The sequence below is a fragment of the Faecalibacterium sp. Marseille-P9312 genome (assembly GCF_902497445.1).
GTDB lineage: Bacteria > Bacillota > Clostridia > Oscillospirales > Ruminococcaceae > Faecalibacterium > Faecalibacterium longum.
The window spans coordinates 1-57254 of the sequence record NZ_CABVEW010000017.1; the positions used below are offsets into that span (position 1 = coordinate 1).

Consider the following 57254-nt stretch of genomic DNA (forward strand, 5'->3'; position numbering starts at 1 on the left):
CGCTCAGCACGCAATCGCTTGCGTCCTGTGTGAATTACTTTGTTTGGAATTGTTTAACGTGTTTTTCCAACACGAAAATAGGTTCCGTTACAAGTTTTTCGATATTGTTCAATTTTCAAGGTCCTGTTTGCGCCTCAGCCTTGCGGCTGACGACTTGATTATTTTATCACGGAAGTGATTTTTTGTCAAGCTCTTTTTTCGAAGTTTTTCGTGATTCAGATCTCTCCGGCGAACTTGGAGCATTCTCAGTTTCTCGGCGCTGGCCGGAACTTTCGGACGTCTATTGGTTCTTTTCGCTTTACTTCCAGCTGAGACTCAGAAGTCATTCTTTTGTCTCAGCGCTTGGCGCTCAAGTATAATACCATACGCCGGGCCGCTTTGCAAGCCTTTTTTACAAGTTTTTTGCTCTTTTTTTGCTTTTGTATACATCCGCCAGTTTTTCACTTGAAATCAGTCCCTGCTTTGACACCCGTTCAGCACGCCTGCGATGTGCTGTCCCTCCCAGTGGGAGGGGGCGTTGCACTATATATAATAAGAAGAGCATCTGCTGCCTTCACCGGGCAAACGGATGCTCTCTTATATATGATAGTTACTTCTGGGCATACACCTGCTTGAGGTGTTCCGTGAGCTTCATATTCTCACTATAGTCCACCGGTACCACGATGACGCTGGGGACATCCTGTTTGAAAGCCTCTTCCAGCGTGGGGATAAGCTCCTCTGCCTTCTCAACACGATAGCCCTTGCAGTGCATAGCCTCTGCCAGCAGCTTGAAATCGGGATTCGAAAAGTCCACATAGCAGTGCTCGCCGCCGAACTGCTCCTGCTCTTTCCACTTGATGAGGCCGTAGCTGGAATCCTCCCAGATGAGGGTCACAAAAGGCACATGCTCCCGCACCGCTGTTTCCAGCTCCTGACTGTTCATCATGAAGCCTCCGTCGCCGCAGACCGCCAGCACCTTTTTCTCCGGATAGAGAAGCTTTGCCGCGAACGCGCCCGGGATGGAGAAGCCCATGCTGGCGAAGCCGTTGGAGATGAGGCAGGTGTTGGGCTCATAACAGTCGTAGTGGCGGGCGATCCACATCTTATGGGCGCCCACATCGCTGACCACGATGTCGTCGCGGCCCATGACCTTCCGCACATCGGCGAGGATGCGCGCCGGCTTCATGGGGCAGCTGTCGTCCGCCGCCATTGCCTCATGCTCTGCCACCATTGTCTGGCGGAGAGCCAGTGCAAATTCCGGCTCACCGGTGCGGTGGGCGCAGCGCAGGATCTCATACAGGCTTTCTGAAATGTCGCCCACCACTTCCACAGCGGGCTGATACCGTTTGTTGACATCGGCGGGAGCGCTGTCGATGTGGACGATGGTCATATTCTCTCGTGCGCCCCACTTGGCCGGTGCGCACTCCACGATGTCGTAACCGATCGCGATGACCACATCCGCCCGGTCGAAGAGCTGGTTGACATAGTCTTTCTGCGGAATGCCGATGGTCCAGAGGCTGTATTTGTCATCCATCGGGATGATGCCCTTGGCCATCATCGTGTTGACCACCGGGATGTGCAGGCGGTCAGCCAGCTCGGTGACAGCAGCGGCGGCATGGCCGCGCACCGCACCCGCGCCTGCAAGGATGACCGGATTTTTCGCCTCGCTGATGATTTTTCCTGCCGCTGCAATGTGGGCCGGGTCGGCATAGACCTCATGCATCTGCTGGCGCTTGAGCGGCACGGCGTCGGCGGGCATTTTTGCAATATTCTGGGGCAGGTCGATATGGGTCGCGCCCGGCTTGCCCTTTTCGGCGTGCTTGAAGGCCAGCCGCACGATCTCGCCCACCGTGTCGGGGCGGATGATCTGCTTCGAGCGCTTGGTGATAGGCTCAAACATCGCGGTCAGGTCAAGGTACTGGTGGCTGGTGAGCTGCATCCGGTCGGTGCCGACCTGGCCCGTAATGGCCACCAGCGGCGCACCGTCCAGATAAGCATCCGCCACACCGGTGACAAGGTTGGTGGCACCGGGGCCAAGGGTGGACAGGCAGACGCCGGCCCGGCCGGTCAGACGGCCATAGACATCCGCCATAAAGGCCGCACCCTGCTCGTGGCGCACCGGGATGAAGCGTATCTTGCTGTCCCGAATCGCAAACATCAGATCCAGCGTCTCTTCGCCCGGAATGCCAAACATCACATCAACGCCCTCAGCCTCCAGACAGTCCACCAGCACCTGCGCAGTCGTTTTCATTTCCTTCATTTTCTTTCCCTCCCAAAACGAAAAAGGCAGCGCAGCCCCATGCGGGCCACGCTGCCTTTGCTGCGCTTATTGTAAACGATTTTCGGTCATCCCGCAAGTGCAAATTTCCACAAAAAGCGGCTTGCTTTCGGTTTTTGCTCCGGCAGGCTTGACAAGCAGCGGGGCAGGCCGTATGATGAAAGTATCTTTTTGCAGTGAGGTAGTTATCATGTCCAGCATCACCATCCGCGGCTGCTGCATCGGCGCAGGCCGTCCGAAAGTCATCCTGCCCATCGTCGCCCGCACAGAGGACGATATTCTCCGTGAGGCCAGGCGGCTGTCCGCGCTGAAGGCCGACTGCATCGAGTGGCGGGCCGACTGGTTTTCCGATGTTCTGGATGCTGCCGCACGGAAGCGGGTGCTGTCCGGTCTGCGAGCAGCGCTGGGCGAAAAACTCCTGCTCGTGACCTTTCGCACCAAAGCAGAGGGCGGAGAGGTCTCCCTGACGCGGCAGCAATACGCTGATTTCTGCGGCACGGTCTGTGTCAGCGGCTGTGCCGATCTGCTTGACATCGAGTTCTTCCCGAATCGAGAAGGACTTCCGGCCCTCATCGGGCAGGCGCACAAGGCCGGTGTCACAGTGGTTTGTTCCAGCCATGATTTCCACAAAACGCCGTCCCGGACGGAGATGGTCACGCGCCTGACCGCCATGCAGCAGGCCGGAGCTGACCTGCCCAAACTGGCTGTGATGCCGAACTCGCCGTCTGACGTCCTCGAATTGCTGGCCGCCACAGCAGAGATGGCAGAGCAGCATCCCGAAACGCCCGTCATCACCATGAGCATGGGTGCGCTGGGCGCAGTGAGCCGCCTGTGCGGTGAGACGTTCGGCTCTGCCATGACCTTCGCCAACCCCGGGCAGGCCAGCGCGCCCGGACAGGTGGCGCTGGATGTAGTGAATGAAGTGCTGGACAGCCTGAGACTCGAGTAAAAAGCTCAATATCCCCCAGTAATTGCAGCAGCCCCGCTTTTCAGGCGGGGCTGCTGTTCATTTTCTCGAAAATTGTCTGATACGTCAAATTTCAACGGTTTTCATTGGCTATCTTTCCAGATTTTTGCGAGTTTTCTCAAAAACATTGACATTCTGTCGTCGAAATCATATCATTGTGTCATAAGAGATGAAAAGTGCTGCTGCGAGTTGGATTCCATCGTTTCTACTCCATTTCAGTGAAATCGTGCCATACCGACAGGAGGTCCCACCATGATGCAGTGTGTCAGACGATGCAGTTTTATTTGTGGAGCTGTTCTCAGCATCCTGCTCCTGCTCTGCAGCTGTCAGGCTGGGGCCGGGCCGCTCATCCTGCCGGACAATGTTCCCTCAAAAAACACCTCCCAGGGAAAGGAGAAACTGCTCGCCGCCCTGAACACCGTAGACATCCGTCGCCCCGAGACTACCCAGGACTCCTATATCCAAGGTGCCGACTCTGTCGCCGAGACGATCTTCCTGTGCATCCAGAAGGAATCTGGCAACAATGCAGCCGCTGCCATCGAGCTACTGTCTGAGAGCAGGGATACCGGGCTTTCAAATTGTGCCGATGTAGTCTTGAACAGGCTTTCGCCTTCTCCCGATGAGACATATTTGGTGAGCTATGCGCTTCTCAGCGCCGATGTTCTGGAAGATGGTGCTTTGCGGGGAGATGCCGACCTCAGTGGTGTCGCCCTCACCCTCCTCACCAATCGGACTCTTCTTGTTTACTCTGACAGTTCTCAGCGCACTGCCAGCCAGAAGACCGGCTTTGCCGTCGGCGTCATCGGCGGTCAGGAGCTCGTCGTGGCTGTATTCGTTTCCTGATAGCATTTTTCAAGACAAGCAAAAAATGACCGCTGCGGTCTCCTGCTCCGCAGCGGTCATTTTCTCTGTCCATCCTATTGGGCAAACCATTTTATACTCTTATAATAAAGGATCCTGTCAACGCCTGTCAACCGAAAAAAGATTGCTTTTTGTCGATTTACGCGGTTTCACATTGTAAACTGCACTGCGCAGAATGCGGCATAGATGCAGAGCAGCGCCACACCCTGCACACGGGAGAGCTTTCCACGCACCAGCGCCGGGATGGTCAGCAGCGCCATCACCAGCAGCATCACGGGCAGCTCGAGCACCAGACTCGAGTTGATACCGAACAGGGTCGCACTCTGCGGGATCTCAAACGGTGCCAGTGTCACCGACATGCCGCTGACCAGCACGAGGTTGAAGACATTCGCACCCACGACATTGCCCAGCGAGAGGTCGCTGTGGCCCTTCATCAGCGAAGTAATGGCCGTGACCAGCTCAGGCAGCGAGGTACCCAGCGCCACGAAGGTCAGCGCGATGACCGATTCCGGCACGCCCATCGCCTGCGCGATGATGGTGCCGTTGTCCACCAGCAGGTTCGCGCCCAGCGCGATGAGGGCTGCGCCCACCACCAGCAGCAGGACGATTTTTCCGATGCCCATCGGCTCTTCCTCATGCTCCGGCTCTGCCGGGGCATTTTTCATCTGCCAGACATTCGCCGCCAGATAGGCCACGAACATCCCCAGCATCAGCAGGCCCATCGGACGGGTAAAGCGGCCCATGCCGTAAGCTGCCACGCAGTAGATGGCCGCAGCTGCAAAGAAGAAAGCCACCGGCACACGCAGGGGCTTCGGGTCCACCTTGCCGGGCCGCACGGCCACCGTAATGGCCGCGATGAGGGCCGTGTTGCAGATGACAGAACCGATGGCGTTGCCGTAGGCGATCTCGCCGTGGCCGGACACTGCCGAGATGGTGGACACCATCACCTCGGGCAGGGTAGTGCCGACGGACACCACCGTTGCGCCGATGAGCAGCTCCGGCAGATGGAACCGGCGGGCCAGCGCCGATGCGCCGTCCACAAACCAGTCACCGCCCTTGATGAGGCAGAGCAATCCAAAAAGAAACAGGATGCCGGGGATTATCATATCGTTCCTCCCAATATCTCTCCGGGCGCAAATCGCGCCGCGTCGCATAACAAAAGCCGTATTGTATATGATACCAAATTTCCGTGTGGAATACAACGCCCTGCCCGAAGACATTTTGCGCCCCACTATATAAGGTAGGCCGTGCCATTGAAATCCATTGCTATTTGTGTTATTCTGTGATTAGAAAGGCGCTGTCCTGCAAGTGCAGCGGTCATGCTCCCTCCTCGGCATCACATTCCGTGTGCCGTCCGGAGGAAGTCCAATTTTTGTCATCCTCCGGATGGTCTTGATCATTTATACATGAAAGACTTGAAGGAGGAAATCCATCATGGATATTTTGAATACTGTTATTGCTCTGCTCGGCCTTCTGGCCACCGTTATCATTGGCACTGCCAAAATCACTTGGACGATTGCCCAAGTATTTTTTCGGAATACGCACCACGCAAAACACTATTCGAGAAAATAAACTGACAAGAAAAATGACCGCCCCATGTCTACCAAACTCGAGCGGTCAATTTTCTTAAATTGTCATGTTAGAGGAGGGAGCTGACCACTGTGCGGGCAGCGCCTTTCTTTGTCTTCATTATAGACGTTAGAACGCAAGTTGTCAAGAGACTTGCGTTTTCATTTTATTTACACCACTTTGCAAACTCTTCATCGGTACACTTGACGTAGTGGCTGCCGCTGACGAGGTGGCTGGTGCCTTTGCTGTAGTCGATGCCGGAAGTGGCATAGTCGTAAGTCTCGGCCACGCGGCGTTTTTCCACCACCGGGTTCGGCAGCGGGATAGCCGACAGCAGGCTCCGGGTGTAGGGATGAATGGGATCTGCAAAAATTTCTTCCGTGGTACCCGTTTCCAGCAGGTGGCCCAGATGGAGCACACCGATACGGTCGGAGATGTACTTGACCATGGACAGGTCGTGTGCGATGAACAGGTAGGCCGTGCCGGTCTCCTGCTGGATGTCCTTCATCAGGTTGACGACCTGTGCCTGGATCGACACGTCCAGTGCCGAGATGCACTCGTCGGCGATGATGAGCTTCGGGTTCATGATGAGGGCGCGGGCGATGCCGACGCGCTGGCGCTGACCGCCGGAGAACTGGTGGGGGTAGCGCTCAGCGTGCTCGGGCGCAAGGCCGACCTTCTCCAGAATTTTCTCCACCTTTTCGCGGCGCTCGTCCTGGGTCTTGTACATATGGTGGATGTCCAGGCCCTCGCCGATGATGTCCTCCACCTTCTTGCGGGGGTTCAGGGACGCCATCGGGTCCTGGAATATCATCTGCATCTGGGTGCGCAGGGTGTTGTTCTGGGCGTGAGTCAGACGTCCGCTGATGTCCTGCCCGTCGAAGGTGATCTTGCCTGCGGTGGGGTCATACAGCCGGATGATGCTGCGGCCGATGGTGGATTTGCCCGAGCCGGACTCACCCACCAGACCGTACGTCTCGCCGGGATAGATTTCAAAGCTGACATCGTCCACAGCCTTGACGGTGAAGTTCTTGTTCACCTTGAAATACTGCTTCAGTCCCTCGACCTTCAGAAGAGGGGTAGCGCTCTGTGCTGCCATTTACTCCGCCTCCTCGATCTTTTTTGCTTCTGCGCTCATACGGGCCACACGGTCTTTCAGCTCCGGCGGCATCTCCACCTTGGGAGCGCGGGGGTCCAGCAGCCAGGTGGCTGCGAAGTGGGTGTCGCTGATCTTGAACATGGGCGGGTCGATCTCGTCGTCGATCTCCAGCGCGTACTTGTTGCGGGGCGCAAAGGCGTCGCCGGCCTTCTCATGCAGCAGGTTCGGCGGCGAACCGGGGATGGTGTACAAACGCTCGTCGGCGGTATCGAGGTCGGGCATGGCCGACAGCAGACCCCAGGTGTAGGGGTGGCGCGGGTCGTAGAAGATCTCGTCGATGGTGCCGGTCTCCACGATCTTGCCCGCGTACATGACATCGACATAGTCCGCCACCTTTGCCACGACGCCGAGGTCATGGGTGATGTAGATGACCGAAATGCCGCGCTCCTTCTGGATGCTGCGGATGAGCTCGAGGATCTTCGCCTGAATGGTCACATCCAGTGCGGTGGTGGGCTCATCGCAGATGAGCAGGTCCGGGTCGCAGGACAGTGCGATGGCGATGACCACGCGCTGACGCATACCGCCGGACAGCTGGTGCGGGTAGCTCTTCATCCGCTTTTCGGCGTCCGTGATACCGACTTCTTCCAGCAGCTTGAGGGCCTTCTGATATGCCTCAGCCTTGGGCATCTTGAAGTGCCAGAGCATCCCTTCCATAATCTGCTTGCCGATGGTCATGGTGGGGTCAAGGCTGGTCATGGGGTCCTGAAAGACCATGGCGATACGCTTGCCGTTGATGTGGCGGCGGATCCACTTTTTATCTTTTTGCAGCAGATCGACGGTTTCAGGGCTACCGTCGGCGTGATGGTAGCTGAACCGGATGCTTCCGCTGTTCACCTTGGCGTTCTGGGCCAGAATGCCCATGGCCGCCTTCATAGTGACAGACTTACCGGAACCAGACTCACCCACCAGCGCCACCGTCTCGCCCTTGTACAGGTCGATGTTCACGCCGCGGATGGCGTGGACGGGGCCAGCCGTCGTCTTAAAGGTAATATCAAGGTCTCGCACCGACAAGACCTGTTCTCTTTTCGTATCAGGCATGTTGTGCGCCTCCTTACATACTCTTCATCTTGGGGTCAAGTGCCTCGCGCAGGCCGTCGGCCAGCAGGTTGAAGCTGAGCATCAGCAGGCTCATGACCACGATGGGCGGGATGATCTGATAGGGATGGGTGGTGAAGCTGTTGTACAGCTCACTGATCAGGGAGCCCAGTGAGCACTGCGGCACCGGGATGCCCAGACCCACGAAGGAAAGGAATGCCTCGGTAAAGATCGCGGTGGGGATGCTGAACATGACCTGAGTGATGATGGGTCCGATGATGTTGGGCAGCACTTCCTTAAAGATGATAAAGAAGCTGCCGGCACCCAGAGTGCGGGAAGCCAGAACGAATTCCTGGTCCTTCAGCTTGAGCATCTCAGCGCGGGCGATGCGGCTCATGCCCACCCACTCGGTCAGCATCAGGGCGAAGATGATGGTGATCATGCCGGGCTGCAGCACCAGAAGCAGCAGCGTAACGATGACCAGACGGGGGATGCCGTTGGCAACTTCAAGAAAGCGCTGCATCAGCATATCCACCTTGCCGCCGAAGTAGCCCGAGATGAGGCCGTAGCTCATGCCGATGACCATATCGATGACGGCAGCCGCCACGGCGATGATAAGGGAGACGCGGGCACCTTCCCAGGTACGGGTCCAGATGTCGCGGCCATAGAGGTCGCTGCCGAACCAGTAGTAGACGTCATCCTTGCCTTTTTCGACATAGTTGTTGACGATCTTCGTACCGGTGGTCGTGCTCATCTTCTCGCTGCCGTCCAGAATGCCGAACTGCTCGATGCCGGGGACGCGAGGCGCAAAATTCTTCTGGCTCAGATCCTGGCCGGAATAAGTATAAGCATTCATTCCCGGGCCAAAGATGGCCAGCAGCAGGATGATCATGATCATCACGAGGCCCAGCACGGCGCTCTTCTTGCGGAAAAAGCGGATGCGGACGTCCTTCCAGAAGCTCTGGGCCGCGAAGTTGGTATCCACCGCGATTTCAGCCGCGTTGTCCTTCCGGGCAAACTCTGCCTCGGTGAACTTGTGCTCAGGGTACAGTTCCTGCACGGCCTGCGTGATGGCTGCGGCGGTGCTTTCGCCGCCCAGTCGAATCGCTTTTTCTGCCATATCAGTCGTCCCCCTTTGCCAGACGGATGCGCGGGTCGATGATGCCGTACAGCAGGTCAACGACCAGCATGATGCCAATGTACATGGCGCTGTAGATGAAGCTCAGGCCGATGACCACGTTGTAGTCGTTGGACTGGATGGCCGTCACCAGAAGGCTGCCCACGCCGGGGATGGCGAAAATTTTCTCGACCACCAGCGAGCCGGTCATCAAATCAACGATGAGGGGGGCCAAAACCGTAATAATCGGAATGAGCGCATTGCGCAGGGCGTGGCGGAAGATCAGCGCCGGGCCGGAGATGCCCTTGCTCTCGGCCAGCAGCATATAGTCGGAGTCGAGGACTTCTATCATCTCGCTTCGGGTGAAGCGGGCGATGGATGCCATGGTGAACATGGACAGCGACACGCTGGGCAGGACACTCGAACCAAAGACATCCTTGGCGGAGAACAGCATCGGGAACCAGCGGAGCTTGAAGCCGAAGGTGTAGCTCAGGGCCAGTGCGAAAACGTAGGACGGCACCGACACGCCGATGACCGAGATGATGGTAGCGATGGTGTCGAAGATGGTATCCCGCTTGAGGGCAGCGATGATGCCCAGCACAAGGCCCACCAGAGCGCCCAGCGTGACGGCCATGCCGCCGATCTGGATGGAGATGGGCAGGCGGGACTGGATGAGCTGGGAGATGGGCGTATTTTTGGAGATGTTGTAGCTCACACCCAGATCGCCCCGGAGCATATTACCCACGTAGCGGAAGAACTGGATGTAGATCGGCTGGTCAAGGCCGTATTTTGCATAGAGCGCGGCTCTCATATCGGCTGTCAGCTTTTCGTCGTTGAAGGGCGAGCCGGGCATCAGCTGCATCAGGATGAACAGCACCAGCAGGATGGCCAGCAGCGTAAACAGCGAGGTGAGGATACGCTTGAGCGTATATTTTTTCACGTCAGGTGAACCCCCTTTGGTTTTCCTATCCGCAGTCAGTCGTGCGCGGGCCGCGGACAGATACAATGCCAAAAAGGCGCACAGTGGCTTTTGCGGGCCACTGTGCGGCCTTTGTTCAGCGTTTTTTCTTTAAGCGTTCTTTGCGGCCCGCTTGTACACACGGTTCAAAGCCACCGGGTGGAAATCCACGCCGGTAACGGCGCTGGAGATCATCTCGGCATTGCACTGGCCGTACAGCGGGAAGATGACTGCCTGCTCCAGAACGATGGCTTCTGCATCGTACAGAGCTGCCCAGCGGCCCTCGGGGTCGGTGCAGAGGTCGCCGGTGGTGCATTCCTCGATGATGGAGTCATACTCGGCGTCGCTCCACAGACCGTAGTTGTTGGAGTTGCCGGTGACCCACATGCCCAGATAGGTCATGGGGTCGGCGTAGTCGGGACCCCAGCGGGTCAGGCCCAGCTGGAAGTTGCCGTCCTGCATATCCTGCACGCGCTGCTTCTTGGGCTCGACGGTCAGGTTCACGGTCAGGCCGGGAAGAGTGGTCTCGAGCTGCTCCTTGACGACCTGTGCCACCTTCTGAGGTGCATCGTCGGCATCAACGATCATGTCGAAGGAGAAGCTGTCCTTGCCCAGCTCGCTCTTGGCGGTCTCGTAATACTCGGCTGCCTTGGCTGCATCGAATGCGCAGGAATCAGCAAACTTGGTCTGGTCGGCGCTGAAATCGCTGCCGTCCGGGCCGGTGGCGAACTGCGGAGGAACGGCGGTGTAGCAGGGGGCAGAGCCATCCTTCAGGACATCGCCGGTGATGGCGTCGCGGTCGAGGGCGAAGGTCATAGCCTTGCGCAGGTTCTCGTTTGCCAGTTCAGGCACCGCATCGATGTTGGGGCTGATGTACCACAGGTAGCCGGCGCCCACGCTGGTAAACTGGGGGTCGTCCTTTACCTGGTCCACCTGCTCGCCGTTCAGCAGGGTCAGATCCAGTGCGCCGGTCTGGAAGCTCATCAGAGCCTGCTGGCTGTCCTTGATGACCTGATAGGCCAGACCATCCAGAGCGATGTTTGCAGCGTCGTAGTAGTCGGGGTTCTTGGTCAGCTCGAATGCGGTAGCAGCGGGCTGGTAGTCGGTCATGATGAATGCACCGTTGGACAGGACGGTGTCGGGGCTGGTGCCGAAGGTATCCTTGCAGGTGTTGAAGAATGCCTCGTTGACAGGGTAGAAGGTGGGGAAGTACATCAGGCTCAGGAAGTAGCTGACAGGGACGTTCAGCTGAACTTCGAGGGTCTTGTCATCCACTGCGGTCACGCCCAGATCCGTGACGGGCTTCTCACCGGCAATGATCTCTGCGGCGTTGACCACCTGGCCGATGTCAGACAGCATGTAGGAATACTCGGAAGCATTGGCGGGGTCAACAGCACGCTGCCAGCCGAACACGAAGTCGGCTGCGGTGACGGCGTCACCGTTGGACCACTTTGCATCGCGCAGGTGGAAGGTATAAGTCTTGCCGTCCTCGCTGATGTCGTAGGTCTCAGCGAGGGCCGGGACAGCTGCGCCGTCGGCATCCATCTGCATCAGACCGTCGGTGTAGTCGGCGATGACCTCAAAGGAGGTGCCGTCGGTGGCGATCTGCGGGTCCAGAGACTGGACCTCAGTCTCCAGCATGATGTTCAGGGTGCCGCCTGCGGCAGTGCCAGCTGCGCTGGAAGCACCGGTGGAGGCAGCGGTAGAAGCTGCCGTGGAGCTGGAGCCGCCGCAGGCCGTCAGGGCCAGAGCTGCTGCGGATACGCCTGCTGCTGCCAGAAAGCTGCGGCGCGAAATACGACGATCGAATCTCATAATATCTTTTCCCCTCTCTAACACTGCTTTAACGTATTAAAGCGACTGTTTCTGAAAAATGCACAAGGTGTTCTGCTCCCCCTCTGGAGCTTTCTGCACACCCTTGTGCCTTGGCGGCATTATACATCGTCCACCGCCGAAAGAAAAGACTTTTTGCCAAATTTATCCCCTCGACCCAACGATTTCTGTAGTTTGCCCAACTGCACACCAAAATTTTGATTTGAATTTTGTATAGTTTTGCCCTTGATGTGTATTCATGCGAAGTACAATTCATGTGAAATAAGTATTACTTGTGCTTTTTCCACGTACAGTTTCGCGTCGCATCTTTCTTTTATAAAGGAAACAGCCCATTATGCTTTTTCTGCATAGCGGGCTGTCCGGACTTTATTTTACTTCATGTGCCTGAGGTTTTGTCTCAAAAGCACTTTGAAAAGTGCTCAGACTGCCTCGGCAGCAGGTGCTTCGACCTCGCCATTGTACACAGCCTTGTCCAGCTGGCCTTCGGTGGCAGCCACAAGGGTGGTAGCGGCGGCAGCGCCGACGACGTTGGTGGCAGTACGAGCCATATCAGCAATGCTGGAAATGATGCTGAAGATCAGCAGCGGGATGACCACAGCCGAAACGACGTGGGCGTAGATGGTACCCACAGCGGCGACATAGGTGTGGTGGCCCTTGAACACGAGGCCCACGATGAGGCCGAGGCCCACAGCCAGAATGGTGCGCACGCCGAAGTCAACGTGCTTTTTCTTGTGCAGGTAGTACAGCAGGGCAAAAAATACGGCAGTCAGGGCCAGTGCGGCCAGATCCAGAATTTCTACAGACATAAAACGGATCCTCCTTTATTTTTGAGTGTGATGTCGTTTTTGTCTGTCAACACATTCGCTCTCTCATGATGTTCCTCCCATTTAGCACAAACCTACTTTGTATGTATGTTTGTTCGGTTGCCGTGGAGTATACTACATACAAACCCTGTTGTCAAGTAAATTATGAAAAAATTTTGAACCTCCGCCCCTCCCGGCGCAAAAAAGCCCCCGGCACCATGCGGAAGTGCCGGGGGGCTTTTCGTACAAAGCGGGGAGATGCGGAAGCTCTCCGCCTTGGGAGGTTGGTTATTTAGTGGAGCAGCTCGTTGTGTGCAACGCCGCCCACCGTCAGCTCTGCGCTCTCACCGGAGTGGGTGAGGGTAAAGAGGGTGCCGTCCACGCCCAGAGACAGCATGCTGTCGATGTTCAGGACGGTCTCACGGAGCTGGGTGCGGAACACGATGGTGTTCACGCCCTGAGCCTTCAGCTCCTTCAGGTTGCTCAGGCAGCCGGAAAGGACGGCAGTCTCAGCAGGCACTGCAACGGTGTACCGGCCATCGGCAATGGAGGTCTCGTAGGCCCCTGCGCCGGTAACGGTCAGGGTGACAGCGGAGGAGCCGCCGCTGCTCTCGGGTGCGCCGCAGCGAGTGCAGACGCCATTCACAAACTCGTGGCCCAGTGCGTCGATGGTCTCCTCGTAGGTCTTGCCCTTATGGCCCTCAGTGGTGCAGGTGTAGACCCGCTTGCCCGGGGTGGTGCAGGTGGGCTGTACCGTAGCCGTCAGCTCATACTTGAGGTTGCCGGTCACCACGCCAACCAGATCGCCGACCACCTCAACCGTGCCGTCGTCTTTCTTGACCACCTTGGCATTCTCGACCTCTTCGATCTTGCCGCCAGCGGTGTTGATCTTGATCTTGCCGGTGATGCCGTTTCCATTCTCATCCGACCCATCCGGCTTGGCGGTGATAAAGGTGCCGCCCTTCTCAACCTTCAACTCGGTCCGTTCTTCATTCCCGTACGGGCTGATATAGATGCTGTTGCCATTGGTTGCTGTGTTGCTGGCGTTCTCTGCCTTGCCGCCCAATGCAGTGAAGGTGCCATCCTTCACGGTGACCTCCGGAAAGTAATAGCTGTCTCCATTGATGCCATCGCCGGCAACAGCCTCGCCCGAGCCCGACTTGGCATTGCCGCCGATGAGCGTCGTCTCGCCGGCGGACACGATGCCGCTATACGATCCAACGAGGGCAGTGCCGCCGGTGGCCTTGCCCTTCTCCGACTCTGCCTTGCCGCCCATGGCCGTCAGCTTGCCGCCCTTCTGGACTTCATAGCCGCCCTGATAGAAGTCAAGAGCTGTACCACCCCTGGCATCTCTGTTCTCAGTCTTGTCACTGCCGCCAGTGGCGATGACCTCGCTGCCTTCTCCAACAATGACCTTTGCATACTCGGTGTGAATGCCGTAGCCGCCACCGGTACTTTCATCATTTCCTACGACCTGCTGGCTGCCACTTGCGCCGCCACTTGCAATGAGCTTCGAATTTTTGATGTTAAGCTCGTCGGAGTTGGTGGTATACACGCCACTTCCGCCCCTTATGCCACCGGCACCGCCGGTAGCAGTAACCGTTGCGTCCACCAGCTCCAGCTCGTAAGCCCGGATGCCGCTACCGCCATACCTCTCGCCCGAGCCGCCGGTGGCAGACAGAGAGGAGCCCTCCTTGCCCTGGATCGTCAGCTTGCCTCCCGGAACACTCGCGTGGCCATTCCAAACTCCACTCACACTGATTCCACTATTTCCCGAGCTTCCGCCGGTCAGTTCATTTTTGCCCTCCAGCTCCAGCTTTACACCGGCGCTACTGCTAATCGTCACAGCGTTCTTGTTTGTATCCCCTGCATCCACTTTCAGGTCACGGAGGATGACCTTCAGAGGAGTAGTAAAATTATTGATGATCGATACCACATTGCGGGCGGCGTCCTGCGCCTTTTCGGTAAAGGAGATGGGGGCGTTGGTGTCCCCGTAGGTCTTCTCCTCAGCGGCCTTTTTCTCCCCAGTCTCCTGCTTGACAACAGGCTTGGCTTCGAGCTTGGCGGCCTCCTTCTGGGCTTCGGGGTCATACTGGCCGTACTCGATCACCTGATCGGAGGTCTTTTCGGTCTTTTTGTCCTGCTCCGTCTCCTGCGTTTCGGCGGGCTTCTGCTCGTCCTTCTTCTCCTCGTCCTTCTTCTGCTCGTCCTCCGGGGCCAGCAGCTCCAGAGAGCCGGGCTCTTCGGTCTGCTCCTTGTTCTCAGCGGCGGAGTTCTGGGTCTTCCCCTCGCCCTCGGTCTTGGTCTCGCCGGACTTTTCAACCTCGGAGGTGTTCTCCTCCGCTGCGTTCAGGCTTTCGGTGGGCGCGGGCTTGGTGTTGTCGCCAGTGATGACGATGTCTTCCGTACCGTCGCCATCCTCCTTGATGCCGTTTCCGGTCGTTTCCTTGGTGCCGTCCGTCTTGATGGTGACACTGTCGTCGCCGACCTTGATGGTCTTATTGCCCTCAGAATCCACCGAAACTTCCACACTGCCCTGACTCACATTACAGATGTAAGCAGCCGAGGCCGGGGCAGCAACTGCCGACACCGCCATGCTCAGGGCCAGAACGGCCGCTGCCGTCCGCTTCATATTTTTCCGTAACCGCATAATTTTTTACCTCCTGTTCGTGGTTTTTGCTTCTTTTATTTTACCCCCCCCCCCCCTATCAGTTTGACAAGAGTTTTTGTCAACAATCTTTTCGGTGATTTTTTGGCACATCCTACAAATAAAGCCGCCGTTCCACACGTTTCGTGCAGTACGGCGGTCGATTCGTCTCTATTGCAGTCCCTCTGGACGCAAAAAGAGCCGCCGTGCATACGCACAGCGGCTCTTGCTATCTTTCGATATTTTATTTTGCGTACTCGACGGCACGGCTCTCGCGGATGACGTTGACCTTGATCTGGCCGGGGTAATCCAGCGTGTCCTCGATCTTCTTTGCGATGGAGCGGGCCAGCAGGATGACCTGATCGTCGCTGATGACGTCGGGCTTGACCATGATGCGCACTTCGCGGCCAGCCTGCACGGCAAATGCCTGCTCGACGCCCTCGAAGCTGGAAGAGATCTCCTCCAGATTCTCCAGACGCTTCACATAGCTCTCGACATTCTCGCGGCGGGCGCCCGGACGGGCAGCGCTGATGGCGTCGCAGGCCTGAATGATGAAGGCCAGCGGAGTCTTGGGCTCCACATCGCCGTGATGGGCCTCGATAGCGTGGATGACCTGGGTATTTTCCTTGTACTTGCGGCAGATGTCCACACCGATCTGGACATGGCTGCCCTCGATCTCATGGTCAAGAGCCTTGCCGATGTCATGCAGCAGACCGGCACGGCGTGCCAGCGTGACGTTCACGCCCATCTCGCCTGCCAGCAGGCCGGCCAGCCAGGCCACTTCCATGCTGTGGGTCAGAGCGTTCTGGCCAAAGCTGGTGCGGTACTTCAGGCGGCCGATGAGCTTGATGAGGTCGGGGTGCAGGCCGTGGATGCCCAGCTCCATGACAGCGCGCTCGCCCTCCCGCTTCATCTGCAGTTCGAGGTCGTGGCGGCACTTTTCCACCGTCTCCTCGATGCGGGCGGGGTGGATGCGGCCATCGCCGATGAGGCGCTCCAGCGTCATGCGGGCCACCTCGCGGCGGGTCTGGTCGAAGGAGGACAGGGTAATGGCCTCCGGGGTATCATCAATGATGAGGTCAACGCCGGTGGCCGTCTCAAGGGCGCGGATATTGCGGCCCTCACGGCCGATGATGCGGCCTTTCATCTCGTCGCTGGGCAGCGGGACGACGCTGACGGTGGTCTCGCTGCAGTGGTCAGCAGCACAGCGGCTGATGGCCTGGCCGATGAGGTTGCGGGCGATGCCGTCGCAGTTCTCCTTCAGATCGGTCTCGTAGGCGGCCACGCGGATGGCCTTTTCGTGGGTCAGCTCCTCGTCCATCTTGTGCAGCAGCACTTCGCGGGCGTCCTCCTGGCTCAGGCCGGCCAGCGTTTCCAGACGCTCCATCTCCTTGGCGCGCAGGGCATCGACCTCGGCCAGATGGGCCTCGGCCTCCTCGTGCTTCTTTTTCAGCTCTTCCTCGCGCTTTTCCAGAGCCTCGGTCTTGCGGTCGAGGGCAGTTTCCTTCTGGTCGATGCGGTTCTCCTGGCGGCTGATCTCCGCACGGCGCTGCTTGATCTCTTTATCGGCCTCGGCCTTCTGGGCATCGACCTCGGCTTTCAGGCGGAAAGCCTCATCCTTTGCTTCCAGAATGGCTTCCTTGCGCTTCTGGTCGGCGGTCTTGATCGCTTCGTTCACCAGCCGGGTCGCCTCGGCCTCGGCGCTGCCGATCTGGGCCTCTGCGGTCTTTTTACGGTTGTTGTAACCAATAAAATAGCCCGCAGCTGCGGCAGCGACAGCAACGATCAATGCCACGATCACTCCGATCACGGTCATTGTTCTTCACTCTCCTTAACAGTCAAACTTTGCTTTAACAGGCAGGAGACGCTGTGCGGCCGAACGCGGGCCAGACATCAATCAAATTTTCAACGCAAAAGAAGCCAACAAGAACAGACGCAGAGAAAAATCTTCCTGTGCGGTAGGTCTGGTGCAGCTTTTCGATTTACAAGATGTGCTTATAAAAACGGGCAGATGAAGCCCCATTGAAATATCTGGTCGCGGAATGTTCCGCCTGCAGCGTCTTAGATTCCATACTACTTCTTATATTACGAAACATTTTGCACAATGTCAAGGAGAAGTAAGGCCGAAAGCGGAAATTATTTTTTTATTTATTCGAGATACATCCGGCGCAGGCGCATCAGGCGGGCCGGAGTGAGGCCGTATTCGGCTTCCAGATAGGCGTCGGCACTGCCATAGCGCTCCCGGATGATGCTCAGCACGAAGGGAACAGACTCCGGGTGGACGCCGAACACGCCGAGGTAGAAGTCCTTCCGGGCAGGGTCAGCGGCGATCTCCTCAGCGTGCTCGGCCCAGACGGCTTCCAGCTCCGGCCTGCGCCAGATGTTCGTCTTCTTAAAATCTTCGGCGATGGTCTTGTCCGACGCGCCCAGCGCCAGCAGGATGAGGATGGCGGCCACGCCGGTGCGGTCCTTGCCCGCCGAGCAGTGGAAGAGCACCGGCGTCTCACCGGCTTCCAGCGCACGGAACAGCTCCTTGTACGCCTTGTTGCCGAAGAGCATCCGCTCGTACATGGCGTCCGCCATCCGACGGCCCTCGTCGGGCATTCCCTTCAGCAGGTTCTCCCGGTCTTCGGGCGAAAAGTCCACCTCTTTGCCGTTCTCGAGGCAGAGGCCGCAGATGCGCACCAGCCGCGCGCCGTCCGGCACGTAGTCGGGTGTCTCGGCAGCTTCGGCCTCGCTGCGCAGATCGAGGATGAGGCGCAGGCCCAGAGAATCCAGCAGCTTCCGGTCTGCCTCGCTGGTGAGCTTCCACGTCGGGATGCCCCGGTAGATCTGGCCCCACTTGATGTGCTTGCCCTCATCGGCCTCGTAGCCGCCCAGCTCGCGGAAGTTGTGTCCGCCCTCAAAGGGCAGCTGAGTGCCGGGGGCAGGATGTACCACGGCGGGCTTTGCCGCCGCGCTGGACAGGACGGGCAGGTTATAGAAGGGCTTCGCCGACCGTCCGCGCCGGGGCGGCAGGCTAGCCGCACCGCCCAGCACCTCCATCAGGTAGCTGCGCAGCAGGTCGATATAAGCCGACGTATGGTCGCGCCGCTGCAAAAGCGAGACGCAGAGGGGCGGCAGGTCTTCCAGCAGGACATCCCGCACCCGGTCCAGCTCCCGCCGCGCGCCCGGCTCGTACCGGGTCAGGCAGGTGCAGAGCTGCTCCTGCACGAGGTAGTACGCCTGATAAAAGCTGGGGCCTATCTCAGCGTTGGGCACAAAGCCCGCCCGGGCGCAGGCCTCCCACAGCGGGGCGAACAGGTCCTGCCGCAGGCTGGGCAGAAGGACCCGCTGGTTCCGCAGCTCGGCCAGCGGCACGCTCTCCTTTTCCCAGAAGGGGTGGCCCCGCGGCACCAGCAGGCAGGCCGGGTCGGCCCGCAGGGTGGTGCGGGCCAGCACCGGTGCGGCACAGCCCAGGTCCATCACAAGGCCCGCATCCAGCTCGCCCTGCTCCACGCCCTCGGCCACGGCGTCGTTGTCCAGCAGGCGGAAGCGCATCTCGATGTGGGGGTACTGCTGGCGGAACTTGTCCAGCTGGGTCTCGAGGCCGGGCAGATAGTCCGGCACCAGCGAGACGCTGATGCCGATGCGCACCGGCTGGGCCGACTGTATCTCGGCGTGGAGCGCCGCCTGCATCTGCTGGAACTGCTCCACCACCGGCGCGGCATGGCGCTGCAGGCTCACGCCCCGGTCGGTGAGGCTGAGCCTGTGGTGGGCGCTGAGGAAGAGCGGCCCGCACAATTCGGCCTCGAGGGCCGAGATGCTCTGACGCAGGGCCTGTCGGGATAAAAACAGGCGCTGGGCCGCGCGGGTGTAATTCATCTCCTCGCAGAGGACCAGAAAATAATGCAGCTGGCGGATGTCCATCGTTTCCTCCTGAATCTTAGAGTGGTATGGGTAAAGAATACCGCCTTTTGGCCGGATTGTAAAGCCGCTGGAAACAAAATCCCGCTTTTTCTCCGCTATTGACGCCGGGCTTTCCCGCGTGTAAGATAAAGGAAAGGAGGCTCTCCCCATGAAACATAACACTCCGGCGCAGGAGGTCAAAAGCCTCGGGACGCTGTTTTTCACCTTTTTCAAAATCGGTCTGTTCACCTTCGGCGGCGGCTACGCCATGATCGCCCTGCTGGAAGAAGAGTTCATCCAGCGCCGCAAATGGCTGGACAAAGACGAATTCCTCGACATGACCGCCATCGCGGAATCCACCCCCGGGCCGGTGGCCATCAACAGCGCCACCTACCTCGGCTACAAGCTGGCCAAAGTTCCCGGCGCGGCCACGGCCACCGTGGCCGTCTGCCTGCCGTCCTTCCTCATCATCTACGCCATCTCGCTGTTTTTCGAGCAGTTCACCCAGCTCACTGTCATCGCCAACGCCTTCAAGGGCATTCAGGTCTGCGTCATCTACCTCATCTTCTCGGCAGGTGTGCGGATGCTCAAAGCGCTGGACAAATCGCCCTTTGCCACCGGCGTTCTCGCCGCCGTCATGCTGGTGATGGTGGGTCTCTCACTGGCCGGTGTCAGCGTCTCGTCCATCCTGCTCATCCTTCTCAGCGGTGCGGCAGGCGTGGCTGCATGGCTCATCGGCCGCAGAAAGGAAGGGAAGTAAGATGTTTCTGAAATTATTCCTCACTTTTCTGGAGATCGGTGCCGTCTCCTTCGGCGGCGGCTACGGCATGATCTCCCTCATCCGGGAGAAAGTCCTGCTCAACGGCTGGCTCTCCGAGGCCGAGTTCCTGAGCTTCATCGCGGTGTCGGAGTCCACACCCGGCCCGCTGGCCGTCAACATGGCCACCTTCATCGGCGCGTCGCAGGGCGGGGTGCCGGGGGCGCTCTGCGCCACGCTGGGCGTCGTTCTGCCGTCTTTTTTCATCATCCTGCTCATCGCGGCCCTCATCCACGACCTGCTCAAGTACGCCGGGGTCGAAGCTTTTCTCTCCGGCGTCCGGCCCTGCGTCGTGGCCCTCATCCTCTCCACAGCCTTCACCATGGGGCTGAGCACTCTGCTGGGCATCTCCACCGCCGCTGAAACGCCCTCGCCCGCATGGCGGGGCATTGGCATCCTTGCAATTCTGGCCGGGGTGCGGCTCATCTGGCAGAAAGCCAGAGGCAAAGCCCCTTCGCCCATCGGGATGATCCTGTTCTCGGCGGTGCTGGGCGCAGTTTTATACCAATAAAAAAGAACGGCATCTGAGCTTTTCTCCGATGCCGTTCTCTATTTTGCTCTTCTGAAATCCGATTCACAGACCCGGCCATTCCGGGCCAGAACGCGGCGCAGGACCTGCATCACGCCGGAGCTGGTGTTGGGCGGCGCAAGGAAGGGCACCTCCTCCCGGAGGGCGGGCGAGCCGTTCTCCACGAGAAAACCGTACTTTGCCGCCTTCAGCATCTCCGCGTCGTTAAAGGTGTCGCCGAACGCCATCATGCCCTCGGGCGGGACGCCCAGACGCTCCCCCAGAAGAAGCAGGGCCGCGCCCTTGTGGACGCCGGGGTTCATGATGTCCACCCAGTCTGCACCGGCCACCGCCACCGAGAAGCGCCCGCCCCAGACCGGGCCATAAAGCGCGTCGTAGCCCTTCTGGGCATCTCCCTCGGGGAAGTAGATGGTGAATTTATCCACCCGGGCGGTCACGTCCTCCAGATGGGGGACATATTCCACCTTGGTGTAGAATCTCTTGAAGACCCTGTCGTATGGCCGGAACCGCTCCTCCACATAGGCCGTTTCCAGCCCGCAGAGGACGGCGGCGTGGCCCGCGCTCCGGGCCTGCCCCGCCAGCGTGTGCCAGTCGGCAGCGTCCATCTCGGAGAGATACAGGCTCTCGCCCTTCCAGCAGATGGCACCGCCGTTGTCACCCACAAGGATGATGTCGTCCTGCAGGGGCGCGAACATCTTCTCTAAGGTATAGATGGGCCGTCCGCTGGCGGCAGCGAACCGGATGCCCCGCTCTGCCAGAGCGCGGACAGTCTCCGCAAAGTCCGGCGGGAGCTGGCTCTGGCCGTCCAGCAGGGTGGCGTCAAGGTCGGAGGCAATGAGGCGGATGGTATCCATGCGCGCCTCCTCAGCCCACATAGCTGATGTTCACGTCGATCTGTCCGCCGTAGCCGGGGATGCGGGCGGTGCAGGTGCCCTGCCACATATCGCAGGCGATGGGGCTGCCGGCCACATTATAATGGGCGTTCCAGATGCTGTAGCTCTTCAGCCGGTTCAGGTCGATGCGCTTGCGGAACCACAGGGTGGAGGCGTAGACGCCCGGCTGATAGCCCTGGGCCTTGACTTCCTCGCAGAAGGCGATGGCACACTTGGTGCGGTCCTCGACGCCCAGACCATCGGCACGGCCATTGCTGCCGCCGGAGGCCTCGGTGTCAAAGTAGATGGGGTAGTCGAGCTTGCGGCCGTTCAGGACATAGGCGCAGCCCTGCGCTTCTTCCCGGGCCTCGTTCTCGTTGACTGCCTGACTGAAGAAGTAGACGCCCACCTTGAGGCCCGCGTTCCGGGCGTTGGTGAAGTGCTGCTCGAACATGGGGTCCAGCACCAGTGCGCCGCTGCCGTAGCCGCGGTAGCCGATGCGGATGATGACGAACTTGACGCCCGCCGTCTTGACCTGCTCCCAGTCGATGTTCGACTGATATTTGGAGACGTCGATGCCGAAGGTGGCGTCCTGCTGGACACCGTTGGCGTCGAAGTAATAGAGCTTGTTGTCGATGGACTGGATGCCCGTGACCGGCTGGTTGGTGTACTGGTCATAATAGTAGGTCTTGCCGTCCACGGTGCGCCAGCCGGAATAGACCGGACCCGGAGCCGGGGTGCTGCTGTCATCGTCTCTTTTCCCGAACAGGAGGTTCCACAGCCAGCTCAGCAGGCCGTTCTCGTCGGTAAGACAGGCAGTATCAATGTTGCTCGCATCCAGCGTACCCGCATCCAGCGCCGCGCGGATCTCTTCCGGCGTCAGCAGGATGGTGCCTTCCTCGGTCTTCACCGGCAGGGTGCTCTGCTCTTCGGAGTTCGTCTCCGGCTCAGCGGGCTGAGACACTGCATCCTGCTCCACCGGAGCGCTCAGGGGGTCTTCGGCGGCCAGTGCCTCGGTCTCCTGCTGTAAGCGGGGGAAGCCGTTCTCCTGTTCCAGCTCGTCGATGCCGCCCATCATGGGGGCAGAAGGAGCTGTTTCCGGGGCTGCAGGCTCTGCGGCAGTCTCCTCTGCGGGTGCAGCCGGAGCCGCCGATGCAGCGGGCTCTTCTTTCACGCTCTGGCTGGGAGCAGACGGCTGCGCGGCAGACGCAGCGGCGCTCTCCGCCTCAGAGGATGCAGAGTCGTTTTTCGGAGTTTCCGTATTATTTTTCTTCGTTTCCTTTTTGGTGCTGTGGGCCGCATCGGTCTCACCCTCCCACAGCAGAGCCGACGGCTCCACCGTCAGGCCCGCAGGCTGGGACGCCAGCAGGGCTGTGGTGCCAAAACCACCCACCGCGATGGCAAGCGCCATCACCGCCGAGGCCACCATCTGGCCCGCCGCACGGCGCGTCTTCTTTTTTGGTGTTCCTGTATCTTTCTGTCTCATTCCGCTTGCGCTGCCTCCAAGCTGTATTCTAACGCGGCCTCTCGCCGCCAGAAGTGCTTCAAATGCCATTTATACGTCTATAGTATACACCCAACCCCAAGCTCCCGTCAATGTCCTTCGGTGTCTCGTGAGGGGCGTTTCGTGGAAGTTTTCCACCACGGCCGACGTTCCATGTGGAAAACGGACCAGGCCGCCGTATTATTGCACCCAAAAGAAAAAAAGATGCGTTCCGAACGGGATTTTTGCGTTTTCCTCTTGCTGTCTTGACACGTGTATGGTATCATGATGGTCATGCAGCTTTTGCTGCACTCTGAACGTGTTAAGACGGAAAGGCAGATTCTTTATGTCAAATGTAAAAGATTTCTTAAAACGCAAGGACATCGTCATCACCCCCCAGCGCTACCTCATCGAGGCGCTGGGCGCGATGGCACAGGGCCTGTTCGCCAGCCTGCTCATCGGCACCATCATCAAGACGCTGGGCCAGCAGACCGGGCTTGAGACGCTGGTGGACCTGGGCGGCTACGCCTCGGCCATGAGCGGCCCGGCCATGGCCGTGGCCATCGGCTGGGCGCTCCACTGCCCGCCGCTGGTACTGTTCAGCCTCGTGACGGTGGGCTACTCTTCCAACGCCCTCGGCGGCGCAGGCGGCCCTCTGGCCGTCCTCATCATCGCCATTGTGGCCGCTGAGCTGGGCAAGGCCGTCAGCAAGGAGACCCGCGTTGACATCCTTGTCACCCCGCTGGTGACCATCTTTGCCGGCGTCGGCCTCTCGATGCTCATCGCCGCCCCCATCGGCGCAGCCGCAAGTCAGGTGGGCACCCTCATCATGTGGGCCACCGAACAGGCACCCTTCCTCATGGGCATCCTCGTCTCGGTCATCGTGGGCGTCGCCCTGACCCTGCCCATTTCCTCTGCCGCCATCTGCGCGGCCCTCGGCCTGACGGGCCTCGCCGGCGGCGCTGCCGTGGCAGGCTGCTGCGCCCAGATGATCGGCTTTGCCATCATGAGCTATAAAGAAAACGGCGTCGGCGGCCTCATCAGTCAGGGCCTCGGCACCAGTATGCTCCAGATGGGCAACATCGTAAAGAATCCCCGCATCTGGATCGCCCCCACGCTGGCCAGCGCCATCACCGGCCCTCTGGCCACCTGCGTCTTCCACATGGAGATGAACGGTGCCGCCGTCTCTTCCGGCATGGGTACCTGCGGCCTCGTGGGCCAGATCGGCGTCTACACCGGCTGGGTCAGCGACATTGCCGCCGGCACCAAGGCCGCTATCACTCCGATGGACTGGGCTGCCCTCGTCCTCATCTGCTTCGTCCTGCCCGCCGTGCTCAGCGTTCTCTTCTGCGAGATCGAGCGCAAGCTTGGCTGGATCAAGGAGGGCGACCTGAAACTGAACTGATCGTATAGAAAAAGCCTGCCGACAGCAGGCTTTTTCTGTTTATACCACTCTTTTTCCATCCAGCACCGCCTGCCGGAGGGCATCCCCCTCATACACCAGCTTGAGGGAGAACCACGGATGTTCCTCGTTGAGCAGCTTGAAGAAAATTTTATCGCCCTCCCAGATGGGCAGCTGCTCCACTTTCTCCTTCTGCACCCATTCCAGCACGCCTTCCCGGCAGGCATCGCCCTGTATCATCTCGCCCGTCCACCCGTCGGCGGTGTAGAGGTGGATGAACTCGGTCATATTGCCCCAGATGAAGGTCAGAAGTCCCCGGCTGCGCCAGTGGGTCAGCGTCAGGCCCGTCTCTTCCTTCACTTCACGGAGAAGGCAGTCCTCCGGGCTCTCGAACCGCTCGAATTTTCCGCCGACGCCCACCCATTTGTCGTGGTTGTAGTCGTCCTCCTTCTTCACGCGGTGGAGCATCAGGTAGGCGTCGTCCCGCTCCAGATAGCACAGCGTCGTGCTGAAGATCGGATATTCCGGATTCATAAAGGCACCAAGATTCATCTTATGTTTCCTTTCTTTTGACAGCAAAGCGCCCCGCAGATGACCCCTGCGGGGCGCTGTTTTTATGCGTTTATGCCTTGCGGCCTGCGCGGCCCTTGCCCGCATTGTTCAGCTTGCGGACGAGGTCGTTCTGATGTTTGCGCTGGGAGGGCGTCGGCTCCGGATCATGGGCCTCTTCGGCCTTGGCCCGGGTCTGCTGGACGGTGGGGTCCACACGCTCGAGGTTCCACTCCTGATTGCCGCCCGAGACGAAGTTCCAGATCTGCGCCTGCGCACCGTTGGAGGTGTTCATGCCCACAAGGTCGATGTACTTGTCGGCCAGCACGTTGCGGATGCGGGTCCGGCCATTGCGGGTAGGCTCGAGGGCCCAGCACTGGCTCAGTCCGCTGGTGCGGCCCCACTGATGGAGCCAGGTGCCTTCCACCACGCCGCCGAGAGCGAGGTCCATCATTTTGCCGGTAAAACGGTTCTGGATGCGCCAGCGTCCTTCGCCTGCATCCACGAATTTCCACTGCTGCCACGGATGACCTGCGTAGTCCCACAGACGGATCGCAGCGCCGTTCTCCGTGTTGAAGTTCTTTACTTCCAGCACCTTTCCATTGGGGGCCTTGATGAGGTAAAATTCATTTTCTGATAATACGACCTGCGATGCCTTTGCCATAACTGCGTTCTCCTTTCAGCGTAGACTTTTGATGCTCTTATTATAGCGCATTTTGGTTTGGGCAGCAAGAATAGTTTTCCATAATTTTTGTGGATTTCTTTATGCATTCTGCTCGTTTTGCTGAAATTTCCTCACTTTACCCTCCGGCCCGGATTCCACCGCCGGAGCACACTTGTATACATCTCAAAAAACGACCCCGCAGCTTTCGTTTTCCACCCTGTTTTTGCTCCAAGAACAGCACCCCCGTTTTCGGCCCGTTTCAGCTCCAAAATGGGCCGAACTGTCCCTGCCGCAAGGCCAATTCAGTGCAGTGACTTCAGTTTTATAAATCAAAACTCACTTCGGTGCTTTACTTTAATGATAGATATTGCATTTCAGAAAGAGCTTTAATTTGTTTCACGTTTTCTGCTATTGACTTTATTTCAAAACCGGTGTATAGTAAGCTTGCAGGGAGCGGAAAGAGCCCCCGTAACAACGAGCTTCAGGCTCCGCACACTGCGGGCCTGTGAGAAAAATATAGGAGGTTTGACTATGTATTACTACATTCTGGGCTGCGGTATCGCTTGTTTGGTCCTGTTCGGCATCAACAGCATGGAGACGGTATGCGTCAAGCCGGCTGAGATGGTTGGCAAGGTCCTGCTGTGGCCTGTCACCCTGATGGAAGCAGTTGTCCGTTACAGCTCCACTCATCACAACTTCAAGGCTGCGCTGTAAAACGCATCACGTCTGAGGACGTCGAAAAAGCCATCAAGGCTGCCGTACTCTTTGCGGGTACGGCAGCCTTTTTGCTTTACACCCGGGGGCCGGATGTGGTACACTGTATCTTGTAAAGCGATTTCCCGCCGAACCTTATCGTGCGCAGTTCCGCGCTATTTTTCAGGAGGACTATGAAACCCGATTACAAGCTGGTCGCCAAGGCCAAATATATCCACATGACCGCCGACCTTGCCAGCGAGGTCTGGCACGAGGTCTACAAACGCTATTTCCCCGCAAAGCAGCTGGACGCTCTCGTGGACAGCCTGCAGAGCGCCGACGCGATCGAAGAGGACATCGACAACGATGTGAACTACTTCCTCGTCTTCCTCGGCAGCAGCCTCATCGGCTACTTCGCATGGAAGATGGAGAACACTTCGCTCCATCTGCTCCACCTCTACCTCAAGCCCGAATACCGCGGCAAGGCCATCGGCCGGGACATCGTGGCGTCCTGCGAGCGTCTGGCCCGGGGCGAGGGCCGGGGCCGCGTCTGGTGCGGCGTCAACGCCAAAGCCCTGCCGGTGCAGCAGTTCTTCAAGGCCCGGGGCTACCGCTCCCTCGGCCCTGCCGAGAGTGAGGGCGGCATCGAGCGCAACGAGCTGATCTTTGAGCGGATGTTGTAAATTTCCTGCAAAGACCATTGCATTTTCTTCTCATTTGTACTACACTAAAGTAGTGTATTGAAGTACCCGTCTGTGGGTCCAACATCATTGAATGACCGGGGAGGAACTGTATATGGCAAAGGACCATCCGACCGGAAAATCCGGCCTGTATGCCGCTTTTCTGGAGCTTGAGACGCCCGAGGAGTGCTACCGCTTCTTGCAGGATGTATGCAGCTACGCAGAGCTGAGCGCGATGGAGCAGCGCTACAACATCGCCGAAAAGCTCATGCGCAAGCAGAGCTACACCAGCATCATGGGCAACATCGGCGCATCCAGCGCCATCATCAGCCGCGTGAGCCGTGTACTGGGCCGGGACGACAGCGTCCTGCGCCGCATTCTGGAAAAGAACGGCGTCTCCGCTGACACCGAAGACTGAATTTCTACTGACCGCTGGCGCACTGCGGGCCGGGGATGCCCCGCCTGCGGTGCGCTTTTTCTTTGATTTATAAAAGGAGTATCTGATTATGAGCAAAGCTGTTCTGTTTTTTGCCGACGGCACCGAGGAGTGCGAGGCCCTGCTGGTGGCCGACCTTCTCCGCCGCGCCAGGGTCGAAGTCATCATTGCGTCCGCCATGGGCCGCCGCGCCCTCGTCAGCAGCCACGGCATCCACCTGAACGCCGACGCGCTGGCCGAGGATGTGGATTACAGCGACGTGGACATGGTCATCCTGCCCGGCGGCATCCCGGGTACGCCCAACCTCGCCGAGAACAAGACCGTCACCGACACCTGCGTTTCTTTTGCCAGGGCAGGCAGGAAGGTCGCCGCCATCTGCGCCGCGCCCAGCGTCCTCGCCAGCCTCGGCCTGCTGGAAGGCAGGAACGCCACCGCCCACGCCGGATTTCAGGACAAGCTGGCCGGTGCCATCGTCCACGATGAGGAAGTCGTCGTAGACGGCAACATCACCACCAGCTACGGCCTCGGCGGCGCTATCCCGTTTGCCCTCGAGCTGGTACGCCAGCTGGCCGGCCCCGCCGAAGCCGACCGCATCCAGAAGGCTATCGCGTATCGGCACTGAGAAGGAGGCTTTTCTATGCGTTTCATCACCTGCCGCCTGCCCGACGGCGTGGAAGACCCGGCCATCCTCTCCGCTGATAGCCGTCAGGTCTGGCCCCTGAGCTGGCTGGGCCTTTCTTACGAGACATTGTCCGACGCCATCCCGTTTCTGACCCCGCAGGTGCGGGCCGGGCTTTCGCTGGCCATTGCAGGCATCCCGGCGCTGCCTATTGAGGCCGTCATGCCGGAAAGTCCCATCCCGTCTCCGGCGCAGGACGTCATCTGTCTGGGCATCAACTACATGGCCCACTCCGACGAAGCCGAGAAATACTCTGCCGACGCCTTTGCGACCAAACATCAGGACGCCATCTACTTTTCCAAGCGGGTCACCCGGGCCGTGCCGGACGGCGGCTTCATCGAGGCCCATACCGACCTCGTGAAAAAGCTGGACTACGAGTGTGAACTGGCTGTCGTTCTGGGAAAGGACGCGAAGGACGTTCCCGCAGGGCAGACGAAAGACTACGTCTTCGGCTACACCATCCTGAACGATGTCTCCGCACGGGATGTCCAGACCGCCCACAAGCAGTGGTATTTCGGCAAGAGCCTCGATGGCTTCACTCCCATCGGCCCCTGCATCGTCACGGCGGACGAGTTCGACACCTACCCGCCCAAGCTGCCCATCCGGTGCTTCGTCAACGGCGAAAAGCGGCAGGACTCCAACACCGGCCTGCAGATCTTCGACATTGACCATGTCATTGCAGAGCTTTCGCAGGGCATGACCCTCAAGGCCGGTACCATCATCGCCACCGGCACCCCGGCGGGCGTCGGCATGGGCATGGAGCCGCCCTGCTTCCTCAAACCGGGCGACGAAGTTCGCTGCGAGATCGAGGGCATCGGCACCCTGACGAACACAGTCCGCTGAGCAGGTTTGCATTCCATTTTGTATTATTTTTCTGAATTTCTACTCATTCGATGCATTTTCGTTTGAATTGCTCTTTTGTTCACGAACAATTCATATTAAATTCATATTCCGTTCATGCATCTTCGGTATATGTATGGCATCAAAGGCGCGGTGCGCGCCGAAAACCCCTGACAGCACACTCCATATCGCCGCTCTCCCGGGCGGCTGAGGAAAGGAATCGGAAGAATATGAAAATTGGTTTTTGGGAACTCGTGGTCATCGTGGTCATCGCGTTCGTCTTCATCGGCCCCGACCAGCTGCCCGTCTACGCAAAGAAGCTGGGCAAGATGCTGCGCGAGCTGAAGAAGTACACCGGCGCTGCCTCTGAGGAGATCCAGAAGAACGTCGTGGAGCCTCTGAACGAGATCCAGGCCCCCCTCAAGGAAGCCGTTGCCCCCCTGACCGACATCAAGAAGGACATCGACAACAGCGTGAAGGACGTCACCAAGAGCTTCACCGGCATCGGCAAGACTAGCAAGGAAGAGGCCGCCAAGGCCGAACAGGCTGAGGAAGTCACCGAGCTGGAAGAAGTCGAGGAGCTGCCCGAAGAGACTCCTGCCGAGGCTCCTGCAGCCGAAGCTCCCAAGGCAGAGCAGACCCCTGCTGCTGAGCCTGTGAAGGCCGAGGAAAAGACCGACGCCCCCGCAGAGGCAGCACCCGTGGCCGAAGAAGCCGCCCCCGCTGCCGAAGCCGCACCTGCCGAAGAGGCAAAGTCTTAATCCCCCCACCGATGCACCCGCGCCCGCGGTTGCCGTATACATTGTAATCAGCCCGCCTCGCGGCGCGGCAAAGTAAAAAGGAGATCATTATTATGCGTATTGGTACTAACGAGCTGCTTATCATCCTGGTCGTCGTCCTGCTCATCTTTGGACCCAAGAACCTGCCGAAGCTGGGCAAGATGTTCGGCAAGACCATGAACAACTTCAAGAAGGGCATGGAGGAGTCCGAAGAGGAGGACGCGACCACTGCCAAGGCCGAGACCAAGACTGAGAAGAAGGACGACGAGGAGTAATCTGTGGCTACGAACGTAAAGCGCAAAAAGAAAGCCGAAGTCATGCCTGACGACGGCAACATGACGCTGACGGGCCACCTGAAAGAGCTGCGCAACCGGCTGATCGTCTGCGCCGTGGTGTTCGTGGCGGCGGTCGTGGTCACACTGGCTTACGCCGACCGCCTCATCGACCTGCTGACCGCCATGGGCCAGGGTTTCTACACCTTCGTGTCCATCGCCCCGCAGGAAAAGCTGATGCAGTATTTCCGCGTCTCCCTGCTGGCGGCTGTGGTCGTCACAGTGCCTGTGGCGCTGTATCAGGTGTATGCCTTTGCAAAGCCCGGCCTGAAAAAGAGCGAGACCTTCTTCCTCAAGCTGGTCATCCTGCTGGGTCTGGCCCTCTTTGTGGTGGGCGTGATGTTCGCCTACAAGCTCATGATGCCCTTCATGCTCCGGTTCCTCAGCACCGGCATCGAGGGTGCCGACTACATCCAGACCACTACCAGTATCGAGAGCTATGTCAGCCTCTGCCTGACCATGTTCATCATCTTTGGCTGTGTGTTTGAGATGCCTCTGGTCACCATCATCCTCTCCAAGATGGGCATCGCCAACCCCGAGATCTTGAAAAAGGGCCGGGGCGTTGCCATCGTGCTCATCTTCTTCATCGCAGCTGTCGTCACCCCGCCGGACATCGTGTCCCAGTGCATGGTAGCTATCCCGATGGTGCTGCTCTACTTTGTCAGCATCTTCCTGAGCGGCATCTTCTACAAGCCCCGCTCTGAAGACGGCGATGACGAAGAGGACGCGGAAGAGGAAGACGAGGACTAAGGCTTTTTCATCCGTCACGAAAGCGCACTCTGCTGCTTGCAGGGTGCGCTTTTTTGCGGCCTGTTTTATGCTATTCTGCCAAAAAGACGGCATTATTTCCGTCCGATTGCATAAAAACCGGCCCGCCCCCTGCTCTTTTGGTCCGGAGTATGTTATACTGATGTCAAATGATAACCGGCGGGCGACCGCCGCAGAAAAAGGGGTAAATGAGTCATGAAAGAATACGCATTCGGCATCGACCTCGGCGGCACCACGGCCAAGGTCGGCCTGTTCACCACCTCGGGCGCTCTGCTGGAAAAGTGGGAAGTTCCCACCGACACCTCCAACGCCGGTGAGCACATCCTCGAGAATCTGGCCGACGCCATCCACGCCAAGATGGCCGAGAAGGAGATCACCTCCGAGCAGGTGGAGGGCGTCGGCATCGGCGTCCCCGGCCCCGTGCTGGACAGCCGCGTCGTCCCCATCATCTGCGCCAACCTTGGCGGCTGGGGCGAACGGAACGTCTCGGCCCAGCTGTCCGGCCTGCTGGACGGCATGAAGGTGCTGGTGGGCAACGACGCCAACGTGGCTGCTCTGGGTGAGATCTGGATGGGTACCGCCAAGGGCTGCCGCAGTGCAGTCATGGTCACGCTGGGTACCGGCGTCGGCGGCGGCGTCATCGTCAACGGCAAGGTCATCGACGGCGCACACGGTGCCGGCGGCGAGATCGGCCACATCACCGTCAACCGTCACGAGACGGCCACCTGCGGCTGCGGCAAGCACGGCTGCCTCGAGCAGTATTCCAGCGCTACCGGCGTCGTCCGCTGCATGAAGAAGCTGCTGGACGAGAACCCCGATGCAGACTGTGTCCTGCGCGGCAAGGATTTTGAGGCCAAGGACGTCTTTGATGCCGCCCGCAGCGGCGACGCCCTCGCTGCCCGCGAGGTGGACGAGATGACCGACACCCTCGGCATGGCTCTGGCCTCCATTGCCAGCACCACCGACCCCGAGATGTTCCTCATCGGCGGCGGCGTAGCCCGCGCAGGCGACGTCCTCTTCGACCCGCTGGTGGAGCACTTCAAGACCTACGCCTTCAAGTCCTGCCGCGAGACGCCCATCAAGGCCGCAAGCCTCGGCAACGACGCCGGTATTTACGGCGCCGTGCGGCTCATTGTCGGAGAATAAGAGAGAGTATAACAAAAGAGGCACTGCCGCTGGCAGTGCCTCTTTTGTTATATTTGTTCTTTTTACAGCGTATCTTCCCCGGGCAGCTGATTCCACAGGCGGTAGTAGACGCCCTTTTTCGCCAGCAGCTCGTCGTGGGTGCCAGACTCCTCGATACCCTCTGCGCCCAGCACAAGGATTCTATCGTAGTCCTTGATGGTGGTCAGTCGGTGGGCGATGGTCAGGGTCGTGCGGCCATGGGCCAGCTTTTCGAGGCTCTGGCCCACCAGAATTTCGCTCTCATTGTCGAGGGCGCTGGTGGCTTCGTCCAGAATGAGGATGGGCGGGTTCTTCAGGAAGACCCGCGCGATCGCAATGCGCTGCTTCTGACCGCCCGAGAGCTTGACGCCGCGCTCACCCACATAGGTATCGAAACCGTCCTTCAAGGCGCTGATAAAGCGCTCTGCGCCCGCCAGACGAGCCGCTTCGATAATTTCCTCCCGGGTCGCGCCGGGCTTGCCGTAGGCGATGTTATCCGCCACCGAACCGCTGAACAGGTAGACGTCCTGCTGGACGATGCCGATGTCCTCCCGCAGGCTCTTGAGGGTGACGTGCTGGATGTCCTGCCCGTCGATGAGGATACGGCCTCCCGTCACCTCGTAGAAGCGGGGGATGAGGTTGCAGAGCGTCGTCTTGCCGCCGCCGGACGGGCCGACCAGCGCCAGACGCTCACCGGCCTTGATGTCAAGGCTGACATGGTGGAGCACCTTGTTGTGGTCGTCGGGGTACTCGAAGCTGACGTCCTCGAAGCGGATGGCGCCCGGGCCGGGCTGCAGAGGCTTTGCGTCCTCGGCATCCTTGATGGTCACGGGGGTATCCATGATCTCCGCAAAGCGCTCGATGCCGGTCATGCCGCGCTGGAACTGCTCGGCGAACTCGACGATACGGCGGATGGTGGCGATGAGGGTGGTGACGTAGAGCATATAAGCCACCAGATCACCGGCGGTTATCTTGCCGTACACCAGCGACAGCCCGCCCGCAAGGATGACCACCAGATACATCAGGCCGTCGAAGAGGCGGGTGGAGGTGTTGAACGCAGCCATGGCGTAGTAGCCCAGCGTCTTGATATTCTCGAAATCCTTGTTGCCTCTGGCGAATTTCTCGCGCTCTTCGTCCTCGGCGGCAAAGGCCTTCACCACACCCTGACCCAGCAGGCTGTCCTCGATGGTGGCATTCAGCTCACCGATCTGGACGCGCTGCTGGCGGAACCGGGCGCGCAGGCGCTGGTTCAGCTTGACGGACACGACGCCCATCAGCGGCACGCAGGCGAACACGGCCAGCGTCAGCGGCACACTGGCCTGACACAGGATGAGGAAGGATGTCAGGATCTTGATGCCCGCGATGAAAAATTCCTCGGGGCAGTGGTGGGCGAACTCGGTCACGTCGAACAGGTCATTGGTGATGCGGCCCATGATGGTGCCGACCTTGGTGTTGTTGTAGTAGGTGTGGTCGAGCCTGAGCAGATGGTCGAAGGCGTCCCGGCGCATGTCCGTCTCGATGTGGACGCCCATGATGTGGCCGATGCCCGACATGAAATACTGCGCAGCACCGTCGATGATGCGGAGCACGAAGTACACTGCCGCCAGCTTGAGCACGATGCCCGCCGTGAGGGTGATGCCCACGCCCATGGCGGAGTTGGTGATGGTGCTCATGATCTTGGGCAGGATGATGTCGCACAGGGTGGTCATCGCCGCACAGAACAGGTCGATGAACAGGGTCTTTTTGTATTTTGCCAGATAGGGCAGAAAGCGCCGGATGAGGGCGCCGCTGCTGGTGTGCCGCACTGCGGGGTCGTTGACTTTTTGCATGGTTCCTCCATTTTTTCAAGCTGGCTTGCCCTCTCAGGCCGCTTATTTCTTACTATAATCTCTCTCGCCGTAGATGGCCGTACCAATGCGCACGAGGGTGGCCCCCTCACGGATGGCATTCTCAAAGTCGCCGCTCATGCCCATGGAGAGGGTCTCCATCTTCACGTTCTGGTACCCCCGCTCCCCGGCCTGCACGAACAGCTTGTACACCTGGGCCAGATACCGGCGGTTCTGGGCGTCGTCGTCGTTGACGGGCGGAATGGCCATCAGACCCTTGACCCGGATGTGCTCTTCTGCGGCGGCAGCGTCCAGCAGGGGCCAGAGCTGTTCCGGCGAGACGCCCGACTTCGACTCCTCGCCGCCGATGTTCACTTCCAGCAGGACGTCCTGCACGATGCCGGCCTTGGCGGCTTCCTTTTCGATGGCGGCCAGCAGATGCTCGCTGTCCACGCTCTGGATGAGGCTTGCACGGCCCAGCACCTTCTTGATTTTGTTGGTCTGCAAATGGCCGATGAAGTGACTGGGCTTGCCGCAGTAAGCACCGGCGTCGTAGTTGGCGCAAAGCTCCTGCACATGGTTCTCGCCGAACACATCGATGGCAAGGGCCGCGCTGGCGGCGACGGTGTCCGCGGTGCGGGTCTTGCAGGCCGCGCAGAGCTGCACTTCGGCGGGGTCGCGGCCTGCTTCCCGGGCCGCTGCGGCCATCTTTTCGCGGATGGCCTCCACTGCCTCCCGCATCTCTTCCAGATTCTTTTCTGCCATAGAGCTCAGTCCTCCTCGGTATATTTTGCGCGCTCGCCGCCGATGAGCTTCGGGCGGGTGCGGGCGCAGAGAATGTTGGCCTCGCCGATCTTCGAAAGGCACAGCCGCACCGGCACAGCCACCCGGCGCAGATGCATTCCGATGAGGGTGCCTCCGATGTCGATGCCTGCGTGGGCGCGGATCTCCTCCACCGCGATGGGGTCTTTGAACTGCTTCCAGCAGGTGGTGGCCCAGCTGCCGCCCGCATGGGGACGCGGCACGACGCAGACTTCCTCCCAGCCGTATTTCTCAGCGGCTTCCCGCTCAATAATGATGGCACGGTTGAGGTGCTCACAGCACTGTGCGGCCAGCCAGATGCCGTTTTCGGCCAGCACCGGTGCGACGCCGGCGTAGACAGCCTGTGCAGCCTCAAGGCTCGAGTCCTTGCCGATGTGGCCGCCGACGATCTCGCTGGACGAGCAGCCCACCACAAAGACGTCGCCCTTTTTCAGCTTTGCCTGGGCCAGCAGCTCCGTCACAGCCTGCCGCGCTTCGGTCTCGATTTGCTTTTTGAACTCTTCCGTCATAAAAAACACCTCGTTTTATACTCTTGCAGACAGCAGGCTGGCAGAGCCTGCCGCGCCGAAATACACTTTGCTTCCCGCCGGGCACACCGCCGTGCAGCCGTCCAGCTCTCTGCCCGAGAATGTCTGCTTCCAGCTTCCGTCGGCGGTGTCCACAGCCTCGGCGCAGGGGGCGTCCGCAGGCAGCTTGAACAGCTTCTTCTGGATGTTCTCACCGGCCCGCAGGGCGATGCCCCGCAGAAGGGTGCTGTCCGCGTGCTTTTCCAGCCAGCCGCTGCGGGTCCAGCGGTAGCTGATATAGAGAGTGCCGTCCTCGTCCAGCGCCAATGCGCCGGGGTATCCCGGCAGGCCGGACACAAAGCTCCCGCAGTTTTTGCCGCCGGCGGTCAGCTCCCGGGCGTCGGCGTCCACACTCCAGATGCAGCGATTCCCGAGGTCGGAGACGTACAGCGTTCGGCCATCCTCCGAGAGGGCCAGACCAGCCGCACCGGCCACGCCGCCCAGCACCTGTTCCACCGTCCGGGCCGACGGGTCATACACATAGACGCAGCCCGTGCCGGTGTGGGCGATGAGCTCGGTGCGGAGAGCGCTTTCCAGCCCGTTTTTCGCAGCGGCTTCGGTGGACACGGCGAAATAGACCTTCCCGTCCGGGCCGGTCTCCACCGCCGACAGCACACCCAGCGGTGCGCCGTCGATTTGAGTCACCACCTGTTCCACTGAGGTTCCCCAGCTGTCATGCCGGGCGCGGCAGAGCGCCCCGCCGGAGGGCGTCACCACCGTCAGCCACAAGTCGCCGTCGGCGTCGAAGGCAAAGCTGGTCAACTCGCCCTCCACCGACAGGATGGCCGCGGTGTGTCCGCCGTCGGTGCGGACAAGGTCGCTCTGACGCTTTTTCATGGCCGCACCGTTGTAGGCAGCAGCGTAGACAAGGCCGTCCTGGGTGCGGACGCAGTCCACGCCCAGATAGCCGCCCAGCTTCCAGCTGTCCTTGCTGTCGGCGGAGAGGGCCGCCTGCGCGGCACCGGTGTCCTGCCGCACATCCGGGGCGGTGTAGGCTTTCGGCGGCGTGTCGATGGGCCGCAGCAGCAGGCCGTACGCCAGCGCCGCCAGCATCAGCAGGGCAAAGATGTTGCTGGCCACCCGGAAGCGGGTCATCAGGGCTTCCCGCTCGATGGCGGCCTGTGCTTCCAGCTGGGCCTTCCGGCGGGCAGCGGCGGCAGACGTACGCTGGGCGCGGCGGAGCCACCGGTCCACAAAGAGGGCCACGTTCGGCCCTACCGTGATGGATGCAATGAAGAGGAGCAGTACCAGCTCTACGAATCCAATGCGCATGAACAATTTTTCCTTTGTATTTGTCAGATTTCGTGGAAGTCTTTTATCATTGTAGTATAGCACACTTCGGCTTTTCTGCGCAAGATGAGGCCAAGCTTGACAGCCCCCGAAGCGGCCCTTTATAATCAGAGCAGACATGAAACGCACCCACTGGGATGTTTTCCCAAAAAATCTACTCAAACTTCACAAAAATTCCTAATTGATAGGGTATGATAGACTTAAGTGCAGTATACAATTCCGCCGGGCTGGCTCTGAGCAGCCTCCGGCGCTTGGGAGATAGAAGCTTTTAGGAGGAATGCCTTATGGCAAAAATTCTTATCGTTGACGACGAGCCCCGCATCCGGGAGCTCATCCGGGAGAATTTACAGTATTCGGGCTACACCTGCGAGGAGGCAGGGGACGGCTCTGCCGCCCTGTCGCTGCTCACCGGCGGCGGCTACGATCTGGTCATCCTCGATCTGATGATGCCCTTCATGGACGGCATGACCTGCCTGCGGGAGATGCGCACCCGCCGCATCAACACCCCCGTCATCATCCTGACGGCCCGCGGCGAGGAGTACGACAAGCTGGCCGGCCTCGAGGGCGGCGCTGACGACTATGTGGTCAAGCCCTTCTCCCCCCGGGAGCTGGTGGCCCGTGTCAAGGCTGTGCTCAACCGCACCATGCCCCGCACCGAGGCTTCTGACAGCACCATGACCTTCGGGGAGCTGTCCATCGACACGGCCAGCCACACCGTCAAGGTGTCGGGCGAGGAAGTGAGCCTCACGCCCAAGGAGTTCGACCTGCTGGTCTTCCTGGCCTCCAACAAGGGCATCGCCCTCAGCCGCGAGAAGATCCTGCAGAAGGTGTGGAACTACGACTACTTCGGCGAGGACCGCACCGTGGACACCCACGTCAAGATGCTGCGCGGCCACCTGGGCAAGTGCCGCGGCTACATCGCCACTGTCTGGGGCATCGGCTACAAGTTCGACCCCGACGCGGCGCGTTAAGCGGAGGCTCTGCTCTTCATGCGGCAAACGAGCAAAACACGGCGCACCATCGGCATCCGGGGCCAGCTCATGGGCTTTCTGTGCTTCATCTGCCTTTTGCTGGTGGGGCTGTTCTGGTTTCTGAGCACCCAGCTGCTGGAGCCCCTCTACACCACCCATATCCAGAAGCAGCTCACCGAGCAGGCCGAGGCCATCGTAGCCCGGATGGACGAGGCCATCGGGAAGGGCGAGACCCTCTCCTACTGGGCCTTCGGCAGCCGGCTGTACGTTAACAACACCTTCTTCAACGCGCTGCGGGACGACATCTTCGAGCTGGGCGGGATGAGCAGCTTCTGCATCGACATCTCCGACACCACCCTGCGGCAGATCTTCAAGGTGGATAACCTGTCCTACTGCAACCTTCACCGCACCCGCCCCACCGACACTGCCGATGAACAGACCGCCTACACCACGGCCCGCGCCATGCGGCAGCTCTGCCGGGAGAGCGGCGGCACAGTGGTGCGGAAGATCAACCCGCCCACCCCCTCCGGCTCCGTCCAGCTGATGGTGGGCCGGATGACCTCCGACGGAAATTACACTGTGCTGGTGACTACCAGCCTGATGCATGTGGCCGAGGCCGGCAAGGTGCTCAGCACCGTCCTGCCGCTGGCTGCGGCCCTCATTTTCGCGTTCTCGATGTCGGCGGCATGGCTGTTCAGTGAGTGGTTCACAAAGCCTCTGCGGGCTCTCTCCGGGGCTGCGCGGCAGGTGGCACAGGGCAACTACGCCGTCCATGTGGACTCGGTGCGGAACGACGAGCTGGGCGACCTGGCCCAGGAGTTCAACCACATGGCAAAAGAGGTCCAGCACGCCTCCCAGATGCAGCGCGACCTGCTGGCCAACGTCTCCCACGACCTGCGCACCCCGCTTACCCTCATCAAGGGCTATGCCGAGACGGTGCGCGATCTGACCGGCGACGACAAGAAGCACCGCGACGAGCAGATGAACATCATCGTGGACGAGACCGACCGCCTGACGGCCCTTGTTTCCAGCGTCATGGAGCTGAGCAAGGTCACGAGCGGCGCACTCAAGTGCGAGAAGGTCCACTTCGACATGGGCCAGCTCTGCGACGAGGTGAGCGAGCGTTACGACGCCGTCTGCGCCCAGAACGGCTGGCAGCTCAAGCTGGAGATCCCCGACGAAGAGCTTCCGGTCTGCGCCGACCCCGACATGATGCAGCGCGCGCTGCATAACCTTTTGGGCAACGCCATGCACCACATCGGCGAAGACGGCATCTTCGTGCTGCGGGCGCTCCGCTGCCCCGAGGGAGTCCGGGTGGAGGTGGAAGACCACGGCCCCGGCATCTCCGCCGAGGACCTGCCCTATATCTTCGACCGCTACTACCGCTCCCGCTCCGACGCAGGCAAGCAGGGGACCGGCCTCGGCCTCTCCATCACCAAAGCCATCTTCCAGCAGCACGGTTTCCGCTTCGGCGTCCACAGCACTGTGGGCAAAGGCACTGTGTTCTGGTTCATCATGACCGATACCGAAGATGCAGCTGCACAATAAAGCTGCCGGCATTTTGTCTTTTCTTCCAAAATCGTATTTCTCTCTTGATGTTTTTTTCTTCGACGCCTATAATCGAGTTGGATTCAATTTATTGCATCATATAATACAGGAGGAAAGAATATGAAGCCCTGTCCGCATTTTCTGAAAAGATTCGCCGTTCTGGCAGCTGCCTCACTGATTCTGAGCGCGGTCACTTTAAGTGCCAGTGCCGCAGCAGCTCCCGTAAAGTATGAAGAAAAGCGTTCCACTGTTACCACTGTCGATGGCGCACAGAAAAAGAAAGATCTGGCTGTGACCGTCGAATATCAGGTCGGCTCCACCTCTATCCGGGCTTATACGGTAGAAAAGGATGAGGTCATCGGTGTATCAAAGGACATGTGGTCTCTTTATGGTGCCTTTACTTCTGATTGGATCACCGATGGCACCTATACCCTCTCTCAGCCGCTGAACAGTGTGGAACAGATCACTGTAAGCGTTCCTTACGGCGACACAGCCCGCACGAACGAGAGTTATTTTGTATTCCATGTTCCCGAAGGCACCGTCGTCACTACTCCTTCCTGGAGTTATAACATGGACCTTTATAAGGGCAAGACCATTGCAGATGTAAAAGCCGTAGTGGAAGCCGGTCAGGACCCCAATACCCTCATTGACATTGAGGACGATTACGACCCCTTCGGGCCCGATCTTGAATATACCGACACTTCTGCGATCTATCACCTCCGTAAAGGTTACCTCTACCGCGTAAGCGTCAGCTCCGCCGAAGAGTCTTTCCCCGTTCCCGAGAATTTCTATTTCTGTGTAGATTAAATAACGACCAAAAACAGGAGCGGAAAGCCGCAGGCTTTCCGCTCCTGTTTTTTCATGCCGCATTTTCTCTCTGGCAATACACCACTACCCTCGCTTTTCCGCCGGGGGTGCAGGTATAGAGCACGAGAGGACATCCGCCCTCCCGCAGGGCTTCGGGTTCTTCGGGCGAGACCTGCGCAGTCCGCTCCACCGTGTACACTGCCTCAGCGCCGTCCTGTGAAGTGAAACGCACCTCGTCGCCTTCCGAAAGGCTGCTCAGCCGCCCGAAATGGGACTTGTAGTTGTGGGCCGCGATGACAAGGTCTCCGCCCGCCGTGCTGCCGCATTGACGGCAGGGCGAGACCTTGAGGTTCGCTTTGCTCCACTCGGTCTGCACCGGCAGCTCCAAGCCCAAAGCCGGGATGGTCAGCACCCCCAGATACTCCCGCTCGGCGCTTGACGCCTGGGTTTCCGAAGCCGGTTCCGGCCCGGACTCTGCATCTTCCGTGGGCAGGCTTTCCGCACTGTCTGCGGGCCGTTCTGCCTCCGACACTGCCGCAATGCTCTGGCTCTGGCGCAGCTGGCTCACCGCCGAATCGGCCTGAGCGCCTGCCCTTGCATCCTCGAGCCGGTCGTAGACGTAGAGGCAGACCGCTGCCAGCACCAAAGCGCTTCCCAGCATCAGGCAGAGCCGCTCCGGCATCAGCCTACGCATCGTGTCTGCGCTTCCGGCTCAGCCAGGGGCCCACCGCCACGAGGGCGATGCCCCCGCCTGCCAGCACCGGCACGGGCCAGAGCAGCTGGCCGGTCTGGATGAGGGTCCCCACCGGTTCCGGCTCCGCAGCCGGGATGACTTCATCCGGCATCTCTGCCGAGGGTGTCGGCGGGCGGATGACCGTTATCTCGCCCGGCTGCTCCACCGGCTTCGGGGTCGGCGTCGGCTTATCCGGCACATAAGGCGGCGTCGCCGGCGGGGGAAGGGGGTCGGTGCTGCGGTAGCTGTTCTTGAAGAGCAGTTCCGTCTTTGCCCCGTCGTCCCCGTCCCGCCGGACAGACACGTGTCCTTTCAGCTCACCGTCGGTGTCCCACGCCACCATGACTTTCAGGTAAAAGACGGTGTCGTCGTAGTCGGCCCGTTTCCGTCCGCCTGCGTCCTGAGTGACCGTATACTCGTATATGCCGGGCGCGGTGTAGACGATGGTATCAAACGTCTTCGTCAGGGTCTTGTCGTCGGCGGCGCGGCAGTCCCGGGCCGGAAAATCCAGCTCAGCCTCGTCGTCACAGCCTTCCGGCATCGGCGCGCCGTCCAACGCGGTCAGCCGCACCGTCAGCGTCTCGTCAGCTGCCTCTCCGGTGCAGCGGACGGACGCCTCCAGTTCCAGCTCCGCCCGCTGGTCTGCGGCCAGAGCGGGCAGGGCAGCGCTTACCGCAAGCGCTGCTGCCAGCAGGGCCGCTGCCATTTTCGGGAGCCTTCTCATGATAAGCTCTCCTCCTTTCCGTTTTGCAGGTCTGACATTGGTTCCATCCGGGCCAGCACCACCGTCCGCGCGTCGGTGTACTCCCCCGAGCAGGTAGCCATCGCCAGGAACTGCGCTCCTTCCGGCTCCTTTTCCAGCGCACGGAGGGCCTGTGCATCCATCTGAAGGGCATTCTCCTCCACAAAGGGGAGCAGCCCGCCTGCGTCCAAGCGCCACTTGCCCGGGGCAAAGATGGCCTGTTCCGACGCAGGCACCACAAGGCAGGCCAGCACTTCCAGCCGATAGCTCCCGCCGGGCAGCGTCAGGGTGCCGGTGGTGTTCTGGCGGAAGAATGCTCCGTCCTTGTATTTGTCGAGGTCGCCGAACATCCGCCCGTTCTCCATATGGTGGCCGTAGAGCAGGGAATACCGCCCGCTGAAGTCCGCGTCGCAGTCAACATCCAGAAAGATGCTGCCCGCCAGCGCAAAGCTGCCGTAGACGTCGGTGTTCAGATAGGTGAAATTGCTCTCGCCCTGCACCACCGGGTAGTCGATGGCCGTGCCGTCCAGCGTCAGCCACCCGCAGACATCGGGGTTGATGTCCCGCAACTGGCCGAAGGAGAGGCTGTTGTCCTCCTGCGGCTGGGGCTTGAAGGCCAACAGCCCGGCCTGCACATTGTCGGCAGCGGCGTACACCCGGCTGTTGTCCCACAGCGCATAGCCCGACCAGACCACCGCCAGCAGCACCAGCAGGGCCGTCACCCCGTCCAGCAGGCCGTTCGCCGCCCGCAGGGCCATCTTCTGCCACCGGATGTTCCTCACCTCCCTTGCCTTATTTCCTCCGCGCTTACTTCTGATGGCGGCGGCGCAGGGTCAGCAGCAGCCCGACGCCCGCAGCACCCGTCAGGGTGAAGAGATAGGGTGCGCTGTCCAGCACCACACCGGCATCCACGGTGCCGCCCTTGGTGTTGGTGAAGTTCGCCTGCTCGACCGCCTCATCCACTTCGCCCTCGGTTCCAGTCTCCGTCGTCACATAGTCTGCGACCGGCGTCTCAGACACCTTGTACTCGACGCCGTAGGGCAGGTTTTCGATGTGGATGGTATCGTCGTCTTTCAGATAGAAAGTCGCTTCCGTCGTCTCGCCGGGCCTGATCTTGATCGAGGTGGGGTTCGCGTCATAGCTGCCGCCGGTGATGGCGTAGCTGTCCTGATAGGTCTTGCCCTCCTCGCCGGTCAGCTGCACCCTGAACTCGAAGTATTTGTCCTTATTGCCCATGATGCCCTCGACGTCCTTGTGGACTTCCAGCTCACCGGCAGAGTAGAGGTTGTCGAAGTCGTCCTTCTTGCCCTCGCCGGTGGACTCCGGGTCCTCGGTGTGGACAGCGGCAATTCGGAGCTTGCCGTCCTGCTCGATGACCGTCACCCGCAGCAGGATGGCGTTGCCGTAGTAGGTCACGCCTGCGCTGTTGCCCGCCGCCTCATGGATGATGTAGGTGTAGACGCCCACGCTGTCGTACTCGGGCAGCTTGATCTCGATTCTCTTGGTCTTACTCGCGCTGCCGGCTTCGCCCTGTGCGTAGGTCACACTGCCGACAGACGGCATATAATCTGCGGCTTCAATGCCCTCCGATGCGTCGGTCACGGTGTCCGGGTCGATCGTAAACGTAAAGGTCTCTTCCGGGGAGAGCGTACCCGTGTTGGCCAGCTCGTAGTTTTTGGTGAGATATACCCGGGACATATCCTCATACGGAGGGCCTTGCACCTGTGCCGCAAAGGCGGGCATGACGCTGACGCCCATGGCCAGAGAGATGGAAAGCACACCTGCGAGAAGCTTTTCTACCTTGTTCTGTTTCATCCTGGAGTTCCTCCTATCTTGTCTTGTATGGTTTTTGGCGGCTCAGAGCCCCCGCCGCCGGATGAGGGTGATGACTTTTGCCTTGACCGCACTGCACTGCACCGGGCCGAAGTCACGGCTGTCCTCGGCCTGTGTGCGGCAGTCGCCCAGAATGAAGACGCTGTCCTCCGGCACAGCGTAGGGGTAGCTGAGCAGAGATTTGGGGTAGGTGGGATAGAGGATGCCGCCGCCCTGTGCCGAGCCGTTGACCTCCACAACGCCGCTCTCGCTCAGGGTCACGATGTCCCCGCCCCGGGCCAGCACGCGGCCCACCCGCAGCCTTCCCGAGCGCTCATATACCACGACATCATTCTTGGCATAGTCTTTTTCCAGCCGGATGCCCAGCACGAGGTCGCCGTCCTTCACGGCGGGAAACATCTCATTGCCGGACGCCTGCGTCACCAGATACACCTGCGTCAGAAGCACCCAGAGCAGGGCGGCGAACACCGCCAGCCGCACCGCCAGACTGCGCACTTCCCGCAGCAGGGGGCTTTTTTCCGGCTTCGCTTCCGGCGTCCCGGGCGGGGCCTCCGGGGCAAGCGCCTCGTTTGGTTCCTTCACTCATCTTCCTCCTTCTTTCTGTTTTTGCAGCCCAGAACGGCCGCACCGGCACACAGCATCAGCGGCAGCCCGAAGAAGTCTGTCTCCACGCCGGTGTCCGGGTCTATATCGGCCAGAACGTAGTGGGCATAGAAGTTGACGACGCCGTTTTCCAGCTCTTTGTCGGTGGGCTCATAGCCCTTTTTCCACGCGTCCTGCGATACCTTTTCCTTCGGATCCGGCTCATCCGTCACCGAACCGGGGAGCTCTTTGTACCAGCCGTCGAAGACGTAGCGCGCACCGCCGATGTCGATCTCTTTTTCGATGTCCGCCGTCGTCTCTTCCACCCGCTCGCCGCTCTGGTACTCGCAGCTTTCCCGGATGCTGTAGTCGTCCTCGCCCGGGGCGCGGACATTGAACCGGGCCGTGAAGTTTTTCCTGCTCTTGACGCTGATGATGCAGTCGATGTGCTTATCCGGTTTTGTCCCGTTGCTGCGCGAGATCTTGTACGGCGTCACCACGATGCTCTCCAAATCTTCCTGCGTCAGCCCTTCGACGCCGGTAGCCTCTTCGATGGTGTCCTTATACTCGTCCCATATCTCATTGACGACCTCGTCCCAGTAGTCATCGCCCGGTTTCAGCGACCATGCGTCGCCAGTCGCGCCGTCCGGCCACGATACAACATAGTCTGACACATTTGTCAGGATGTTCTTGCCGTTATCTTCCCATGCCGCGCCGTAGGTCTTCACCTTGCCGACCCACTTGCACTCGCTGTTGTCCGGCGCCCACTGGCTGGGGTCATTGCTGCCGGGCAGGCTGGTGGGAGTCTTGAGCAGGAAGACTGCCGCCGACTCCTCCTGAGTCCAATCCTCCCAGCCCTGTGCAGCCTCATCAAGTTCGTCCGCAGGCAGGGCATTTTTATCCTCGGCTGCGCTGTCGTCGGCCAAGTCGGCATCCTCCTCAGGGGATCTGCCTTTTTCGGGCTGCTCCGCCTCATCCAGAGGCGTTTCCTCCTCGGCAACGGGCCGCTCTTCCCACAGCTCCGGCAGAACGGCGATGTCTTCCTCCTCGTCTAAAACGGGCTCCTCCTGCTGGGCCTCATCGTCGGTGAAACAGGCGTAGAGGCTGCACTCGCTGTCCGCTTCCGGCCAGAGCGGTCCTTCATCCGGCACGAAGCGGACCGCCGTCCCTTCGTCGTCCCGGCTGTACCAGAAGCGGAAGCTCTTTCCCTCCACCTCCGGCTCTTCGGGCATCAGAAGCTCTTCGCCGCTGCCCACGGTCTGTTCCGCGTAGGGCAGGCCGCCGTCGGCCTCGTCCGACTCGCTGAGCCAGAAGAGGTAGGTCATCTCAAAATGCTCGTCCGCTTTGACGGCTCCGCTGTCCGGCGTCGGCGTCTCGTCGGGCAGCCCGATGTCGTCGAGCCCGTCCACCACGACGGGAATGCCGCCTTCCGCGGGCAGAAGCACCGGCTCGTCTGTCCGGATGTCCTCTTCTTCGTCCCAGGCAGGCTCGTCCTCTATTTCCTCGTCCCATGTCTGGTCCGGCACGCTGTCCGTCCGCTCCGGCCCTTCGGCAAATGCGGGCAGCAGACAGCCGCACAGCAGTACCAGCACGATGCACAGTGCTGCGGCGCGCAGTGTCAGCCGCCTCCGTTCCAGTCGATTCCGCATACAACAGCCCTCCTTCATTCTCGCTCCCGGCGGGGATGCCGCCCTTTGCGTTATCAGGATACCGTTTACCGGACACGAAGGATGTCATTGCGTGCCAGTGCAAAAAATTTTACGCATGAAAAAACCGCCGCCGGGGTCTTTCGACTCCGGCAGCGGTCTGCTGTCTCCGAATTTTCGGTTTTCAGGTGCGGGTGGTGGCTTCCATGCAGTGCTCGGAGGGGGCGTAATATTCCATCAGCGCAATGTAATTCTCGCAGTGGTGGCAGAACGCCGCCCGGATGGCGTCGTCGGGCGCGCTCTTCATCGACACGAACATCAGGATGTACTTTGCAATGAGGCTCACAGCCTCGCTCTCGAGGCCATAGCAAAGGCCCACGGCCAGGATCGGCACGACGATCTGCTGCGCACGGATGGGGATATTCTCCGCATCGACCCGCTTGAGTACGGCACGGCTCATGGTGGATGCCGCCCAGACGGCGCGGGAGATCTTCCAGTAATCCATATTCTTCAGATGGGTGAGGGTGCGCAGCCGCTGGATGACCTCGCCGTCGTCCAGAACTTTGTTCTGCGTGACCTCCTCCTCCGAGCGGATGAAGGCGCACTGTGTCATGTCCATCAGGGCGGCTTCGTACTTCTCATGGTAGTTCTCGCGGGAGATGAAGTACTCCTCCATACGGAGCATGACTTCGTTCGTCTCTTTGTCGGTGGCCAGCCAGCTGAAGTCCAGCGGCGTCGGGCCGAAATCGTTCTTGCCCATCTCGTTCAGGTCTTCCAGCTCTTCCTCGTTCCGGGTGGAGGGGAGAAAGCGGTCATTGCCGTTCCGGTGGAAGCCCCACTCCTCGGGCAGAAGATGCGGCACGATGTCGCCGCTGGAGATGATGTTGAAGATGTTGCTCTCGCCCCAGCTCTCTTTCAGGCTGCCGTCGGCGTTGTGGTTGTTGTCGTAATCCTGCTGCAAGTCGGGGTAGTCCTGCGGGCCGAGGGCCACCGGCGTCGCAAAGGTGTAGACGAAAACATTCTCCCGTTTCAGTCCGGACAGCTCCCTGTTGACCCGGGCGGCCAGAAGGTTCGCCACCGCCGCACCGCGGCTGTAGCCGCCCATCCAGAGCTTGACGACGCCCAGCTCTCCCTTTTGCCGAGCTGCCGCCAGATAGTTCTTCAAATCGGCAAACACCTCATGCACCGGGATGATGAAGCCGCTGTGGGCGTGGCCCGCGCCGGTGTGCAGATTGCTCACCCACTCGCCGCCGTAGCCGCCGCCGCGCAGGATGAGCGCCACGATGGTGGTGCGCTTCCCGTTCAGGGTGATGGTCTTGCGGGCCGTGGACCAGCCCACGAAGTCGCCCGCCTTGCCCACATCGACATCATAATAGCGGTATTTCACGTCGCCGAAGCCCAGCTTGGTATAGGCTGCATCGAGGCTGTCTTCGCGGCCCACGTCCCCGTTGGCCCAGTATTTCGCATCGCTGGCCCAGGTATTGAAAGCAGCCGTCACCATGCCCAGCGTCGCCAGCGCCAGCTGGTGGTCGTACTGGATGGAGGTGTGCGCAAAAAAACTGTCGCTGTAGTAATATTCGTGCTCGATGTCCATCTGGCTCAGCTCGCTGCGGAAGGACATTGTATAATTGCCTGCCGGGACTGCCCGGCCCACCGTCTGGCTTTTTGCCGCTGCCTCAGCCCGGGGCAGTGCCAGCCCGGGCGCAAGAGCTGCACTGCAAACCAGCGCTTTACAGAAATCACGTCGTTTCATGGTCTTTCCCCCTTGCTGCTTTCATAAACCTCTGACATTTCTATCGTATAGGTGATTTGCTATAGTATACCGTATTTTTCCAGCGGATTCAATCATCAACTCTGCCGATCGGGGATGTAAAAACCGGGCCGCATCGCTGCGGCCCGGTCATTTTCGTATTCTCAGAGAAGCTGCGGGTCCATCTGGCGGCAGAAGTCCACGATGTGGTGGAACATCTGCTCGACCGCCGGAGCCATCGCCGTGGGGCGCTGGACAGCCAGACCCACCACCCGGTACTCTTCCGGCTCGATGGGGTAGATCTTGACCGCCGCCGTGCAGCTGCGCAGCAGCATCCGGGGCATGATGGAGATGCCAAGGCCCGCCTCCACCATGGCGATGTTGGACTGGTCGTCGATGACGTGGCAGCGGCGCTCGGTGGAGATGGAGTATTTCTTGAGGAACTGGCGCATCTCAGCGTCGGTGGCGTCGCACTGGACGACAAAGCTCTGGCCGTTCATCAGCTCCGGCGTCATAATGCCGTTTGGCGGTTCGGGCCAGTCCTGCGGTACGATGCAGAGCAGCGGCTCACGGAACAGCTCGGTCAGGTTGAACTCTTCGCGGCAGCTGGCGGACAGGAAGGCCAGGTCCACCTGGCCGGTGCGCAGCCACTCCTTCACGTCGTCGTAAGTACCCTGATAGACCTCGACTTCGATCTGAGGGTAGCTTGCCATGAAGCTCTTGAGGATCTGGGGCAGCAGGCCGGCGCAGACCGAGTTGAATGCCCCCAGCTTCACCTTGCCCTTTTCCAGGCCGTTGAGGCGGGCGATGCTCTGCTGCAGGGCCTCGTCGCTGTTGAGCACCGCCCGGATGGACGGGTAGAGCGAAGCGCCATAGCTGGTCATGGTCACGCCGTTTTTGCCGCGGTTGAATAAGGTAAAGCCAAGCTCAGCCTCCATCACCGCGATGGCATGGCTGATGGCAGAGGGGGTCAGATGCAGCTGCTGGGCCGCTTTGTTAAAGCTGCCCTGACGCGCGACTGCATCGAAAATTTCGTAAGAAAACAGCGTCATGTCCCTAGCCTCCTTCCGTTTTCAGTTCGGAGACGCCCGTTCTTCTGTGAATCTTTTTCACCTTGAGGATGCTATGCATCAATTTTCTTTTTGAGTGTACTATCCTATCTCCGCTTTGTCAAGCATCCAAACCTTAATTTTGGACGTTGAGCCAAATTTCTGCTTTTGAAACGCCATTTATAAGGGATATTTGCGTCCTTTTCCGTTCCAGTATTTTCCTGTTTTGAACAAAAAGACCGACCGCCCTCCATCCCGGAAAGCCGTCGGTCTTCTGCATTCTACAGATGTTTTTACTCGAACACCAGCAGCAGGCTCATCTTGAAGCGGCCCTGCGCCGTGACGCCGTGGAGACTGTTCTTGTCGAGGCGGAAGCTCTCGCCTGCGTTCAGCTCATAATTCTTCTGGATCTTCTTCATTTTTGTACCTCTGACCCCTAAAATTTTTGAAAAAATCAGATGATTTTTGATCCATGACTTGGTGGCGATTTGAGTGACCACAGAAGTAAATCTAATATGCAGGAAGAAGAATGCCCACTCGTCTGAGGAGTTCTCAGGGGAGTGGGCATTCTGCGCAGGCGGTTAATATAATTTCGATTATGATAATTTAAATTATATTAAGACGTTCCATGGGCTGTAACAGCTTCACCGCTTGGTTTTCAAAAACCACCTGTTGATAGCGGTATTACTTCTTCACAAATTGGTATACGCCATATTCTGGTGACGTCACCAATCCATGCTTGATAAGATTCTTGATAATAGAGGATGCACGAGATTTCTGAACGCCATATAGCTGTGCAACGTTTATGCTGCGGAACTGATATTGATACCGATATCTCTTGAAAAGTTCAAGCGTCCGCTCTTTTGTACTTGCAGTTAGTCTCGTGCCATTCAGCCTTTCGCAAAGTTCGCTCACTTCTGCATCCGTACTCATTCCGTGGAGCACTGTAGAAGTTTCCGCACTTTCCGCAGAGGTTTCCGCACTTTCCGCACCACTTGCCACACTTTCCATACTGATCTGTGCCGGAGTCGCTACACTTCTATTCGGCAGTGTGACGATAAAGAAATCCGAATCCGAGTAGAAAGTCGGCTTCTGGGCTACTTCCACATAAGAGTTCAGGATGCGGTCAATGCCGCTGCCACGGCGCTCCATAAAGCCAAGCCGTGAGAACACATCCGAGATCACCTGATTGCGCCGCATAGACGGAATATGCCGGATATCCATATCCTGCACCCTGCGACCATTCATCATGCCGCCCGGTGAAGTGATCTCCAGTCGATCATCGAACACTTCCACATGAATCTCCGAACCAAGAATCTGATAATTCCGATGGATCAGCGCATTGACCAGCACCTCACGAACGGCTTTATACGGGTAGTCACTGCGTTCTTCACGGGTCATACCACGGATGCTCCACGGGTTTTTGCTGTTGTTGCGAACAAAATCTTCCGCATTTTGCAGCAGCGTGATCAGACTTGCACCCTGAAATTCCTTGTCATCCAGAGCATCTTCTTCAATGCTGCCCTTGTAGTTGCCTTTCCAGCGAGTGCAGAAAATACGGGATTGTTTCAGAACGCCCTGATCGCAAAGCAATAGGCCGCCATTCGTGATTTGTCCATCATCTGTTACCAATCCTGCGGAGGGCAAGTCTTTTTCAAGGTCGAAATCCTCTTTTTTCAGATTCTTAAACGTCGCGGCCAGCAGTGTAAAACTGACATCACCCACTCGATAAGAACTGGGCAGGGCATCAAAGGTCTGATTCATGCCTTGCAAAATCAATTCGTTCAGTTCCCGTGAAGTGGCTTCTTCGGACTGGTCGCCATGCCGCACATAGGCCGTATGGGAACCGTCAAAGGCATAATAATATGGATACGCCGGGCCGTCCTGTACTTCCAGATCAACGCAGGACTTGCCCTCTATTTCGACCTCCCGCACCCGATAGCGCGGTGTAGGGTCAATGCGGACCTTGATAAGTTCCGTCAATCTGCTTACCACAGCCTGCGGATTTTCCAATCCTACGACCTCGCGCGGCTCATTCTTTACGCCAAAAATCAGGTGTCCGCCCTCGGTATTGGCAAATGCCGACACGGATTTCAGCCAGCTGCGCGGCTTTTTCTCTTCAAGACGTTCCTTGTAATCCACATGAGAGGCTTCAATGTAATGGTCGTGGTGGAAAGGCATGGTATCACCTGCAATTCAGTTCAATATCGTTCAAACGTATTATATCGGTTTTTATCAGTAAATTCCACCGCTTTATGCAGTCACATGGGTGGCATTCTCTTTCACCGAATTGATCGTATCCATCAGCTCACTGCCCGTTTTGCCATCAAACAGGCGAGTAAACAGGATGGGCTGGTCAAAGGGTGGTTTCATCAGAACCGCTTTGCTTTCCACATAACCGTTCTGCTCGATGTAATGAATGACCTTCTGCACGAACGCGATCTGCTTTGCATTCAGCGATTCGTCATTGATAAATTTTGAAAACGCCTGCATGGCAGCATCGTGGTCCAGCTTTGCCACTTTACGCACCAGCAGACCAAAGGGCGTATCCCGAAACTCCCGTGCATAGTCCTCTTTGCTGCCCAGCTCACAGGTAAAGATATGCTCCAGTTCGGTATAGTCGCCCCGGGAAAGCGGAATGTTCTGGGTCAGCTTGTGGATGGCCAGCGTATCGCTGCGGTGCTCCATGATGTAGCGGTTCACACGTTCCCGGTACTCGCCGAAATCGTAGCCGGAATCCAGCGTTTTGCCCTCGGTCTGTTCCAGTACCGGGTCGGCAAGAGCCGTGTGGACAGGCTTTTGCCCCTCGCCGCCCTCCACCAGAAACTTGATAAGCTCCCGCAGTTCCTGCCGCATTTCCTCAAAGCGGAGCAGATCATGCGAGGTCAAAAATTCGTCTGTTTGCACCTCCCGGATGAGGGGCAGCTTTGCCTGCACCTGCGGGATGGTAGCTTTCCCTTCCAGCATTGCTGCTGTATTGCGCAGCTGTTTCTGAGCGCGGCCCAGCCCCGGCAGACCTTCCAGTTCACAGAGCAGCAAGCCATACACAAAGTTATCGAACCGCTTGGCGGCCTCGTCCTTATCGTCCAGCGAGATGAGCGGTGCCACCTCTTTCATCAGAGTACCCTTGTCCGTTTCGGTCAGGCTGACAAAGGCTTCCGGCTTTTGATAGTGTTCCACGGCCTGTCGGTGCAGCCGCACGGATACCAGCTCCGGGTTCAGCGCTCCCACTTCGGCACGGCAGGTTTCTGTTAAAATTTTACGCCAGTTCTGGTATTTTTCGTCCGCATAGGCTCCATCCTGCAGCGCGGCGGCGATTCGCACCTGCTTGCAGAAAATGCTCTCGGACAGGCTTTTGGTGTCCGCGCCCTCGTAGCCGTTGGGTTTCTGACGGAAAAACTCAAAGTTGCCGCAGTAGTCGAAAATCAGAAAACGCCGTTTGCCCGTATATTCGCCGTCGATGGCATCCACGCAGGCAAGGGATGGGCAGAGCCTTGTACCACGGCCGATCATCTGCCAGAACTTCGTTTTGCTGCGTACTTTTTTGAAAAACACCAGATTCACGCACTCCGGCACATCAATGCCCGTGTCCATCATATCAACCGAGACCGCAATAAACGGCGGCTTGTCCGGCTGTTTGAAATCGTCAATGATGGACTGTGCATAGGCGTCGTCGCAGACCACCCGCTGGATGAATCCCGGGTATTGGGTCTCCAGCTGCGGGTAGAGCTTGCCGAAGCGTTCCCGGATAAACTCTGCATGGCGCTTGTTCTGGGCAAAGATGATGGTCTTGCCGATGCGGTCGCCGCCCGCCGTCTGGATGCCCCGTTCCATCAGATCTTGCAGCACCGTGTCCACGGTGTTGGCGTTGAAGATGAACTTATTCAGCTTTTCGGATGGGATAAAGGTGGGCAGGGTGTCGTCCTCGGCAAAATCGTCCTCGTAGCGGGCCTTATCCTCCGGTGAAAGCTGGTCGTAGTGGATGCCCTCTTCTGTGAATTTCGTCTTGACCTCGTAGTTGTAGTAAGGCACCAGCACATGGTCGGTGTAGACCGCCGTGTCGTAATCGTAGGCGTAGGTGGGGATGCCGTGCTCCATCTCGAAAAAGTCGTAGGTGTTGCGGTCTACATCGGTTTTCGGGGTGGCGGTCAGACCCACCAGAATGGCATCGAAATAATCAAAAATGGCGCGGTATTTCTTGAAAATGCTACGGTGGCTCTCGTCCACGATGATGAGGTCAAAGTGGGCGGGCGAAAACAGCGGCACGCCGTCCTTGGTCTTGGCGTTGTCGATGGCGTTGAGCATGGTGGGATAGGTGGAAAACACAATGCGCGCGGCCTTATCGTCCTTGGAGGAGCACAGATTGCACAGCGACTGGTCGGGCAGATACTTCTTGAAGTCGTCCTTTGCCTGCTTGACCAGCGCAGTGCGGTCCGCCAGAAAGAGCACGTTGGTCACATGACCGCCGCGGCTCAGCACATCGGTCAGGCTGGATGCGGTGCGGGTCTTGCCTGTGCCCGTTGCCATGACCAGCAGATTGCGCCGGAAGCCCTGCGCGATGTGGGCGCAGACAGCCCGGATGGCGTTTTTCTGGTAGTAGCGGTCGGTGATTTTGTCGTCGATTGCAATGGTATCCAGCGACTTTTTCTCGGTGCGGCGGTTCATTAGTTTCTGTAAATCGTCCTTGCAGAACACCCCGCTCACGGCACGCTGCGGGCCGCTCTGCTCATCCCAGAAATAGGTGGTGTAGCCGTTGGTGGTAAACAGCATCGGACGGCGGCCAAACTTCTGCTCCAGACAGTCTGCATAAAGCTGAGCCTGCTTGCGCCCGATGTTGGGGTCTTTGGTGCTGCGCTTGGCTTCAATGACCGCCAGCGGCAAGCCGTCTTTGCCCATCAGCAGATAGTCTGCATAGCCCTTCTGCCCCAGCACGCCGTTCATGTTGTCCACTTCGTACTCGGTGCGCACATCAGCGGCCGGCCCGGTGAATTTCCAGCCCATGGCCTTGAGGTCGATGTCGATGATCTTCCGCCGCGTTTCGGCCTCGGTCAGGTCGGCTGCGGTGAAGCTGCGGCTCTGCTGGTTCTGCTGTTTGCTGGCCGTGTACGCCGTCGAAAGGCTCTCCACCTGCTTGCGCAAGGCTTCCAGTTCGGCATCCTTCTGGGACAGTAAACTTTCCTGTTCCCGGATCTTCTTTTCGTCCAGTGCCACTTTCTCGCCAGGGATAGCTGTTTCATCAAAGGAGCGCTCCACATAGTCCGTGCCGTAGCAGTAATCCACCCACTGGATGAAGTCGAACAGCCCCCGCAGGCTGAACACTGCATCCGCCGCCGACACACTATGCCCCGTATGTACCGCCAGATTGCCCGCCTTCACGATGCTGGGCAGCACGCTCCACACATCCCGGTCCACCGCGAACCGGAAGCTCGGCTCATGCAGCAGGGATTGCAGGTTGTCCTTGTAGGGCATCGTGATGGTCTTGTCTGCCGCATACACCCACTTCACCGCCAGCTCCAACGCCTTCCGACACCCCACCGCGCACATCGCCGGGGAGGTGGAGAACACTTTCTCGGCCTCGATGGCAGAATTAGCGAAGAGGGAGTATTCGGGTTTTGTTGCCAAAAAGGTAAAGTTGGACATAAAAGCACCCCATCCTATTACCGAAGCTGTTTTGACGATGAACCTTCTTCAGTGGCATATATTTCTGGAATCCCACTACCAGCCAAACTTACCAACTGTTGTAAAATATTCGTTACTTTCTCCGTTTTAATAACACTTATAATAAATTTTTCAAATTCTTCTCTTGAACCAATTTTATAAATATAACTATTATGCGCATTTTGAAGTTGCGTTGATATTTCTTGCTCTAGAACAATGGTCACAGGGTATATAGTTGAGTCATATTTCAAAAACATCAATCTAAATTTGTAATTTTTGTATTTTGGTGTTGACAGATACACTTCGTACTTATTTTCCTTATTGATCAACTCTCCTAGTGAATTCTGTACGTCAAAAATTTCTTCATGTCCACGGGTATCAAGTGCTGATGTAAGCATTGCCATGCTACTAGCCATGCTCGATGGTTTTGTTACTATGCGTGAATAAATTTCCCCTGCGTAAGGTTTAACATTACAGTCAACCAGTCCTCTAGTTTCAGACTTCAACTCTTTGGCAATTTCTTCAACCACTATATCTGCTGGGGTCAAGTCAACTTTGTCGAAATTAAGTTTATCATTCAAACCCAAATCGTACTTCATTATAAATCCTCCCTTATTTCAAAAACTATTGGTAAATGATCACTTATCGCGGTGTTCGGATGATTATTTCCATTTAAAAAGCTAAGGTTTGATGTTCCTGTTAAAATTTTTAAACTGTCTGAAACAAATGATCCTGCGAGCTGAGGTCTAATTAAAACCTGATCAAACAAATTCCAAAAAGGATTAACGTTCTCTCCATTATTACAGTAGTATGTTCCAGGTGGTGTATGAAAATCCCCCAAAAAATTCCACATTGGATTATAAAACATTTTGTATTTAGCCCCAGAAATAGTTCTCTCAATTTTACAGGCATCATCCATTGCTGGAATTCCATGAAATCCTGATGCACCCAAACACCCTCTTTCGTATGGATTTTGGTTTAAATCTCCCACAATTATCGTTTTTTGAATATTGCATTCCTTTTCCACCTGCTCAATGTCTCTAATAAATCTACTTATTGTCAGTTCCTGCGTATCATCGTCTTTGCGGCATTTACTTGGCAGATGAGCAGCGCATAAAAGGTACTCTTCACCTATCTGTTGAATTGTATAATACTTGTCTTGCAAATTCGGAGCAACCGATTTTTCCGTTCCTAGTGCAATAATTCTTTCGCATCCTGCTGTTATATATTGCTGTACAATCACTCCATTTAGCCATAACCTTTTTATCAAATCATTTAAATCTGATTTATATTCTGCCAATGTAATTACGTTTATTTTCTGTTCTACAACTATGTTACAAAGAACGCTATTTATGTTAGTGTTTTCGTATGTATTCCAAAATAAGAATCTCACGTTCTCGCATCCTCATTATCAAAACAGCTCGTTGAAACTCACCGCATAGCCGCTTTCATCGTTTTTATCATTATACCGCACAATCTTTCAACAGTACAACATTTTACCCCAAATATTCTTGCATGAGCACATTTTTCATCAATTCCAGCTTTTCTAGGCTCTGCGGTTCCACTCCTTCCGTCACGGCTACGCCGTGCCACCTCCCTCAAGGAGGGAGGCTTTTGCCTTGCGGCCACGTTAAGGCTTCCTCCTTGAGGGAGCTGGCGCCGTCAGGCGGCTGAGGGAGTGTTACCCAAAATATTCCTGCATCAGTGCCTTTTTCATCAATTCCAGCTTTTCAAGGCTCTGCTGTACGGTTTGCTTTTGCCTGTCTGCACATTTCACAAATGATATAAAAGCTTTTTGCATTTCCATGGGTGGAACAATTTGACGATGCATCTTCATAATATTTGTATTTAAGTTTGGTTGCGTTCCTGCCGGCGCCGTTTTCCTAAAATATTCAGTCATTTGATTCAAAGAATATAACAAGAATATTTTATCGAGCTTTTCGTCAATATCTTCCATCGCAAGCCATCCATCGTGAATACAGCCATCAAATGTAATAATTCTTGCAAATCCTAGCGAAACCCCACAATTTGCAAAAATCAAGCTTCCCGCTTTTATCATACGGCTTTTTTTTACGCCCTCTTGAATAATATATTCCTTCGTAGAATTCAAGTAAATGTTTTCTCCAGTTGTCGCATCACCGATTTTAATCCAAGGAATAGTACCTCCCAGATACCTTTCAATTGGACGTGGTGAACCGCCTCTAACAATCGTACACAATTCTCCAAGAGGATAAGTCATCCATTTCTTATTGTTAACATTTATATCTCCAAACATCTCCACAAATCGTGCCTTTACCAGTTCGTCCAGTTTAGCAAGTTGCTGTTTGCGAAGAACAATCAATGTCTCAATTTTATTTAGCGTGGCCGCCACTTTTCTTTGAGTTGCATAATCTATCTCGGGGACATCAATATTTGCAACAACATCTATCTTGATTCCTTTAATTGTCGCTCCCCGTGCTTGTGAATTAAAGTAATCCTTTTTTGATAGTAACAATTTACATAGATAAGGTTTATACCACTTGTCTTTATCAATGCCAATTAACGATATTACATCTTGACTTGTTGACATTTCAACAGTGTTGATTGCAACTTTTCCGATACCAACTCTTGTTCCAACCATAATTGAATTGGCCGGAACAATTTTTGCCGCACTTTCTCGAATAGCTTTTGGTGTAATCCATGCGACAGCATCAGCTTCATTTATTTTACCACCGTTTAATGCTGTTGTTGAAATCCAAGGAATTTCCCCACCAAAGTATTCTGGCTTATTTTTGCTTGGTGTTCCACCCGACTGAAACGCACAAACTTCTCCCAACTTCGCCATCACACCATCTCCTCCAACTCTGCCAGACCCTTGGTGATCTCCATTTCCAGCTTATGCAGGTCGGCAAGGATCTCCGTGGTCGAGGGGTACTCCACCGGCACATACTCGGTCTCTTTGTACTTGTTGATGGATAGATCGTACCCATTGGCGGCAATTTCCGCTTTGGGCACAAAGAAGCTCTGCTCGGTGCGCTTGCGGTCAGTTTCGGCATCGAGGTTATGGAACCGGGCGATGATGTCCGGGATGTCGTTTTCCTTCACCTCGGTGCGCTTGTCGTCCAGCGAGAAGCCGTCGGCTTTCATATCGTAGAACCACACCTTATCGGTGCCGCCCGCACCGGTCTTGGTGAACACCAGCACCGCCGTAGACACGCCTGCGTAGGGCTTGAACACGCCGGAGGGCATGGAGATGACCGCCCGCAGCTGGTGGTTTTCAATCAGTTCTTTTCGGATGCTCTGGTGCGCCTTACTGGAACCGAACAGTACGCCGTCCGGCACGATGCAGGCGCAGCGTCCGCCGGTTTTGAGCATTCGCAGAAAGAGCGCAAGGAACAAAAGCTCCGTCTTTTTGGTGTTGGTGACGGCTTTCAGGTCGTCGTTGATGCTCTCGGCATCCACAGTGCCCTTGAACGGCGGGTTCGCAAGGCAGACGGTGTACTTGCTGCAAATGGAGTTTTGCTTCGACACGCTGTCCTTGTAGTCGATTTCCGGATTCGTGATGGAGTGGAGCATCAGGTTCATGGCCGAAATGCGCAGCATGGTGCGGTCTGTGTCAAAGCCGGTGAACATCGGGCCGGCAAAATGCTGCCACTGCTCCGGGGTCATGC

At 58.1% G+C, this 57254-nt stretch carries 52 protein-coding genes (1 of these 52 running past the window's edge); 18 read left to right on the forward strand and 34 right to left on the reverse strand.

The window, feature by feature from the left end:
* Positions 1 to 589: 589 nt before the first annotated feature.
* Positions 590 to 2239 carry an acetolactate synthase large subunit gene (locus tag F3G95_RS11770; RefSeq protein WP_149795099.1) on the reverse strand — a complete coding sequence of 550 codons (1650 nt, stop codon included), beginning with the start codon at positions 2237 to 2239 and terminating at the stop codon, positions 590 to 592.
* 172 nt (positions 2240 to 2411) lie between these two features.
* Here F3G95_RS11770 and aroD point away from each other — a divergent pair, with 172 nt between their 5' ends.
* Together aroD and F3G95_RS11780 are read left to right on the forward strand one after the other, a co-directional pair.
* Positions 2412 to 3206 (forward strand): type I 3-dehydroquinate dehydratase, encoded by a 795-nt coding sequence (gene aroD, locus F3G95_RS11775; protein ID WP_243130372.1) that lies wholly within the window; start codon positions 2412 to 2414, stop codon positions 3204 to 3206.
* Between the two features lie 270 nt (positions 3207 to 3476).
* Positions 3477 to 4067, forward strand: a complete 591-nt coding sequence (locus F3G95_RS11780; protein ID WP_149795100.1) for a hypothetical protein — start codon at positions 3477 to 3479, stop codon at positions 4065 to 4067.
* A gap of 167 nt (positions 4068 to 4234) precedes the next feature.
* Here the strand turns inward: F3G95_RS11780 and F3G95_RS11785 are convergent, their stop codons facing one another.
* Positions 4235 to 5191: a calcium/sodium antiporter gene (locus tag F3G95_RS11785; RefSeq protein WP_149795101.1), complete on the reverse strand. Its 957-nt coding sequence runs from the start codon at positions 5189 to 5191 to the stop codon at positions 4235 to 4237.
* A 328-nt stretch (positions 5192 to 5519) separates the two neighbouring features.
* Between F3G95_RS11785 and F3G95_RS13845 the strand changes: the two genes are divergently transcribed.
* Entirely contained in the window at positions 5520 to 5657 is a 138-nt protein-coding gene (locus F3G95_RS13845) for a hypothetical protein (protein WP_188117552.1), read from the forward strand.
* A gap of 163 nt (positions 5658 to 5820) precedes the next feature.
* Here the strand turns inward: F3G95_RS13845 and F3G95_RS11790 are convergent, their stop codons facing one another.
* From F3G95_RS11790 to F3G95_RS11830, 9 genes are all read right to left on the reverse strand, one after another.
* Complete coding sequence (locus F3G95_RS11790) at positions 5821 to 6753, reverse strand: ATP-binding cassette domain-containing protein (RefSeq protein WP_149795102.1); 933 nt, start codon at positions 6751 to 6753, stop codon at positions 5821 to 5823.
* Positions 6754 to 7851: an ABC transporter ATP-binding protein gene (locus tag F3G95_RS11795; RefSeq protein WP_149795103.1), complete on the reverse strand. Its 1098-nt coding sequence runs from the start codon at positions 7849 to 7851 to the stop codon at positions 6754 to 6756.
* 13 nt (positions 7852 to 7864) lie between these two features.
* Positions 7865 to 8968 carry an ABC transporter permease gene (locus tag F3G95_RS11800; RefSeq protein ID WP_149795104.1) on the reverse strand — a complete coding sequence of 368 codons (1104 nt, stop codon included), beginning with the start codon at positions 8966 to 8968 and terminating at the stop codon, positions 7865 to 7867.
* A gap of 1 nt (position 8969) precedes the next feature.
* On the reverse strand, positions 8970 to 9905 hold the full coding sequence (locus tag F3G95_RS11805) for an ABC transporter permease (protein ID WP_149795105.1): 936 nt from the start codon (positions 9903 to 9905) through the stop codon (positions 8970 to 8972).
* A gap of 129 nt (positions 9906 to 10034) precedes the next feature.
* Complete coding sequence (locus F3G95_RS11810) at positions 10035 to 11738, reverse strand: peptide ABC transporter substrate-binding protein (protein WP_149795106.1); 1704 nt, start codon at positions 11736 to 11738, stop codon at positions 10035 to 10037.
* 437 nt (positions 11739 to 12175) lie between these two features.
* On the reverse strand, positions 12176 to 12562 hold the full coding sequence (locus F3G95_RS11815) for a dicarboxylate/amino acid:cation symporter (protein ID WP_243130374.1): 387 nt from the start codon (positions 12560 to 12562) through the stop codon (positions 12176 to 12178).
* 289 nt (positions 12563 to 12851) lie between these two features.
* Positions 12852 to 15209 carry a hypothetical protein gene (locus F3G95_RS11820; RefSeq protein ID WP_149795107.1) on the reverse strand — a complete coding sequence of 786 codons (2358 nt, stop codon included), beginning with the start codon at positions 15207 to 15209 and terminating at the stop codon, positions 12852 to 12854.
* Positions 15210 to 15450: 241 nt separating this feature from the next.
* Entirely contained in the window at positions 15451 to 17022 is a 1572-nt protein-coding gene (gene rny / locus F3G95_RS11825) for a ribonuclease Y (protein ID WP_015565964.1), read from the reverse strand.
* A 332-nt stretch (positions 17023 to 17354) separates the two neighbouring features.
* A complete protein-coding gene (locus F3G95_RS11830; protein ID WP_149795108.1) occupies positions 17355 to 19115 on the reverse strand; it encodes a tyrosine-protein phosphatase in 1761 nt (586 codons plus the stop codon).
* Positions 19116 to 19263: 148 nt separating this feature from the next.
* Here F3G95_RS11830 and F3G95_RS11835 point away from each other — a divergent pair, with 148 nt between their 5' ends.
* Together F3G95_RS11835 and F3G95_RS11840 are read left to right on the forward strand one after the other, a co-directional pair.
* On the forward strand, positions 19264 to 19854 hold the full coding sequence (locus F3G95_RS11835) for a chromate transporter (protein ID WP_149795109.1): 591 nt from the start codon (positions 19264 to 19266) through the stop codon (positions 19852 to 19854).
* 1 nt (position 19855) lies between these two features.
* Entirely contained in the window at positions 19856 to 20422 is a 567-nt protein-coding gene (locus tag F3G95_RS11840; protein WP_149795110.1) for a chromate transporter, read from the forward strand.
* Between the two features lie 38 nt (positions 20423 to 20460).
* Here the strand turns inward: F3G95_RS11840 and F3G95_RS11845 are convergent, their stop codons facing one another.
* Together F3G95_RS11845 and F3G95_RS11850 are read right to left on the reverse strand one after the other, a co-directional pair.
* On the reverse strand, positions 20461 to 21294 hold the full coding sequence (locus tag F3G95_RS11845) for an HAD family hydrolase (protein WP_149795111.1): 834 nt from the start codon (positions 21292 to 21294) through the stop codon (positions 20461 to 20463).
* A 10-nt stretch (positions 21295 to 21304) separates the two neighbouring features.
* Positions 21305 to 22798 carry a GH25 family lysozyme gene (locus tag F3G95_RS11850; protein WP_149795112.1) on the reverse strand — a complete coding sequence of 498 codons (1494 nt, stop codon included), beginning with the start codon at positions 22796 to 22798 and terminating at the stop codon, positions 21305 to 21307.
* A gap of 343 nt (positions 22799 to 23141) precedes the next feature.
* Between F3G95_RS11850 and F3G95_RS11855 the strand changes: the two genes are divergently transcribed.
* The gene (locus tag F3G95_RS11855; RefSeq protein ID WP_149795113.1) at positions 23142 to 24200 is read left to right on the forward strand and encodes a PTS sugar transporter subunit IIC; all 1059 of its coding nucleotides are present in this window, start codon (positions 23142 to 23144) and stop codon (positions 24198 to 24200) included.
* 39 nt (positions 24201 to 24239) lie between these two features.
* Here F3G95_RS11855 and F3G95_RS11860 read toward each other — a convergent pair whose 3' ends face one another.
* On the reverse strand, positions 24240 to 24749 hold the full coding sequence (locus F3G95_RS11860) for an 8-oxo-dGTP diphosphatase (RefSeq protein ID WP_149795114.1): 510 nt from the start codon (positions 24747 to 24749) through the stop codon (positions 24240 to 24242).
* A 70-nt stretch (positions 24750 to 24819) separates the two neighbouring features.
* Complete coding sequence (locus tag F3G95_RS11865) at positions 24820 to 25410, reverse strand: RICIN domain-containing protein (RefSeq protein ID WP_149795115.1); 591 nt, start codon at positions 25408 to 25410, stop codon at positions 24820 to 24822.
* A 531-nt stretch (positions 25411 to 25941) separates the two neighbouring features.
* Between F3G95_RS11865 and F3G95_RS11870 the strand changes: the two genes are divergently transcribed.
* The 9 genes from F3G95_RS11870 to F3G95_RS11910 all read left to right on the forward strand — a co-directional run bounded on the left by F3G95_RS11870 (position 25942) and on the right by F3G95_RS11910 (position 31763).
* On the forward strand, positions 25942 to 26124 hold the full coding sequence (locus F3G95_RS11870) for a hypothetical protein (protein ID WP_015565973.1): 183 nt from the start codon (positions 25942 to 25944) through the stop codon (positions 26122 to 26124).
* 173 nt (positions 26125 to 26297) lie between these two features.
* Positions 26298 to 26786 carry a GNAT family N-acetyltransferase gene (locus tag F3G95_RS11875; RefSeq protein WP_149795116.1) on the forward strand — a complete coding sequence of 163 codons (489 nt, stop codon included), beginning with the start codon at positions 26298 to 26300 and terminating at the stop codon, positions 26784 to 26786.
* Between the two features lie 112 nt (positions 26787 to 26898).
* Positions 26899 to 27201: a YerC/YecD family TrpR-related protein gene (locus F3G95_RS11880; protein WP_149795117.1), complete on the forward strand. Its 303-nt coding sequence runs from the start codon at positions 26899 to 26901 to the stop codon at positions 27199 to 27201.
* Positions 27202 to 27289: 88 nt separating this feature from the next.
* A complete protein-coding gene (locus F3G95_RS11885) occupies positions 27290 to 27841 on the forward strand; it encodes a DJ-1 family glyoxalase III (RefSeq protein ID WP_149795118.1) in 552 nt (183 codons plus the stop codon).
* 15 nt (positions 27842 to 27856) lie between these two features.
* A complete protein-coding gene (locus F3G95_RS11890; protein ID WP_149795119.1) occupies positions 27857 to 28741 on the forward strand; it encodes a fumarylacetoacetate hydrolase family protein in 885 nt (294 codons plus the stop codon).
* Positions 28742 to 28968: 227 nt separating this feature from the next.
* Positions 28969 to 29499, forward strand: coding sequence for a twin-arginine translocase TatA/TatE family subunit (locus F3G95_RS11895; RefSeq protein ID WP_149795120.1), 531 nt, complete (start codon positions 28969 to 28971; stop codon positions 29497 to 29499).
* A 92-nt stretch (positions 29500 to 29591) separates the two neighbouring features.
* A complete protein-coding gene (gene tatA, locus F3G95_RS11900; RefSeq protein ID WP_149795121.1) occupies positions 29592 to 29792 on the forward strand; it encodes a twin-arginine translocase TatA/TatE family subunit in 201 nt (66 codons plus the stop codon).
* Positions 29793 to 29795: 3 nt separating this feature from the next.
* Positions 29796 to 30599: a twin-arginine translocase subunit TatC gene (gene tatC / locus F3G95_RS11905; RefSeq protein WP_149795122.1), complete on the forward strand. Its 804-nt coding sequence runs from the start codon at positions 29796 to 29798 to the stop codon at positions 30597 to 30599.
* 213 nt (positions 30600 to 30812) lie between these two features.
* Positions 30813 to 31763, forward strand: a complete 951-nt coding sequence (locus F3G95_RS11910; RefSeq protein ID WP_149795123.1) for an ROK family glucokinase — start codon at positions 30813 to 30815, stop codon at positions 31761 to 31763.
* Between the two features lie 62 nt (positions 31764 to 31825).
* Here F3G95_RS11910 and F3G95_RS11915 read toward each other — a convergent pair whose 3' ends face one another.
* Genes F3G95_RS11915 through F3G95_RS11930 form a run of 4 tightly spaced genes read right to left on the reverse strand, consistent with a single transcriptional unit; the run spans position 31826 to position 36267 of the window.
* Positions 31826 to 33610 (reverse strand): ABC transporter ATP-binding protein, encoded by a 1785-nt coding sequence (locus F3G95_RS11915; protein ID WP_149795124.1) that lies wholly within the window; start codon positions 33608 to 33610, stop codon positions 31826 to 31828.
* Between the two features lie 42 nt (positions 33611 to 33652).
* A complete protein-coding gene (locus tag F3G95_RS11920) occupies positions 33653 to 34372 on the reverse strand; it encodes a YggS family pyridoxal phosphate-dependent enzyme (protein ID WP_149795125.1) in 720 nt (239 codons plus the stop codon).
* 5 nt (positions 34373 to 34377) lie between these two features.
* Positions 34378 to 34938: a TIGR01440 family protein gene (locus tag F3G95_RS11925; RefSeq protein WP_149795126.1), complete on the reverse strand. Its 561-nt coding sequence runs from the start codon at positions 34936 to 34938 to the stop codon at positions 34378 to 34380.
* Between the two features lie 15 nt (positions 34939 to 34953).
* Entirely contained in the window at positions 34954 to 36267 is a 1314-nt protein-coding gene (locus tag F3G95_RS11930) for an SMP-30/gluconolactonase/LRE family protein (protein ID WP_149795127.1), read from the reverse strand.
* Between the two features lie 302 nt (positions 36268 to 36569).
* On the opposite strand from F3G95_RS11930, the gene F3G95_RS11935 reads away from it, so the two are divergent.
* From F3G95_RS11935 to F3G95_RS11945, 3 genes are all read left to right on the forward strand, one after another.
* On the forward strand, positions 36570 to 37256 hold the full coding sequence (locus F3G95_RS11935; protein WP_149795128.1) for a response regulator transcription factor: 687 nt from the start codon (positions 36570 to 36572) through the stop codon (positions 37254 to 37256).
* A gap of 18 nt (positions 37257 to 37274) precedes the next feature.
* Entirely contained in the window at positions 37275 to 38804 is a 1530-nt protein-coding gene (locus F3G95_RS11940) for a HAMP domain-containing sensor histidine kinase (RefSeq protein WP_149795129.1), read from the forward strand.
* Between the two features lie 120 nt (positions 38805 to 38924).
* Positions 38925 to 39611 carry a hypothetical protein gene (locus F3G95_RS11945; protein WP_149795130.1) on the forward strand — a complete coding sequence of 229 codons (687 nt, stop codon included), beginning with the start codon at positions 38925 to 38927 and terminating at the stop codon, positions 39609 to 39611.
* Between the two features lie 52 nt (positions 39612 to 39663).
* Here F3G95_RS11945 and F3G95_RS11950 read toward each other — a convergent pair whose 3' ends face one another.
* From F3G95_RS11950 to F3G95_RS12020, 15 genes are all read right to left on the reverse strand, one after another.
* Positions 39664 to 40305: a sortase gene (locus F3G95_RS11950; RefSeq protein WP_149795131.1), complete on the reverse strand. Its 642-nt coding sequence runs from the start codon at positions 40303 to 40305 to the stop codon at positions 39664 to 39666.
* A complete protein-coding gene (locus F3G95_RS11955; RefSeq protein WP_149795132.1) occupies positions 40298 to 41068 on the reverse strand; it encodes an FctA domain-containing protein in 771 nt (256 codons plus the stop codon). Before F3G95_RS11955 ends, F3G95_RS11950 begins: the two co-directional genes overlap by 8 nt.
* Positions 41065 to 41868 (reverse strand): class B sortase, encoded by an 804-nt coding sequence (locus tag F3G95_RS11960; protein WP_243130376.1) that lies wholly within the window; start codon positions 41866 to 41868, stop codon positions 41065 to 41067. Before F3G95_RS11960 ends, F3G95_RS11955 begins: the two co-directional genes overlap by 4 nt.
* Positions 41869 to 41893: 25 nt before the next feature.
* Positions 41894 to 42901 carry an FctA domain-containing protein gene (locus tag F3G95_RS11965; RefSeq protein ID WP_149795133.1) on the reverse strand — a complete coding sequence of 336 codons (1008 nt, stop codon included), beginning with the start codon at positions 42899 to 42901 and terminating at the stop codon, positions 41894 to 41896.
* A 42-nt stretch (positions 42902 to 42943) separates the two neighbouring features.
* Positions 42944 to 43501 carry a signal peptidase I gene (lepB, locus tag F3G95_RS11970; RefSeq protein ID WP_243130377.1) on the reverse strand — a complete coding sequence of 186 codons (558 nt, stop codon included), beginning with the start codon at positions 43499 to 43501 and terminating at the stop codon, positions 42944 to 42946.
* Positions 43498 to 45150: an InlB B-repeat-containing protein gene (locus F3G95_RS11975; RefSeq protein ID WP_188117553.1), complete on the reverse strand. Its 1653-nt coding sequence runs from the start codon at positions 45148 to 45150 to the stop codon at positions 43498 to 43500. Before F3G95_RS11975 ends, lepB begins: the two co-directional genes overlap by 4 nt.
* 181 nt (positions 45151 to 45331) lie before the next feature.
* A complete protein-coding gene (locus F3G95_RS11980; RefSeq protein WP_149795135.1) occupies positions 45332 to 46900 on the reverse strand; it encodes a lipase family protein in 1569 nt (522 codons plus the stop codon).
* A gap of 161 nt (positions 46901 to 47061) precedes the next feature.
* Positions 47062 to 47949 (reverse strand): LysR family transcriptional regulator, encoded by an 888-nt coding sequence (locus F3G95_RS11985; protein WP_149795136.1) that lies wholly within the window; start codon positions 47947 to 47949, stop codon positions 47062 to 47064.
* Between the two features lie 290 nt (positions 47950 to 48239).
* Positions 48240 to 48365: a hypothetical protein gene (locus F3G95_RS14095; protein ID WP_279240239.1), complete on the reverse strand. Its 126-nt coding sequence runs from the start codon at positions 48363 to 48365 to the stop codon at positions 48240 to 48242.
* A gap of 265 nt (positions 48366 to 48630) precedes the next feature.
* Entirely contained in the window at positions 48631 to 50088 is a 1458-nt protein-coding gene (locus tag F3G95_RS11995; RefSeq protein ID WP_243130379.1) for an ATP-binding protein, read from the reverse strand.
* Between the two features lie 111 nt (positions 50089 to 50199).
* Complete coding sequence (locus F3G95_RS12000; RefSeq protein ID WP_149795138.1) at positions 50200 to 53586, reverse strand: DEAD/DEAH box helicase family protein; 3387 nt, start codon at positions 53584 to 53586, stop codon at positions 50200 to 50202.
* A gap of 17 nt (positions 53587 to 53603) precedes the next feature.
* A complete protein-coding gene (locus tag F3G95_RS12005; RefSeq protein WP_149795139.1) occupies positions 53604 to 54203 on the reverse strand; it encodes a hypothetical protein in 600 nt (199 codons plus the stop codon).
* Positions 54203 to 54997 (reverse strand): endonuclease/exonuclease/phosphatase, encoded by a 795-nt coding sequence (locus tag F3G95_RS12010; protein ID WP_188117554.1) that lies wholly within the window; start codon positions 54995 to 54997, stop codon positions 54203 to 54205. The genes F3G95_RS12005 and F3G95_RS12010 overlap by 1 nt, the downstream gene beginning before the upstream one ends.
* Positions 54998 to 55285: 288 nt before the next feature.
* A complete protein-coding gene (locus F3G95_RS12015; RefSeq protein WP_149795141.1) occupies positions 55286 to 56428 on the reverse strand; it encodes a restriction endonuclease subunit S in 1143 nt (380 codons plus the stop codon).
* Positions 56428 to 57254: the 3' portion of a class I SAM-dependent DNA methyltransferase gene (locus F3G95_RS12020; protein ID WP_149795142.1), read on the reverse strand. Its footprint extends 706 nt past the window's final position; the window shows 827 of its 1533 coding nt (coding positions 707–1533); the start codon falls outside the window, past its right edge — the gene reads right to left on this strand; it ends in the stop codon at positions 56428 to 56430. The genes F3G95_RS12015 and F3G95_RS12020 overlap by 1 nt, the downstream gene beginning before the upstream one ends.

What these genes read in the sequence shown, in the direction of transcription:
- F3G95_RS11770 (WP_149795099.1), bottom strand. Translation starts at nt 2,239, where the DNA reads ATGAAGGAAATGAAAACGACTGCGCAGGTGCTGGTGGACTGTCTGGAG.
- aroD (WP_243130372.1), top strand. Translation starts at nt 2,412, where the DNA reads ATGATGAAAGTATCTTTTTGCAGTGAGGTAGTTATCATGTCCAGCATC.
- F3G95_RS11780 (WP_149795100.1), top strand. Translation starts at nt 3,477, where the DNA reads ATGATGCAGTGTGTCAGACGATGCAGTTTTATTTGTGGAGCTGTTCTC.
- F3G95_RS11785 (WP_149795101.1), bottom strand. Translation starts at nt 5,191, where the DNA reads ATGATAATCCCCGGCATCCTGTTTCTTTTTGGATTGCTCTGCCTCATC.
- F3G95_RS13845 (WP_188117552.1), top strand. Translation starts at nt 5,520, where the DNA reads ATGGATATTTTGAATACTGTTATTGCTCTGCTCGGCCTTCTGGCCACC.
- F3G95_RS11790 (WP_149795102.1), bottom strand. Translation starts at nt 6,753, where the DNA reads ATGGCAGCACAGAGCGCTACCCCTCTTCTGAAGGTCGAGGGACTGAAG.
- F3G95_RS11795 (WP_149795103.1), bottom strand. Translation starts at nt 7,851, where the DNA reads ATGCCTGATACGAAAAGAGAACAGGTCTTGTCGGTGCGAGACCTTGAT.
- F3G95_RS11800 (WP_149795104.1), bottom strand. Translation starts at nt 8,968, where the DNA reads ATGGCAGAAAAAGCGATTCGACTGGGCGGCGAAAGCACCGCCGCAGCC.
- F3G95_RS11810 (WP_149795106.1), bottom strand. Translation starts at nt 11,738, where the DNA reads ATGAGATTCGATCGTCGTATTTCGCGCCGCAGCTTTCTGGCAGCAGCA.
- F3G95_RS11815 (WP_243130374.1), bottom strand. Translation starts at nt 12,562, where the DNA reads ATGTCTGTAGAAATTCTGGATCTGGCCGCACTGGCCCTGACTGCCGTA.
- F3G95_RS11820 (WP_149795107.1), bottom strand. Translation starts at nt 15,209, where the DNA reads ATGCGGTTACGGAAAAATATGAAGCGGACGGCAGCGGCCGTTCTGGCC.
- rny (WP_015565964.1), bottom strand. Translation starts at nt 17,022, where the DNA reads ATGACCGTGATCGGAGTGATCGTGGCATTGATCGTTGCTGTCGCTGCC.
- F3G95_RS11830 (WP_149795108.1), bottom strand. Translation starts at nt 19,115, where the DNA reads ATGGACATCCGCCAGCTGCATTATTTTCTGGTCCTCTGCGAGGAGATG.
- F3G95_RS11835 (WP_149795109.1), top strand. Translation starts at nt 19,264, where the DNA reads ATGAAACATAACACTCCGGCGCAGGAGGTCAAAAGCCTCGGGACGCTG.
- F3G95_RS11840 (WP_149795110.1), top strand. Translation starts at nt 19,856, where the DNA reads ATGTTTCTGAAATTATTCCTCACTTTTCTGGAGATCGGTGCCGTCTCC.
- F3G95_RS11845 (WP_149795111.1), bottom strand. Translation starts at nt 21,294, where the DNA reads ATGGATACCATCCGCCTCATTGCCTCCGACCTTGACGCCACCCTGCTG.
- F3G95_RS11850 (WP_149795112.1), bottom strand. Translation starts at nt 22,798, where the DNA reads ATGAGACAGAAAGATACAGGAACACCAAAAAAGAAGACGCGCCGTGCG.
- F3G95_RS11855 (WP_149795113.1), top strand. Translation starts at nt 23,142, where the DNA reads ATGTCAAATGTAAAAGATTTCTTAAAACGCAAGGACATCGTCATCACC.
- F3G95_RS11860 (WP_149795114.1), bottom strand. Translation starts at nt 24,749, where the DNA reads ATGAATCTTGGTGCCTTTATGAATCCGGAATATCCGATCTTCAGCACG.
- F3G95_RS11865 (WP_149795115.1), bottom strand. Translation starts at nt 25,410, where the DNA reads ATGGCAAAGGCATCGCAGGTCGTATTATCAGAAAATGAATTTTACCTC.
- F3G95_RS11870 (WP_015565973.1), top strand. Translation starts at nt 25,942, where the DNA reads ATGTATTACTACATTCTGGGCTGCGGTATCGCTTGTTTGGTCCTGTTC.
- F3G95_RS11875 (WP_149795116.1), top strand. Translation starts at nt 26,298, where the DNA reads ATGAAACCCGATTACAAGCTGGTCGCCAAGGCCAAATATATCCACATG.
- F3G95_RS11880 (WP_149795117.1), top strand. Translation starts at nt 26,899, where the DNA reads ATGGCAAAGGACCATCCGACCGGAAAATCCGGCCTGTATGCCGCTTTT.
- F3G95_RS11885 (WP_149795118.1), top strand. Translation starts at nt 27,290, where the DNA reads ATGAGCAAAGCTGTTCTGTTTTTTGCCGACGGCACCGAGGAGTGCGAG.
- F3G95_RS11890 (WP_149795119.1), top strand. Translation starts at nt 27,857, where the DNA reads ATGCGTTTCATCACCTGCCGCCTGCCCGACGGCGTGGAAGACCCGGCC.
- F3G95_RS11895 (WP_149795120.1), top strand. Translation starts at nt 28,969, where the DNA reads ATGAAAATTGGTTTTTGGGAACTCGTGGTCATCGTGGTCATCGCGTTC.
- tatA (WP_149795121.1), top strand. Translation starts at nt 29,592, where the DNA reads ATGCGTATTGGTACTAACGAGCTGCTTATCATCCTGGTCGTCGTCCTG.
- F3G95_RS11910 (WP_149795123.1), top strand. Translation starts at nt 30,813, where the DNA reads ATGAAAGAATACGCATTCGGCATCGACCTCGGCGGCACCACGGCCAAG.
- F3G95_RS11915 (WP_149795124.1), bottom strand. Translation starts at nt 33,610, where the DNA reads ATGCAAAAAGTCAACGACCCCGCAGTGCGGCACACCAGCAGCGGCGCC.
- F3G95_RS11920 (WP_149795125.1), bottom strand. Translation starts at nt 34,372, where the DNA reads ATGGCAGAAAAGAATCTGGAAGAGATGCGGGAGGCAGTGGAGGCCATC.
- F3G95_RS11925 (WP_149795126.1), bottom strand. Translation starts at nt 34,938, where the DNA reads ATGACGGAAGAGTTCAAAAAGCAAATCGAGACCGAAGCGCGGCAGGCT.
- F3G95_RS11930 (WP_149795127.1), bottom strand. Translation starts at nt 36,267, where the DNA reads ATGCGCATTGGATTCGTAGAGCTGGTACTGCTCCTCTTCATTGCATCC.
- F3G95_RS11935 (WP_149795128.1), top strand. Translation starts at nt 36,570, where the DNA reads ATGGCAAAAATTCTTATCGTTGACGACGAGCCCCGCATCCGGGAGCTC.
- F3G95_RS11940 (WP_149795129.1), top strand. Translation starts at nt 37,275, where the DNA reads ATGCGGCAAACGAGCAAAACACGGCGCACCATCGGCATCCGGGGCCAG.
- F3G95_RS11945 (WP_149795130.1), top strand. Translation starts at nt 38,925, where the DNA reads ATGAAGCCCTGTCCGCATTTTCTGAAAAGATTCGCCGTTCTGGCAGCT.
- F3G95_RS11950 (WP_149795131.1), bottom strand. Translation starts at nt 40,305, where the DNA reads ATGCGTAGGCTGATGCCGGAGCGGCTCTGCCTGATGCTGGGAAGCGCT.
- F3G95_RS11955 (WP_149795132.1), bottom strand. Translation starts at nt 41,068, where the DNA reads ATGAGAAGGCTCCCGAAAATGGCAGCGGCCCTGCTGGCAGCAGCGCTT.
- F3G95_RS11965 (WP_149795133.1), bottom strand. Translation starts at nt 42,901, where the DNA reads ATGAAACAGAACAAGGTAGAAAAGCTTCTCGCAGGTGTGCTTTCCATC.
- F3G95_RS11975 (WP_188117553.1), bottom strand. Translation starts at nt 45,150, where the DNA reads ATGCGGAATCGACTGGAACGGAGGCGGCTGACACTGCGCGCCGCAGCA.
- F3G95_RS11980 (WP_149795135.1), bottom strand. Translation starts at nt 46,900, where the DNA reads ATGAAACGACGTGATTTCTGTAAAGCGCTGGTTTGCAGTGCAGCTCTT.
- F3G95_RS11985 (WP_149795136.1), bottom strand. Translation starts at nt 47,949, where the DNA reads ATGACGCTGTTTTCTTACGAAATTTTCGATGCAGTCGCGCGTCAGGGC.
- F3G95_RS14095 (WP_279240239.1), bottom strand. Translation starts at nt 48,365, where the DNA reads ATGAAGAAGATCCAGAAGAATTATGAGCTGAACGCAGGCGAGAGCTTC.
- F3G95_RS12000 (WP_149795138.1), bottom strand. Translation starts at nt 53,586, where the DNA reads ATGTCCAACTTTACCTTTTTGGCAACAAAACCCGAATACTCCCTCTTC.
- F3G95_RS12005 (WP_149795139.1), bottom strand. Translation starts at nt 54,203, where the DNA reads ATGAAGTACGATTTGGGTTTGAATGATAAACTTAATTTCGACAAAGTT.
- F3G95_RS12015 (WP_149795141.1), bottom strand. Translation starts at nt 56,428, where the DNA reads ATGGCGAAGTTGGGAGAAGTTTGTGCGTTTCAGTCGGGTGGAACACCA.